The organism is Apibacter sp. B3546, from assembly GCF_009827885.1.
Lineage (GTDB): Bacteria > Bacteroidota > Bacteroidia > Flavobacteriales > Weeksellaceae > Apibacter.
The window spans coordinates 1-57,671 of sequence record NZ_WINW01000035.1; the positions used below are offsets into that span (position 1 = coordinate 1).

At 30.9% G+C, this 57,671-nt stretch carries 47 protein-coding genes (1 of these 47 running past the window's edge); 17 read left to right on the forward strand and 30 right to left on the reverse strand.

Annotation, left to right across the window (positions count from 1 at the left end):
* Positions 1–119 precede the first annotated feature (119 nt).
* On the reverse strand, positions 120–710 hold the full coding sequence (locus tag GFU93_RS07145; RefSeq protein ID WP_160568346.1) for an endonuclease: 591 nt from the start codon (positions 708–710) through the stop codon (positions 120–122).
* A 100-nt stretch (positions 711–810) separates the two neighbouring features.
* Here GFU93_RS07145 and GFU93_RS07150 point away from each other — a divergent pair, with 100 nt between their 5' ends.
* Together GFU93_RS07150 and GFU93_RS07155 are read left to right on the forward strand one after the other, a co-directional pair.
* Positions 811–1,818: an o-succinylbenzoate synthase gene (locus tag GFU93_RS07150; protein ID WP_160568542.1), complete on the forward strand. Its 1,008-nt coding sequence runs from the start codon at positions 811–813 to the stop codon at positions 1,816–1,818.
* 81 nt (positions 1,819–1,899) lie between these two features.
* Complete coding sequence (locus GFU93_RS07155; RefSeq protein ID WP_160568348.1) at positions 1,900–2,895, forward strand: AMP-binding protein; 996 nt, start codon at positions 1,900–1,902, stop codon at positions 2,893–2,895.
* A gap of 149 nt (positions 2,896–3,044) precedes the next feature.
* Here the strand turns inward: GFU93_RS07155 and GFU93_RS07160 are convergent, their stop codons facing one another.
* The 6 genes from GFU93_RS07160 to GFU93_RS07185 form a co-directional block, all read right to left on the reverse strand.
* Positions 3,045–4,181: a porin gene (locus GFU93_RS07160; RefSeq protein WP_105297258.1), complete on the reverse strand. Its 1,137-nt coding sequence runs from the start codon at positions 4,179–4,181 to the stop codon at positions 3,045–3,047.
* 6 nt (positions 4,182–4,187) lie between these two features.
* The gene (locus GFU93_RS07165; RefSeq protein WP_105297285.1) at positions 4,188–5,249 is read right to left on the reverse strand and encodes a type II asparaginase; all 1,062 of its coding nucleotides are present in this window, start codon (positions 5,247–5,249) and stop codon (positions 4,188–4,190) included.
* 29 nt (positions 5,250–5,278) lie between these two features.
* Entirely contained in the window at positions 5,279–6,919 is a 1,641-nt protein-coding gene (aspD, locus tag GFU93_RS07170; RefSeq protein ID WP_160568350.1) for an aspartate 4-decarboxylase, read from the reverse strand.
* 47 nt (positions 6,920–6,966) lie between these two features.
* On the reverse strand, positions 6,967–8,670 hold the full coding sequence (gene aspT, locus GFU93_RS07175; protein ID WP_160568352.1) for an aspartate-alanine antiporter: 1,704 nt from the start codon (positions 8,668–8,670) through the stop codon (positions 6,967–6,969).
* 269 nt (positions 8,671–8,939) lie between these two features.
* Positions 8,940–10,340, reverse strand: coding sequence for an aspartate ammonia-lyase (gene aspA, locus GFU93_RS07180; protein WP_160568354.1), 1,401 nt, complete (start codon positions 10,338–10,340; stop codon positions 8,940–8,942).
* Between the two features lie 41 nt (positions 10,341–10,381).
* A complete protein-coding gene (locus GFU93_RS07185) occupies positions 10,382–11,689 on the reverse strand; it encodes an anaerobic C4-dicarboxylate transporter family protein (protein WP_160542829.1) in 1,308 nt (435 codons plus the stop codon).
* A gap of 208 nt (positions 11,690–11,897) precedes the next feature.
* Between GFU93_RS07185 and GFU93_RS07190 the strand changes: the two genes are divergently transcribed.
* The 3 genes from GFU93_RS07190 to GFU93_RS07200 all read left to right on the forward strand — a co-directional run bounded on the left by GFU93_RS07190 (position 11,898) and on the right by GFU93_RS07200 (position 14,704).
* Positions 11,898–12,548, forward strand: a complete 651-nt coding sequence (locus tag GFU93_RS07190) for a Crp/Fnr family transcriptional regulator (protein ID WP_105297263.1) — start codon at positions 11,898–11,900, stop codon at positions 12,546–12,548.
* Positions 12,549–12,638: 90 nt separating this feature from the next.
* Positions 12,639–14,303, forward strand: a complete 1,665-nt coding sequence (locus tag GFU93_RS07195; protein WP_105297264.1) for a DEAD/DEAH box helicase — start codon at positions 12,639–12,641, stop codon at positions 14,301–14,303.
* Between the two features lie 68 nt (positions 14,304–14,371).
* Positions 14,372–14,704, forward strand: a complete 333-nt coding sequence (locus GFU93_RS07200; protein WP_160568356.1) for a heavy-metal-associated domain-containing protein — start codon at positions 14,372–14,374, stop codon at positions 14,702–14,704.
* Positions 14,705–14,909: 205 nt separating this feature from the next.
* On the opposite strand, the gene GFU93_RS07205 is transcribed toward GFU93_RS07200, so the two are convergent.
* The 3 genes from GFU93_RS07205 to mnmD all read right to left on the reverse strand — a co-directional run bounded on the left by GFU93_RS07205 (position 14,910) and on the right by mnmD (position 16,392).
* The gene (locus GFU93_RS07205; RefSeq protein WP_146105565.1) at positions 14,910–15,113 is read right to left on the reverse strand and encodes a hypothetical protein; all 204 of its coding nucleotides are present in this window, start codon (positions 15,111–15,113) and stop codon (positions 14,910–14,912) included.
* Positions 15,114–15,292: 179 nt separating this feature from the next.
* Positions 15,293–15,718: an NUDIX domain-containing protein gene (locus tag GFU93_RS07210; protein WP_160557390.1), complete on the reverse strand. Its 426-nt coding sequence runs from the start codon at positions 15,716–15,718 to the stop codon at positions 15,293–15,295.
* Positions 15,706–16,392, reverse strand: coding sequence for a tRNA (5-methylaminomethyl-2-thiouridine)(34)-methyltransferase MnmD (gene mnmD, locus GFU93_RS07215; RefSeq protein ID WP_255448663.1), 687 nt, complete (start codon positions 16,390–16,392; stop codon positions 15,706–15,708). Before mnmD ends, GFU93_RS07210 begins: the two co-directional genes overlap by 13 nt.
* Before the next feature lie 85 nt (positions 16,393–16,477).
* On the opposite strand from mnmD, the gene GFU93_RS07220 reads away from it, so the two are divergent.
* From GFU93_RS07220 to GFU93_RS07230, 3 genes are all read left to right on the forward strand, one after another.
* A complete protein-coding gene (locus tag GFU93_RS07220) occupies positions 16,478–17,527 on the forward strand; it encodes a branched-chain amino acid aminotransferase (RefSeq protein ID WP_160568358.1) in 1,050 nt (349 codons plus the stop codon).
* 130 nt (positions 17,528–17,657) lie between these two features.
* Entirely contained in the window at positions 17,658–19,319 is a 1,662-nt protein-coding gene (locus tag GFU93_RS07225) for a glycosyltransferase family 39 protein (RefSeq protein WP_160568360.1), read from the forward strand.
* Positions 19,320–19,347: 28 nt separating this feature from the next.
* The gene (locus GFU93_RS07230; RefSeq protein WP_105297271.1) at positions 19,348–20,019 is read left to right on the forward strand and encodes an ABC transporter ATP-binding protein; all 672 of its coding nucleotides are present in this window, start codon (positions 19,348–19,350) and stop codon (positions 20,017–20,019) included.
* 131 nt (positions 20,020–20,150) lie between these two features.
* Here the strand turns inward: GFU93_RS07230 and GFU93_RS07235 are convergent, their stop codons facing one another.
* From GFU93_RS07235 to GFU93_RS07280, 10 genes are all read right to left on the reverse strand, one after another.
* Positions 20,151–20,471, reverse strand: a complete 321-nt coding sequence (locus GFU93_RS07235; protein ID WP_160568362.1) for a DUF493 domain-containing protein — start codon at positions 20,469–20,471, stop codon at positions 20,151–20,153.
* 70 nt (positions 20,472–20,541) lie between these two features.
* Positions 20,542–22,311 (reverse strand): long-chain fatty acid--CoA ligase, encoded by a 1,770-nt coding sequence (locus tag GFU93_RS07240; RefSeq protein WP_160568364.1) that lies wholly within the window; start codon positions 22,309–22,311, stop codon positions 20,542–20,544.
* Between the two features lie 193 nt (positions 22,312–22,504).
* Positions 22,505–23,776 carry a serine hydroxymethyltransferase gene (gene glyA, locus GFU93_RS07245; protein ID WP_160568366.1) on the reverse strand — a complete coding sequence of 424 codons (1,272 nt, stop codon included), beginning with the start codon at positions 23,774–23,776 and terminating at the stop codon, positions 22,505–22,507.
* A 13-nt stretch (positions 23,777–23,789) separates the two neighbouring features.
* Entirely contained in the window at positions 23,790–24,812 is a 1,023-nt protein-coding gene (galE, locus tag GFU93_RS07250) for a UDP-glucose 4-epimerase GalE (protein ID WP_160568368.1), read from the reverse strand.
* Positions 24,813–24,836: 24 nt separating this feature from the next.
* The gene (locus GFU93_RS07255; RefSeq protein WP_255466928.1) at positions 24,837–26,831 is read right to left on the reverse strand and encodes a KUP/HAK/KT family potassium transporter; all 1,995 of its coding nucleotides are present in this window, start codon (positions 26,829–26,831) and stop codon (positions 24,837–24,839) included.
* 107 nt (positions 26,832–26,938) lie between these two features.
* Positions 26,939–27,679 carry an endonuclease/exonuclease/phosphatase family protein gene (locus GFU93_RS07260; RefSeq protein ID WP_160542674.1) on the reverse strand — a complete coding sequence of 247 codons (741 nt, stop codon included), beginning with the start codon at positions 27,677–27,679 and terminating at the stop codon, positions 26,939–26,941.
* A gap of 289 nt (positions 27,680–27,968) precedes the next feature.
* Positions 27,969–28,874, reverse strand: a complete 906-nt coding sequence (locus GFU93_RS07265; protein ID WP_160568370.1) for a DUF6576 domain-containing protein — start codon at positions 28,872–28,874, stop codon at positions 27,969–27,971.
* Between the two features lie 9 nt (positions 28,875–28,883).
* Positions 28,884–29,663, reverse strand: a complete 780-nt coding sequence (locus tag GFU93_RS07270) for a rhomboid family intramembrane serine protease (RefSeq protein ID WP_160542676.1) — start codon at positions 29,661–29,663, stop codon at positions 28,884–28,886.
* 35 nt (positions 29,664–29,698) lie between these two features.
* Entirely contained in the window at positions 29,699–31,456 is a 1,758-nt protein-coding gene (mutL, locus tag GFU93_RS07275) for a DNA mismatch repair endonuclease MutL (RefSeq protein ID WP_160568372.1), read from the reverse strand.
* A gap of 158 nt (positions 31,457–31,614) precedes the next feature.
* Entirely contained in the window at positions 31,615–31,908 is a 294-nt protein-coding gene (locus GFU93_RS07280) for a hypothetical protein (RefSeq protein WP_105297280.1), read from the reverse strand.
* 358 nt (positions 31,909–32,266) lie between these two features.
* On the opposite strand from GFU93_RS07280, the gene GFU93_RS07285 reads away from it, so the two are divergent.
* The 3 genes from GFU93_RS07285 (at position 32,267) to GFU93_RS07295 (ending at position 35,515) form a co-directional block, all read left to right on the forward strand.
* Complete coding sequence (locus tag GFU93_RS07285; RefSeq protein ID WP_160568374.1) at positions 32,267–32,827, forward strand: hypothetical protein; 561 nt, start codon at positions 32,267–32,269, stop codon at positions 32,825–32,827.
* Positions 32,828–33,017: 190 nt separating this feature from the next.
* The gene (locus GFU93_RS07290; protein ID WP_160568376.1) at positions 33,018–34,847 is read left to right on the forward strand and encodes a tetratricopeptide repeat-containing sensor histidine kinase; all 1,830 of its coding nucleotides are present in this window, start codon (positions 33,018–33,020) and stop codon (positions 34,845–34,847) included.
* 5 nt (positions 34,848–34,852) lie between these two features.
* Complete coding sequence (locus GFU93_RS07295) at positions 34,853–35,515, forward strand: response regulator transcription factor (protein WP_160568378.1); 663 nt, start codon at positions 34,853–34,855, stop codon at positions 35,513–35,515.
* 176 nt (positions 35,516–35,691) lie between these two features.
* Here GFU93_RS07295 and dinB read toward each other — a convergent pair whose 3' ends face one another.
* Positions 35,692–36,786 carry a DNA polymerase IV gene (dinB, locus tag GFU93_RS07300; protein WP_105297325.1) on the reverse strand — a complete coding sequence of 365 codons (1,095 nt, stop codon included), beginning with the start codon at positions 36,784–36,786 and terminating at the stop codon, positions 35,692–35,694.
* Positions 36,787–37,333: 547 nt separating this feature from the next.
* On the opposite strand from dinB, the gene GFU93_RS07305 reads away from it, so the two are divergent.
* Positions 37,334–38,320, forward strand: a complete 987-nt coding sequence (locus GFU93_RS07305; protein WP_160568380.1) for a polysaccharide deacetylase family protein — start codon at positions 37,334–37,336, stop codon at positions 38,318–38,320.
* A 143-nt stretch (positions 38,321–38,463) separates the two neighbouring features.
* Here the strand turns inward: GFU93_RS07305 and pth are convergent, their stop codons facing one another.
* The 4 genes from pth to mfd all read right to left on the reverse strand — a co-directional run bounded on the left by pth (position 38,464) and on the right by mfd (position 44,646).
* Positions 38,464–39,030: an aminoacyl-tRNA hydrolase gene (pth, locus tag GFU93_RS07310; RefSeq protein WP_105297323.1), complete on the reverse strand. Its 567-nt coding sequence runs from the start codon at positions 39,028–39,030 to the stop codon at positions 38,464–38,466.
* A 37-nt stretch (positions 39,031–39,067) separates the two neighbouring features.
* On the reverse strand, positions 39,068–39,805 hold the full coding sequence (locus GFU93_RS07315; RefSeq protein ID WP_160568382.1) for a glycosyltransferase: 738 nt from the start codon (positions 39,803–39,805) through the stop codon (positions 39,068–39,070).
* Between the two features lie 21 nt (positions 39,806–39,826).
* Positions 39,827–41,212 (reverse strand): DUF6056 family protein, encoded by a 1,386-nt coding sequence (locus GFU93_RS07320; protein WP_160568384.1) that lies wholly within the window; start codon positions 41,210–41,212, stop codon positions 39,827–39,829.
* A 68-nt stretch (positions 41,213–41,280) separates the two neighbouring features.
* On the reverse strand, positions 41,281–44,646 hold the full coding sequence (mfd, locus tag GFU93_RS07325) for a transcription-repair coupling factor (protein WP_160568386.1): 3,366 nt from the start codon (positions 44,644–44,646) through the stop codon (positions 41,281–41,283).
* Positions 44,647–44,761: 115 nt separating this feature from the next.
* Between mfd and GFU93_RS07330 the strand changes: the two genes are divergently transcribed.
* Positions 44,762–45,622 (forward strand): beta-1,6-N-acetylglucosaminyltransferase, encoded by an 861-nt coding sequence (locus tag GFU93_RS07330; protein ID WP_160568388.1) that lies wholly within the window; start codon positions 44,762–44,764, stop codon positions 45,620–45,622.
* A gap of 3 nt (positions 45,623–45,625) precedes the next feature.
* Entirely contained in the window at positions 45,626–45,952 is a 327-nt protein-coding gene (locus GFU93_RS10140; protein ID WP_160562699.1) for a hypothetical protein, read from the forward strand.
* 71 nt (positions 45,953–46,023) lie between these two features.
* On the opposite strand, the gene GFU93_RS07335 is transcribed toward GFU93_RS10140, so the two are convergent.
* The 5 genes from GFU93_RS07335 to GFU93_RS07355 form a co-directional block, all read right to left on the reverse strand.
* Positions 46,024–47,349, reverse strand: coding sequence for a S9 family peptidase (locus tag GFU93_RS07335; RefSeq protein ID WP_160568390.1), 1,326 nt, complete (start codon positions 47,347–47,349; stop codon positions 46,024–46,026).
* Between the two features lie 420 nt (positions 47,350–47,769).
* Positions 47,770–49,101, reverse strand: a complete 1,332-nt coding sequence (locus GFU93_RS07340; protein WP_160568392.1) for an alpha/beta hydrolase — start codon at positions 49,099–49,101, stop codon at positions 47,770–47,772.
* 230 nt (positions 49,102–49,331) lie between these two features.
* A complete protein-coding gene (locus tag GFU93_RS07345; RefSeq protein WP_160568394.1) occupies positions 49,332–50,402 on the reverse strand; it encodes an endonuclease in 1,071 nt (356 codons plus the stop codon).
* A 302-nt stretch (positions 50,403–50,704) separates the two neighbouring features.
* Positions 50,705–51,814, reverse strand: coding sequence for a CapA family protein (locus tag GFU93_RS07350; RefSeq protein WP_160568396.1), 1,110 nt, complete (start codon positions 51,812–51,814; stop codon positions 50,705–50,707).
* A 44-nt stretch (positions 51,815–51,858) separates the two neighbouring features.
* Positions 51,859–52,041 carry a hypothetical protein gene (locus tag GFU93_RS07355; protein WP_160557414.1) on the reverse strand — a complete coding sequence of 61 codons (183 nt, stop codon included), beginning with the start codon at positions 52,039–52,041 and terminating at the stop codon, positions 51,859–51,861.
* 47 nt (positions 52,042–52,088) lie between these two features.
* Here GFU93_RS07355 and GFU93_RS07360 point away from each other — a divergent pair, with 47 nt between their 5' ends.
* The 3 genes from GFU93_RS07360 to GFU93_RS07370 form a co-directional block, all read left to right on the forward strand.
* Complete coding sequence (locus GFU93_RS07360; RefSeq protein WP_160568398.1) at positions 52,089–52,907, forward strand: DUF6427 family protein; 819 nt, start codon at positions 52,089–52,091, stop codon at positions 52,905–52,907.
* Positions 52,908–53,320: 413 nt separating this feature from the next.
* On the forward strand, positions 53,321–55,906 hold the full coding sequence (gene mutS / locus GFU93_RS07365) for a DNA mismatch repair protein MutS (RefSeq protein WP_160568400.1): 2,586 nt from the start codon (positions 53,321–53,323) through the stop codon (positions 55,904–55,906).
* 252 nt (positions 55,907–56,158) lie between these two features.
* Positions 56,159–57,671: the 5' portion of an FGGY-family carbohydrate kinase gene (locus tag GFU93_RS07370; RefSeq protein ID WP_160568402.1), read on the forward strand. The gene runs 59 nt beyond the window's last position; the window shows 1,513 of its 1,572 coding nt (coding positions 1–1,513); it begins with the start codon at positions 56,159–56,161; its stop codon lies off the right edge, out of view.

Here is a 57,671-nt window from a genome sequence, read left to right on the forward strand (position 1 = left end):
CCAACTTTTATGATTGGAAACAAGTTGATACGTACAAAATGTGTTGTAATTTTTTAAAAAATAGTTTTAAAAACCTTAATTAATACTTTTTGATACCAACAACTATAAGTAGTTGGTATTCAATTAATGTTCGAATCCCATCCTTTATACCCTTTAGAATACCCTGAATTAGTATTGCTACCCAATTGAGATCCGTTTTTGGATACCCATTTGCTGTTACCTACTCTACCAAACGGATAATCGCTTCTCATGGCATTCACTTTTCCGTCCGTTGGCCAAATATGAAAGGCATCAGACAGCATGGGATTTTTTTTATAAAATACAGATTGCGGTATCAGGTGCTCTCTATTATAACAATCTCCTTCTTTAGTATAATTTCCGCACTGATCTATTCCAAACCGATAATTGTAGGGATCCGCACCGTTAGGTATCTCAGAATAAATATCCAAAACAGTTCCGTCGTTTTCATACCATTGATCACCAAAAGCACTCATGGACTTATATAAATTCCACAAACCTTTATATCCAATTGGTACATGTCCCTGTTTGATAATTTCTTTCAAACGTGTTTTTAAGTCATATCCCGTACCGTATGCATCCGCATAATAGTTGAGAGGTATTGACTTACTTTCTATAAACGGTATCTCAGCTTGCTGAGAATAAAAAAAACAAGTGGATAGTACAATCCAAAATAATAAAATTTTCTTCATATTATTTGTAATTTTAGCGTTGGTAATAACTTTGATAAAGTTTTTAACTTTTGTTCAAGTTAAGATAAATATCTCACTAATTATAATTATTTTTTATATGATACAGGCAAATTTCACCTCATACGAATTACAATTTAAGCGTCCGGCAGGAACTTCTCGCGGAACATTAAATTCTAAGCTAACTTATCTTTTAAAAGTTCAAAATTCAGATACGGAATATGTTGGCGAATGTAGTTTTTTTAGGGGTTTAAGTGCTGATTCCGAAACGGAATATGAGCCTAAACTGCAATGGGTATGTGATCATATCAATGAAGGAAAAGAATTTTTGCTAATGAATTGTCAAGAATTTCCTTCCATACAATTTGGTATTGAACAAATTTTTGCTCAAATTGAAAACAGTAAAGACGGGATGTTTTTTCCTTCTGAATTTACCGAAGGAAAACAAGGAATTAAAATCAACGGATTAATCTGGATGGGAAACTTGGACTTTATGCGTGAGCAAATCCAACAAAAACTTGAACAAAATTATAGTTGTATAAAACTTAAAATTGGTGTTAACTGGCAAGAAGAATATAAAATATTACAAAACTTACGGAAAGAATTTTCTGCTTCTCAATTGGAATTGAGAGTGGATGCTAATGGCGGATTTTCTTTTGAGGAAGCAAAAAAGGTATTAGAGCAACTGGCTCAACTTGAAATTCATTCCATTGAACAACCCATTAAAGCCGGAAATGAAAATCAAATGGCTGAATTATGTAAATATACTCCCACTCCTATTGCTTTGGACGAAGAATTGATCGGTAAGTTTTATAAAGATCAAAAAGAAAAAACGTTAGAAATTATAAAACCCCAATACATAATTTTAAAACCTTCTTTAATTGGCGGATGGAAAGGATCGGAAGAATGGATTGAAATAGCCGAATCTAAAAATATAGATTGGTGGATCACTTCAGCCTTAGAATCCAATATTGGATTAAATGCTATAGCGCAATGGACTGCTTTATTTCATAAAGACATGCCGCAAGGTTTGGGTACAGGAAGTTTATATACTAATAATTTCCCTTCTAAACTTTCCGTAAGGGGTGAATATCTATTTTATAATCCATAAATTGAAAAAAGTATTCTATATTACTGAAATATATAGTCTCATTGATAGTAATCATTATCGTATAAAGAAAAAAAATTTCTTATGATTCATCTGAATTTTTCAAAACCTATAGACGTAAATGCAATACCTTGTCAAGAAAAATGGCAAATAGACCTTGTTGATTTTTTAAAAGATTGGTATTCTGCTTTATCCACTATAATCACAAAGACATCCGGTTCCACCGGAACTCCAAAAAATATTGAACTTACTAAAAAGGCTATGGCTGAAAGCGCAAAGATGACGGGTACTTTTTTAAATCTCAAAGCTAATGACAGCGCTCTTCTTTGTATGCCTTCTTCCTATATAGCAGGTAAGATGATGTTAGTAAGAGCTATCGTTTGGAATTTAGATCTTTATTGCATTAAGCCCGTATCTCATCCCCTTGAGAATGTTAACAGAGAGTTTTCCTTTTCTGCAATGACGCCTATGCAAGTTGAAAATTCATTGGATAAGCTTTACCTTATAAAAAAATTGATTGTAGGAGGCGCTCAGCCTTCCGCTCAATTGGTATCCGAATTAAAAAAACAAACTACCGATATATATGAATCTTTTGGAATGACGGAAACGATATCACATATTGCACTAAAAAAAATATCGGGTCATGCGGCAAATTCGGCTTTTAAAGTTATGCCCTATACTAAAATTCGTGTGGATGAAAGAGGTTGTTTGTGTATTCTTCCTCCATTTTTGGAAGAAGAAATTGTAACTAATGATCTGGTTTCGCTCATTTCTGACAATGAATTTGAATGGAAAGGAAGAATGGACCATGTAATTAATTCCGGAGGAATTAAAATTTTTCCTGAACAAGTCGAAAAACAACTGAAATCTATTATTCAATCTGATTTTATCATTTCATCCGTACAAGATCCTTTACTAGGTAGTAAAGTAGTGATTATTATAGCCGGAAAAAAAGATCTCAATTTGGAAAAACAAATTCTAGATTTCAATTTTGAAAATAAATATGAAAAACCTAAAGAGTTTATTTATGTAGAAAGTTTTGCAAAAACTCCTACCGGAAAAATCATCCGAAAAATATAAGCTCTATTTTTATTTCGATTGTTTTTAAAATGATTTTTTATTTCTACTAAGTTTAAATTTTACATTGAAAAAATTAAGGTATAAAAAAAGCCTTATAAATAAATTATAAGGCTTTTTTGTCAAAATATTTGAGTATAATCGTACAATTTCTATTTGATTTTCAAGAACCAACGCATACCTGCAATAATTTGATTTCCATTAATTCCATCTAAACCGTTATATATTCCGTTAAAATTGGTTCTGTTATACGCATACATAAGGTGGAATCTCAGGTCTTTAATAGCCGGATCTGTAAATGGATAATATTCAACTGCTGCTTGTACACCTCCATTAATATAGGAAGAAGAATTTATTTGATCTCTTCTTTTATTCCATACTCCTTTAATTAAAGGTTTTATCTTTCCTAAATCGTATTTAAAATTAACTGAAACAGAATTGTCTCTAACATGTCTTAATCCTAAATCTTCATTTTGAACGACATCCCCGTAATCCATATCACGATCTCCCATATACCAATCTAATTCAGCTGTAAATTTTTTAAGATTGATTTGGTTACCAATGGTTATCCAGTTATAATATTTGCTCGCATCATGTTGAAAGGCCCCATATCCATATCGAGTTCTAAATACATTGTTGAAAAGACTACCTTCCCATAAGAATAAACCTGCTAATGATTTATTTTTATATTTATCGGTAGCAAATTGAGGCGCATCCGAATTTACCACTTCAAAATTTAAGGTTTGTCCTGCTACTCTATAAGCTACATTAACCCCCGTTTTATACGCATCCAGGTCATTATAGGTCATAGTATATAAGTAAACATCAGCAGCATTATAGTCAAATTCAAAAGTACCGAATTGTACTGCTTGTTTACCTACACGGAATGTTAAATTTTTTCCTGCATCAATTTCGAAATAAGCTTGATCGGTTGCTGATGAATAGTTATCTCTGTACAATGCGTTTTGAGGGGTATTTAGTCTATGACGTACCCTGTAACGAAACCCCGGAATTATTTCACCTTCAAACCATACTTTTACAGTATTTCCTCTGAAACTGCTTTGATCCGTTTTACTTCCTTTAAAAGTGGCTTGATAATCTACACGAGTATCAAACATAATGTTTAACATTTTGTCATCTTTCAATAACTTATCCAGAACGGATTTGAAAGATGGTTCATTAACAGTGTTTTCTCCTGTACTTGGATTGGTTTGCTGTCCGAACATGGACAAACAAAATAAACAATTAGCCGCTATGAGAATTTTTTTCGTAATACTTAATTTCTTCATAAATTTTTAATATTCTGTAAACATTCTTTGTATTTCCTTATAATTATTTGTTTTGGTTAAAGCAAGCATCAATAATACTCTGGATTTATACGGATTTAAATACCAAGATGCTGTAAATCCATATTTATCGTCATCTACTTCATCATATTGAGCAGTTGGTCCCATTGAAATTCGGGAGGAACGAACTACTGCAATTCCTCTTTTTACTGCATTTGCAAGTGCATTTTGTAGATCGGTGGTAATGTTTCCGTTACCAACGCCTGCTGTAACTATTCCTCTTACTCCGGCATTAACTGCAGCATCTACAAATAATGACTTAGCGTTGGAATAACTTAAAATTACTTCAACTCTAGGCAGTTTAGTTATGTTAGTTATGTCAAATTCTGAATTTATTGTATGTCTTTTTACAGATTCCCGGGTATAGATGGGTTTACCGTTATACACGATTCCCAAATTCCCATAATTTGGATCTTCAAAAGTTCCTACAGAAAGAGTATGCGTTTTGGTAATATCATCAGCCCCTATAATTTTATCATCCATTACTACCATTACTCCTTTACCTAAAGATTCCGGCGATCCAGCGCATGCAACTGCATTGTAAATATTTCTAGGACCGTCTGCACTAATGGCAGTAGATGGACGCATGGAACCTACTAATACTACAGGCTTGTTGCTTTTTACGGTTAAGTTAAGAAAATATGCTGTTTCTTCTTGTGTATCGGTACCGTGGGTAATTACAATACCGTCTACATCTTTTTGTTTAAGCAATTCATTAACTCTTTTCGATAATTTTAGCCAAACATCGTCATTCATGTCCTGACTTCCGATATTTGCTACTTGCTCTGCTTTAATGTTAGCAATGTCTTTAATGGAAGGAACTGCTTTTAAAAGTTCATCTACTGTAATAGAACCGGCTGTATATGCCTGAGTTACAGAGGATGACCCTTGTCCCGCGATGGTTCCTCCTGTTGCTAAAATGTAAATAGTTGGTTTATACTGTGCGTTAACCGCCATAAAAATAAACAATACAAACAAACTGAACAAATTTTTTAAACTTTTTGTTTTCATAGTTAAATAATTATAATTAATATTTGAATTTATTTTTTTGAATTTTTCCATGCTTCTACGTATTCGTACATTGTTTCTGAAAGCTTTTTTCCTATAGTTTTATAATCATCGTCATCTAAATTTGCTAACGATACTCTTACTGACCATTCCGGACCGGCAAAACCTCCTCCATTTAATAATACTATGGAAGATTTTTCAGCTAATCTGAAAAGTATATCTACGGGTTCAAAATTCTTTTCCAAGAAAGTAACAAAATCTTTATCGTAATTTTTAGATGCCCATTCATGAATATCTATTTCACAATAGTAAGATGCTCTTTCCGGATCGGGTTTGATAGGTATATTCATTCCTTCCCAAAGTAGATTAAATCTATGTTTTACTAAATCTGTACACACTTTTTTATAGTGATTTTGCTTATCCAATAATGCAAACGATGCAAACAACATCATTTGTATTTGTTGAGGTAAGGATAATCCTGCAGTATGATTCAATGCAACTTGACGACTGTCTGCTACTAATCGGTCAATAAATTTCAGTTTTTCAGGATATAAAGTCAAACTGGAATATAATTTTGCAGTTTTAGCTTTTTCTTTTTCAGGTATTGCTTTTAGCATTTTATCATAAATGTTATCTTCATATAAAGCAATAGCCCCTAAACGCCATCCTGTGGCTCCGAAATATTTTGAGAATGAATAAACACAAAGTGTATTTTGTGGTAATTCATTCATTAATGAGCTAAATTTGGGAACAAAAGTACCATAAACATCATCCGTCAATATCATTAAATTTGGATTGAGGTTTTTAACTACTTTTATGAGATATTTTCTACTCTTATCGCAAATTTCTACTGAGGTGGGATTACTTGGGTTAACAATGAAAAAGGCTTTGATGGTTTTGTCTCCTAATTTATCTAATTCTTCATCCGGATATTGATAGTTGGAAGTTCCGTCGCTATTTTTTCCTGTACCATGCACGTAAGTTACCTTAAAATCATATCTTTTTAATTCAGGTATTTCTAAGTAAGGAGTAAAAACAGGAACTCCTAAAGCAATATGATCTCCTTTTCTTAATAAATAATTTTCCATCAAAGAATCAAAAATATAACACATGGCAGCCGTTCCTCCTTCTACGGCAAAAATATCATATTTACCATTTCTTTGCGGATTATTCCCGCACATTTCTTGAATGAGGTAATCGTGAACTATGGGTTCTATGTGTTTTAACATCCTTACCGGACTTGGATATTGATCTCCGATAATTCCTTCCGCTAATTCGTGTGCCCAACTGTCGCGATCGTATTTATGTTTTTCTATACCGTATTTGTAGGTATTTTTTAAATGTTCAATACCGGGTTGGTCTTTATTTTTTTCCAAAAATGCTTCAAATCTTTTACCTATTCCTTTTTTTTCGGGTATCCCCGCCAATCCTTCGGGTTTATTTAAGGTTCTTTTACATTCTTCTATTCCGAACCTTCCTAAGGTAAAAAATGCTTCTCGAGGAACTGTTGCTATCCAATTGGGATTTCCGCGACCTGCATTTAACATGGTTCTGGTGGGTTTGGTTTGTTGATCTGAGGCTAATTTAATCAAATCATTTTTTAACTCAAAAGGGCTTAGTTGTTCTAATTGCTGCTCTTTACGACGAGAGGTTTTTAGTTTAGAAATATCCATTGTTATTTACTTTTTTCTTGTTTTACTAATTTTTACGTGTTCAATGGCTAGCTCATTAACAAAACAATTACTACTCCCCATATAATAAGTAGCGTATTACCAACGGCATAAGTAGTGGTATAAGACAGGGCCGGAACTTTACTTTGTAATGTATCTTCCAAGGCTCCCAATGCAGCAGTTGTAGTTCGGGCTCCAGCACAAGCCCCTAAGGTAATGGCAGGATTGAATTTAAATACATATCTTCCCAATAATATACCAATGAACATGGGCACGATACTTACAAATATTCCTGCGATAAATAAGCTTACTCCGGCCGTTTTCAATCCAGAAATAAAATCGGGTCCTGCATTTATTCCTACTACGGCAATAAACATATTTAAACCCAAATTATTCATCAGCCAAACTGAGGGCGAAGGAATGTATCCAAAAGTAGGTCGCAAGGATCGTAACCATCCGAATATAATTCCCATAATTAAAACTCCTCCACTGGCACTTAAACTTAAAGGAATATTTCCGGTACGGATTGATAATGACCCTAATAATCCTCCTAAAAAAATACCCAGTCCTATATAAAGAATATCAGTAACATTAGTGGGTCTTTCCGGATAACCTAAATAGGAAGCAAATTTATCTACGTCTGTTTTCCTGCCTTCTATTTCCACAATATCTCCTCGTTGGATGGTTACATTTTTTAATAAAGGAATTGTTGTTTTTCCTCTATGTATTTTTAATATGATTACTCCGTGTCTGTTTTTATTGTATTTTAAGGTATGTAAACATTTTCCGATTATTTCTTTATTGGCAACCATTACCTTTAAACTTTCTACCTTAAAATCCAATAATTCCAAATCTGCAACTTCTTTACCGACCAGATTTTCATCGGACAAGATGGTATCTAACGGGCCATTTAAAACCATTCGATCTCCCCTATTGATAGTAGTATCAGGATTGGGATCTGAAATAATTTCATTGTTGGAAGCTGAACGAATTTGTTCAACATAAACGGGCCATCCTTTGTTTACTAGTAAATTTTCAACCTCTTGAACGGAGCGTTTTTGATTAAAAAATGAACTTCCTGCTTCAATTACTCTAAAAGTTGCTCCATCGTAAGCATATTCTAAACTTGAATCATCATCTTGTATTTCTCCTCCTAATGATTCTTCATATTTTTTGGTTTGCCCTATAACATCTTTTCCTAAAAGTTTAGGTCCAATGGATGATAAAAACCATGCTGTCCCTGCTGTTCCAAATATATAAGTTACTGCATACGCAACGGGAATGTGATTTATTAATTGTTGTTTTTGAGAAGAGTCTATACTTAACTGATTTATTGTATCGGATGCAACTCCAATTACTGCTGATATGGTATTAGCTCCGGCTAATAATCCTGCTGCATTTCCTACATCAAAACCCGCAATAATTGCGGCAACCCATCCCACTAATAAACAAGATACACATACTAAGGCTGCAAATGCAATTTGCGGCAATCCTTCTTTTTTTAATCCGTGCACAAATTGAGGACCCACACTATATCCAACGGCAAATAAAAATATGAGAAAAAATGCTGATTTCACGGTAGGCGAAATGGAAATACCCAGCTGTCCGATTAATACTCCCATTAAAAGAACGCCCGTAACGGCGCCTAAACTAAATCCTTTAATTTTTATTTGTCCGATTGCAAAACCTAATGCTAAGGTGAGAAAAATAGCTAATTCAGGAGAACCTTGAATAGTTTTTAAAATCCATTCCATATATCTTGTTTTTTAATAAATATTTTTTAGGTTAATTAGAGATAAAAAAAGAAAATAATATTTTTTATCCCATAAAATAACTCTATATAAAATACAATTAATATGCCAACAAAATGAACTTATATTTTTTCACTATTCTTATTTAATGTCTAAAAAATTCTTCCTTAAAAGTATTTATATTAGGTTCAATATTTCAATGAATTTCTTGATAGTATATATAACTAAAAAAGAAAAAGCAATTGATTTCTCAATTGCTTTTCAAGGTTATATTAGTCTTTATACTTATGAGGCCCCAGCATATTTTGCGGGTTCAATATTTCATCTAATTTTTCTTTTGATAAAAGCTTATTTTCGAGCACTAAGTCATAAACACTTAAATTTTTCTCTAAGGCTTCTTTAGCTATCTTGGTGCTGTTTTTGTATCCTATATAGGGATTTAATGCTGTAACAATTCCTATACTGTTTAATACCATATCTTTGCAATGTTGTTCATTAGCTGTTATACCGTCGATACAATTTATACGTAAACAGTCCATTGCGTTCATTAAGATATGAACTGATTCTAACAAGCTGTATGCAATTACAGGTTCCATTACATTTAATTGGAGTTGCCCGGATTCTGCCGCCATAGTTACTGTTAAATCATTTCCAATAACTTTAAAGCAAGTTTGATTCATTGCTTCCGGAATAACGGGATTAACTTTTCCCGGCATAATGGAAGATCCCGGTTGCATAGCCGGTAGATTGATTTCGTTCAGTCCACAACGAGGTCCGGATGATAATAGACGTAAATCGTTACAAATTTTTGAAAGCTTGATGGCTACTCTTTTCAAAGCTGACGAGTAAATAACATATGATCCGGTATCCGGGGTTGCTTCAACTAAATTTTTCGCAGATATAAACGGTAATTTTGTTATTTCCGCTAATTTTTTAGCACATAATTCAGCATATCCGGGGATTGCGTTTAATCCGGTTCCGATGGCTGTAGCACCCATATTGATTTCTAAAAATAAATTAGAATTTTGAGTCAACCGGTCCACATCTTCACTTAATGTTTCTGCAAAAGCTTCAAATTCTTGACCTAAAGTCATTGGTACTGCATCTTGCAATTGGGTTCTTCCCATTTTTAAAACATGCATAAATTCTTTTCCTTTGTTGCGGAAAGATTCAATTAATTGTTTTAAATGATCAATTAAGATCATGTTCGAATTAATTGCTGCTAATTTTATAGAAGTTGGATAGGCATCATTAGTAGATTGGGAAAGGTTTACGTGATCGTGAGGAGAACAGTATTGGTATTCTCCTTTTTTATGTCCCATTATTTCTAATGCAATATTGGCTACCACTTCATTTATGTTCATGTTGGTTGAAGTTCCTGCTCCTCCTTGAATTACATCACTTGGAAATTCTTTGTCGTATTTACCGGTTATAATTTCCTGACATGCTTTTACAATTGCATTTTTGATATTTTCATCTAACACTCCTAATTCGCAATTAGTTTCTGCTGCCGCCCATTTTACATAAGTTAATGCTTTAATTAATTCCGGATAATTAGATAATTTTATACCTGTTATATGAAAATTGTTTACAGCCCTTTGAGTTTGAATTCCATAATATGCATTTTCAGGAACTTCTAAATCTCCTATCAAATCGTTTTCGACTCTGTACATAATTTTTTATTTATAATTTTTTTACGGTTGTTTTTTTATTTTTAAAATAGTAAATATGCTAAACCAAAACCTACACTTACAGCTACAATGGTTGCGATAAATCCCGGTAATTGGAAAGAGTGATTTACCACGTATTTTCCTATACGAGTAGTACCGGTACGATCAAAGTTTATTGCAGCTATTATGGTTGGATAATTTGGAATAAAGAAATATCCGTTTACTGCGGGAAACATAGCTATCAAACTAGGGATAGGTATGCCCAGGGAAACCCCTAACGGCATAAGTGCTCGTACGGTTGCTGCTTGACTAAACAGCATGATGGACATAATAAATAAGGCTATTGCAAAGGTCCACGGATATTCTGTAACCATAGTGGTTAACAATCCTTTGAAGAAATCTAAATTTCCTCCAAAAAAAGTATCACCCATCCAGGCTATACCAAAAATAGCTATTACTGCTTGCATTCCTGCAGAGAAAATGGAACCGGTTGCTATTTTTTCTACATTGGTTTTAGTGAATAGTAAGATACATCCTGCTGCTGCCAACATAAGTATTTCTATGATATGAGGCATAGCCATTGGTACTCCATTAAAAGTGGGCTTCATTCCGTCTATGGAACCAAATACCACTATACCTACAACACTAACCAAAAAGATGATCACAGATAGTTTTGCTCCAAAACTTACTTTATTTTTGCTGCTTTTTTCTTTTATTTCTAATAAGCCTTCGTTTATTCTTTTTTGATATTCAGGATCTTTTTCTAAATCTACTCCTATAAACATTTGTACAATTGCAGCAACTATGACTCCAATTAGAGTGGATGGGACTGATATCATTAAAATATCCGTAAGTCTTAATTCCGGGTTTTTTACCATAATTACACTAAGTAAAGCTGCCGTAGCTGCTGAAATGGGACTTGCGGTTATGGCTTGTTGTGACGCGATGACCGAAATGCTTAACGGTCTTTCAGGCCTCACCTTTGCATCGGTGGCTACTTCTGATATTATAGGCAACAGTGCATAGGCTATGTGTCCGGTACCTGCAATCATCGTAAAAATATAAGAAACAATAGGGGCTACTATGGTAATGGCAGGAGGATAAGCTCTTAAAAGCTTTTCAGCGATATTTACCATATAGTCTATACCCCCGGATGCTTGTAATGTACTTGCTGCCGTAATTACGGCAACTATCATTAACATGACATCTATGGGCGGATTTTGCGGCTTCAGCTTAAAAACAAAAACTAAAACAGCCAATCCCAGACCTCCGAAAATACCTAATCCTAAACCTCCTTTTCTCGCCCCGATAAATATGGCTGCCATTACAACCATAAATTCCAGCAAAATCATTAAAGTGTTACTCATCTAAAAATTAATTTTATTTAATTTAAACCTAATAATATGTATAATATTTATAACAAATCTTAGTTTTAATTATTTAATATTTGCAAATGTAAACAGATAATTAAGATTTTCATTATTTTTTGTAAGTGATGTTATTTGTATTTTAAAAACAATATAACTACCTTTGTAAGTGAAAAATCTTACTTTTTTGAACATGGAGAAGCTGATTACTACCATCCCTTTTTATGCTATATTAACTGAGGAGGAGAAAATGTTTCTCTCTCAAAATTGTAGTATTGTTGACTTTGATTCCAGAGAAGCCCTTTTTAAACAAGGTAGTTTTGCGGTTAATATATATTTTGTATTGGAAGGGTATTGTAAAATGACGTACCAATCCGGCAATAAAAGAAAAATTGTTTATATAGCTCGAAAGGGAGAAATTATAGGTAAGGATTATATATTATTGGAACATTATCCTTACAGTACTCACTCGCTTACCGCTTCTAAATTAATGGTTTTTCCTAAAAACTTGTTTCAAAAAATATGTGAATTAAATAAATCTTTTTATCTTAAAATAAGCAATAAATTAGAATTTAAACTACGGGAAACCATGGAATGGTTGATTAATCTTAGTTTTAAAAATGTGGAAGGAGCTATGGCTATGTTTATTTTAAAATTTTGTAATAAAAATTTTAAAGACATAAGTTTAACTCGAACTGAAATTGCTGAAATTATAGGATATTCCAGAGAAAGCATTATTCATACCCTTACAAAATTTGAACAAGAAAAACTGATCAAAACGAAGGGCAAAGACATTATTATAAAAGATCTCGAAAAACTGGAAGAAATAATAAAATACGGATAAATTCAGTAATTATTAAAAAACATAAATCAATTCTTGAATTGTTAATTAACAAACAAATCATATCTTTGTATTGATTTTTAAAAATTATTGATGAATTTATTCAAAGAGTATGGCCTATCAGAAGATTTGTTAAAGGCCATAACAGAGTTGGGTTACACTCAACCCACTGAAATCCAAAAGCAAACCATTCCCTATTTATTATCCAAGGAAGAAGACTTAATAGCTTTAGCACAAACAGGTACCGGTAAAACTGCTGCATTTTCATTACCTATATTGGAAATGATAGATCCCTATCAAAAACATGTTCAAGCCTTAATTCTTTGTCCAACTCGTGAACTGTGTTTACAAATTTCTAAAGATATTGCCAGTTATTCAAAATATTTATCCAAAATACGCTCATTGGCAGTATATGGCGGATCCAATATTTCTGAGCAAATCAGAGGTTTGAAAAATAATCCTCAAATTGTAATAGGTACACCGGGAAGGGTTAATGATATGCTTAAAAGGGGGGTTCTAAAAATTAATCAAATTCAATGGTTGATTTTAGACGAAGCAGATGAGATGTTATCTATGGGCTTTAAAGCCGAATTGGAAACAATTCTTAAAGAAACGCCTAAAGAAAGACAAACTTTATTATTTTCAGCAACTATGTCTAAACAAGTAGAGGCTATTGCTAAAAATTATATGAAGGGTGCACAAAAAATATCAGCAGGAGGAATTAATGAAGTAAAGAAAAATATTACTCATAAATTCGTAATGGTGCGTGACCGTCAAAAAAATAACGGTTTACGAAGAGTATTGGATGCAAATCCCAATATATATTCAATTATTTTCTGCAGAACGAGAGTGGAAACTCAACATGTTGCAGATTTCTTAATGCACCAAGGATATGCAGCTGATGCTTTGCATGGAGATTTATCACAATCTCAACGAGATATGGTGATGAAAAAATTCCGATTGAAAAATTTACGAATCCTTGTTGCTACGGATGTGGCAGCCAGAGGGTTGGACGTAAATGACCTTACTCATGTGATTCATTACTCATTACCTGATGATCCGGAAGTTTTCATCCATAGAAGCGGTAGAACCGGTAGAGCAGGAAAAGACGGAGAATCTATAGCTATTATTCGTCCTAGCGAAATGGTTAAATTTAATCGCATTAAAAAGGAAACTTCTATTAAGGTAGAAGAAATGAAAATTCCTACCAAAGAGGATATTTTAAAAGCGAAAGAACTTTATTTATCGGATAAGCTGCTTAATTCCGATTTTGATTCCGAAGAATTTGAACTTTCCACTATTCCTGATCTATCCAACATTTCTAAAGAAGAACTTTATAAAAGGGTAATGTTCCTTGAATTAAAATCAACTTGGGAATTCTATAAAAACGAGAAAGATATTGCTCCTATTGATAAGAACGAAAGAGCAGCCGAAAGAGGTAAAAAATCTTCCACAAGCCGAAACAGAAAGGATAGAAAAGACTCAAAAGACGGAAATAAAAGAAACAGAAAAAGTAAAAAAGGGAATTTCACTCGTTTTTTCTTTAATTTAGGCAAAAGAGATAATCTTAACAAAGTAACGGTTATTGACTTAATTAATAAAAACACGAAAGGTGCGAGAGCGGATATTGGCGAAATTGATATTAGAGATAAATTTACCTTTTTCGAAGTTGACGCCAATTATACTGATCAATTATTAAAGAAAATTAATCAGTTAAGTTTTAATGGTAAAAACATGTCATTGGAAATAGCTCAATAGAAGGTATAGATGAAATTTCTAAATTGTTTAAATTATTTTAAGCTACCTGTTAAAATATACCATAAATCATGAAACTTATAAAAAAAATTTTTGTCATCCTATTGATATTCATTTCATTTACTGAAATAAATGCACAAATAAATAATCAAAAAGTTGAAAAAATAAAAGTTTACGGTAATTGCAATATGTGCAAGGAAACTATTGAAAAAGCCGGTTATGAAGCAAATGTTTCTGCTGTGCTATGGCATCCGGGCACTAAAATTGCAACTATAACTTATGATGATACGCAAACATCTTTGAATGCTATTTTGAAAAAAATAGCAAAATCGGGATACAGCAATGAAAAATATAAGGCTAAAGATTCCGATTATAAAAAATTACCGATATGTTGTCAATATTAAAAAGATAGTAAAAATAGTTTTAAGCGTTCTTTTAGAGAATTTTTTTAATTCTCATAATTTAATACATTAATTTATCAATTTAGAGAACTCAATTTTATTGAGCTCTCTTTTTTGTTTTAATTCTAAATTTACTCTGCAAAAAAAAGGAACTGACTTCAAAAAGCCAATTCCTTATATTAAAAAATTAATTTATTAGTTCAAAAATTTATGAGGCGGTTGCTCTTGGATACCATACCGTACACATAATACCTTCACTTGCTACCTTAGGATGGGCGCAATTTGATTTCTGAAATTTTGAACATTTCAAACAATCATCTTCTCTATGAGGAATCACTTTAAATTCGTATGAATTACAAACTTGATTTTGGCTTACAGCAATTTCTTTAATAGTACATAACTGCCCATTCAAAAAATGCTCACAATTACCACAGCATTTAGCTAACTTTAATTCCATATCAATTATTATTTTATTTAAAAACTTTGATACAAAATTATAAATTAAGATTCAAAGATTTATTCTAAATAACTGATTTAAAGCAATTTATATTTAGAATAAATTAATATAATCGGTATAATCATTCTAAATACTCAGGTATTTTTATGAAGTAATTTTTTTACTACAATTTTATCGACCGGTAATGGGATACTATCTAAGGTAATTTGATCTAAAGGCATCCATTCTATTTGATTTATGGACTTTTCTATTATTTGAAGATTGGAAAGATCATTACATTCCACTTTATAGTACACGGTAAGTAATTGACTATCGGGAGTTAATTTAGATTCCAGGAAAAAATCTTGAGTATAGAAATGCTCTTTTACTGTAACTTCTAAATTTAATTCTTCTTTAAATTCTCTAATCAATGTATCCCGAGTTCCTTCTCCTAATTCCAATCCTCCACCGGGCAATTTAAGTAATGGTTTTCCCGCATACATTTCGTGTAGAAACATCAAACAATTATCTTTTATTAAGAGTCCATATACTCTTACATTTAATTTTGTTATCTTTTCCATGCATTAACCATTTCTCGTTTTCCTTTAGGTCCTGTTAATTTTTCTACGTCAAATCCTACCCTTTGCATGGCTCTTCTTGCACTTCCTTTACTGGAATAGGTAGTTAGCAATCCTTGTGGTGCCATCCGATCGAAGATTTGCTTAAAAATATCTTCTTCCCAAAGCTCGGGTTGAACTCTTGCTCCAAAAGCATCATAATAAACTACATTTATATCGGAAATAGGTAAATTTCTTAATTCAAGAAAATCTGCCTTAAATTTAATGATAGTAAAATTTTTATTAATTTGAGTTTCCTTCCCCCACTCTGCTTGATGTAATGATTGATAATATTCTTCTGCTTTTTCTTTATTTAGTAAAGTCCCGTAATGTAACTCTTTAATTTCTTCATGAGTAAGAGGATATTTTTCCAACGTATAATATCGAACAGTCAAATCCCTATCGATTGCTTTATATAACGTTAAAAAAGCATTTAAACCCGTTCCAAAACCCATTTCCAAAATGGAAATCTCAGAAATTTTTAATTGATCTAATCCATGAGATATAAATACATGTTCTGCTTCTTGCATGATACCATGACGGGAATGATAAGTCTCATTCCATTCAGGAATATGTAAGGTTTTAGTACCTTCAGATGTGGTAATGATGGTTCTTTCTAACATAAAACGTAAATCCATTCAAAATTACAACTCTTTTTAATCTATCAAATGATTTATTTATTAATTTTGAAATGTTCAATAAACAATTTTAGCAAGTTAAGTAATGAAAATAAATAAAATAGCAAACTCCAGATTAGATACAATCGATCCTAATGACTCCCCTTTTGGAGCCAACATATCTGATCATATGCTCATATGTGAATACGAAAACGGTAAATGGGGAGAACCGATTATTATGCCTTATGGTTCGATGAACTATTCTCCTGCTTTGATGGCTCTTCATTATGGCCAAGCCATCTTTGAAGGAATGAAAGCATATAAGGATAAAAATAATGAGGTTTTTTTATTCCGACCTGAAAAAAACTTTGAAAGATTTAATAAATCTGCGGAACGTTTAGCTATGCCGCAAATACCTAAAGAAATTTTTCTTGATGGACTTTATGCTTTAATTGATTTGGATCGGGGTTGGATTCCTACTAAACCGGGTATTTCACTATATATTCGTCCGGTTATGTTTGCTTCTGAAGAAATGTTTTCAGCAAGGATATCTAAAAAATATACTTTTGCTATTATGACTTCTCCTGCCGGACTTTATTATGATAAGCCCTTAAAAATTAAAATTGAAGACTATTATACTCGTGCAGTAGACGGAGGGGTTGGATTTACTAAATGCGCCGGTAATTACGGGGCTTCTTTTTATCCTACATTTCTAGCTAATCAAAATGGTTTTGATCAGGTAATTTGGACCGATAGTAAAAATCATAAGTATTTTGAGGAATCCGGAACTATGAATGTTATGGTAAGAATCGGAAACACCATTTACACTCCCCCTACTTCCACAACGATTTTAAGCGGTATTACCAGAGACAGCTTAGTACATTTAGCCAAATATCACAATCTGGATATTAAGGAAGAACGGATATCTGTTGACGACATTGTAAATGCATATCAAGAAGGTAATTTAAAAGAAATATTCGGTTGTGGTACTGCCGTGGTAATTTCAAGGTATTCTCATTTGGGCTATCAAGATTCTATCATGGAGTTGCCTCAATTATCGGATGAAGATAGTTATGCCGTTTTTCTTAAAAAACAGTTAGTGGGTATACAAACTAATGAAATTGAAGATCCTTTTGAATGGAGATATAAAATTTAAAATTATAATTATTTATAACCCAAAAATATTTTTTTGCTAACTTCTGGAACAGTTTGTGATTCAGAAGTTTTTTATTACCTATGTATAAACCTATGAATCATTTTAACATTAAATCAATATTTAGTAAATAATGAAAGTTAATTCCATAAAAAACATCCAATTTATATTCATAGGTATTTTATTCATATTTAATATTTTTCAATCGGTAACACTTCCTTTAATTGATGATGAAGCTTATTATTGGGTTTGGTCGAATCATTTGGATTTTGGTTATTACGATCATCCTCCTATGATTGCTTTATTTATCAAGGTGGGATATTTATTTTTCAAAGGAACTTTGGGGGTTCGATTTGTATCGATTATATCTTGGATAGTTGTTTATTGTATTTGGTTGTTGATTCTTAAACCTAAAACATTAAAAGAAAATTATTTATTTATAGGACTTTTTGGATCTGTCGGATTTTATCAAACGTTAGGATTTATATCTACTCCCGACACTCCTTTGCTTTTATTCTGTTCTTTATTTTTATGGAGATGGAAATCATTTACTGAGAAAAATAATCTACTAAATGCTTTACTTTTGGGCTTATCCATGGCACTTACCATGTATTCTAAATATCAGGGAGCATTATTGATTATTCTAACTTTTATTCCTTTTCTCCCTTCTTTATTAAAAAATAAATGGTTTTACTTCAGTTTGTTGTTTTCTTTACTTTTATATATTCCTCATTTATATTGGCAGTATGATCACGATTGGGCATCTATAAAATATCATCTTTTTGAAAGGAGCAATCAAAAAGCTGTGACTTATCCATTCATCAAATGGATACTTGGCATACTTATATTAGGTAACCCTTTGCTTCTCTATTTTTACGGTAAAAGTATTTTCAAACGTTTGGATAGAAATAAACCGTGGATAAGATCTTTACAATGGATTAGCTTGGGTGGAATCCTTTTTTTTAGTTTATTTTCATTTAGCAGAGTAATTCAACCGCAATGGAACTTAATTATTTATATTGCGCTCATTCCTTTAACTTATTTAACGTTTAAAGAAAAAAACAATGTTTGGATCACCAGACTTTCTTTTGCTTATATTTTACTATTGTTTTTTGTGAGAATATTATTATTCTTTCCCGCTTTCATACACAAAAGTCCCATGTATAAATTGAAGGAATTTGTTTTAAATGCTAAAGAAGTAACGGAGGGATTGGCTGTTTTTGAACGCTATCAAAAAGCGGCTGCATACAATTTTTATACACAACAACCTTCTTGTTGTTTACAAGTTTATACTCATAGATATTCTCAATATGATATTTGGAATTCCGAACAAAATATTCAAGGAAAAACTATTACATTTTTTGGATTGGAAGAATTATCTCCCGTTTACCTTGTTGATGAGGATGGAAAAAACGAGTATTATAAAACTGTAGATAAATTTTATTCTTATTCCCAAATAAAATGTGAAGTACAGCCCACTAGTATTTCATCCGAAGAAGAATCACAAACACTCGATGTTAAGTGGACAAATCCTTATAATAAAGAGATTAGTTTAGGTGATGGTACTCCTCAAGAACTAGCATTTTTATTTTTCAATACTAAAACTTTTGAACCTCAAAATATAATTTCAATTAATAAAAAATTAATTCTTCCGCCTAAAAGCTCTACAGACCAAACTTTATTTATTGATGTTTCTCAAATTCCTCCCGGTACTTATAAAGTCTATCTGATTTTAAAACCCTATAATTTATTTGGAAAAATTATCTCTAATGAAATGAGCCTCCATATTCCTTAATTTTTTAGTATTTTTGATAAAATATTATATGGTACTTATTCAAAATATACATAAATCTTTTGGTTCCCTTGAAGTTTTAAAAGGTGTTTCTCTCCATATAAAAAAAGGTGAAATAGTTACCATCGTGGGAGAATCAGGTGCCGGTAAATCAACTCTTTTGCAAATCATTGGCACTTTAGACAAACCGTCAAATCCCGAAAGATATCACAGCATTATTGAAATTGATAATTTACCCATTACTCAATTGAGAGATAAGGAACTTTCTTTATTTAGAAACCAGAATATTGGATTTATTTTTCAATTTCATCAATTATTACCAGAATTTACTGCACTCGAAAACGTAATGTTACCCGGAATGATCGCCGGAAAATCTAAATCTAAATTAGTTAATAAAGCAAAGGAATTATTAAGTTACCTGAAATTATCTCACCGTTTGGAGCATAAACCCGGAGAACTTTCCGGCGGTGAACAGCAAAGGGTTTCCGTTGCCAGGGCATTAATGAATAATCCTAAAATTATTTTAGCGGATGAGCCATCAGGAAATCTTGATTCCGCGAATGCTGAAGATTTACATCAATTATTTTATCAATTAAGAAAAGAATTTAATCAGACTTTTATAATTGTGACGCATAACTCTCATTTAGCCTCTATGGCAGATAGAAGTTTACTTATGAAAGACGGAATAATAGCTAATAATTGATAATAAAAATAGTACGCTTTTCTAGCTGATTATAGTTTTTTTATTACTATATAAACTTATTTAAACTATATTCCAATAAAAAAAGCATCAAAAAATAGTTTTCTGATGCTTTTTTCTTTTTAAAATTTTACTTATAACATTACAATTCCTTCAATGGAACTTGCTTCTTTATAATATTCAATAACTGAAATTGAATCCGTTACATACATAGTAATGGTTATGCTTGTATATTTACCGTTTTTACTTTCTTTCATTGAAAATGAAGCTCCGCTATGATCAAAAATTTTATGCAATTGAGCCACTTTCTTGCTTTCCGTTGGAATTATAAACTTAAATATATAATTCCCCGGAAATGTATGTTCTTTGTCTAACTGTTCTTTAAATCTTGAATAAAAATCTTCAGGATTTTCGCCTTTATTGGCAAATATTTTTATATTGTCATTCCTATTCATGGTTACCCTTAAATCAAATCTAAAGCCAAATAAAATTTATGACAAAATAGCATGTTGAAAATTATTTTAGTTATTTATCATACAATTTATTATATAAATTGATGTATTTTTCTTTAATAAATTTTCTTTTTAATTTTAAGGTAGGAGTTAATTCTCCTCCATCTACCGACCATACATTGGGGGTAAGCTCTATTTTTTTAATTTGCTCCCATTTCCCTAAATTTTTATTTACCTTTTCAACATCTTGCATGATTCTATCTTTAATTATCTTATTATTGACAATTTCTTCTGGCGAAGCAGTAGAATTTAATGGTAAATGTTTATAACTAATATATTTAGAAATAAAATCAAAATCAGGCTGTATAAGCGCACAAGGCATTTTTTCTCCGTCACCAACTACCATGGCTTCTCCTATAAACCGTGATTGCTTAAGGTTATTTTCTGTTACTTGTGGAATAATATATTTTCCTCCGGAGGTTTTAAATATTTCTTTTTTTCGATCGGTAATTTTCAAGAATCCATCTTTCATATAACCTATATCTCCTGTCTTAAGCCAACCGTCTTCTGTAAATATTTCTTTGGTTTTTTCTTCATCTTTATAGTACCCTAAGAAAACATTCGGCCCTTTGGTTAGTATTTCTCCGTCCTCTGCAATTTTAACCTCATATCCGTCTAATAAAGGCCCCACCGTACCTAATCGGTAAACTTCATCATTTATACCGTTTACTGAAATAACCGGAGAAGTTTCTGTCATTCCATATCCTTCCGTAACGAGTAACCCCGCGGCAGTGAATACTCGACAAAGATTCTCAGATAGCGCGGCACTTCCACATATCATTAATTGAAGATTATTACCTACTGCTTCTCTCCACTTTTTAAATACTAAAGCATCCGCTATTTTATGAGAAAGGCCGGACGGTTTAAAGGGTTGATATTTTTTAGCCACATTGAGTGCCCATAAGAAGATTTGTTTTTTAATCCAACCGGAAGAAGTTCCTTTGTTATATATGGATGCATACAATTTTTCAATTACTCTCGGCACCACTAGAATTACATCGGGTTTAACTTCTTTAAAGTTTGAAGCTAATTTATCTATACCTTCTGCAAAATATATCCCATAACATTTATACATAAAGACATAGACTACCATTCTTTCTAATATATGACTGATGGGAAGAATACTTAAAATTCTGAATTTCTCATCATTTTTCATTAAAAACCTGGTATGGCATCCCATTACATTGGATAGTACATTTCCATGTGAGAGCATAACGCCTTTGGGTCTTCCTGTAGTTCCGGAAGTATAAATCAACGTCATCCATGTATCGGGTTTTATATTATTTTTTAAGGTTTCAACATCTTGTTGATTAGATTCCTCTTCACCCTTTTCTTTAATTTCCGACCAATGGGGGACTCCTTCTATCTCATCGAAGGTAAAAATATTTGAAAGCGAAGGGCAATTTTCCTTTATATTTTGTACTTTATCATATAACTTTTTGTCAGAAATTAGACAAAATTTAGCTTCACTGTTATTGAGTATAAATGTTAAATCGTCATCGCTCATGGTTGGATATATAGGAACACTTACCGCTCCTATTTGTTGTATGGCAAAATCCATAATCATCCATTCTGTTCTGTTTACTGACGTAATTAAAGCTATTCTGTCTTCAGGTTTAATTCCATATTTTAAAAGACCTCTACTAACTTGGTTAACCTGATCTATAAGCGATTTTGTTGATATTCCTTCCCAAACTCCATTTTTTTTTGATGATAAGGAAACTTCAATCGGCCTATTTTCTAATTGATAATATAAAATGTCAAATAGCCTAGCGACTTTCATTATGTATTCATTTTAAAGCGCGAAAAATACAAAAAAATAATATATTAGCAAAAATCATCTTTTTTCTTGATTTGTTAATTAGAAATAAAAAATCAAGTTTTCTATCTTATGTAAATGAAAACTGACTAAAACTTATTAATTAGAAATAATCAGTTTTCATAATTTAACTTTTTTTAAAATTCAATATTTTTATTTACCATTGGAATAAAGGCCTAGAATCCATTAAAGCATTGACTTCTTTTTTTACTTTATCTATCACCTTTTCGTTTTCCGAATCTGCGATAACTTCATTTATAAAATCCGCTATTTTTATCATATCGTCTTCTTTGAGCCCTCTGGTGGTTACCGCTGCAGTTCCCAATCGAATACCTGAAGTTACAAATGGACTCCGGTCATCGTAAGGAATCATATTTTTATTACATGTTATGTCTGCTTTTTCTAATACTTTTTCGGCAGCTTTACCTGTAATATTTTTATTGTGTAAATCAATTAGCATGAGATGATTATCAGTTCCTCCTGAAATTATAGTAAAATCTCTTTCTATCAATGCTTGAGATAAAGCTTCGGCATTTTTAACGACTTGATGGGTATAAGCAAGGTATCCATCACTTAATGCTTCAATGAAAGTTATCGCTTTAGCCGCAATTATATGCTCTAAAGGTCCGCCCTGAGTTCCCGGAAAAACAGCTCCATCTAGCACTTGTGACATCATCTTTATCTCTCCTTTAGGCGTTTTATGTCCGAAGGGATTTTCAAAATCTTTACCTAACATAATCATTCCTCCTCGCGTACCTCGTAATGTTTTATGAGTTGTAGTGGTTACAATATCACAATAAGGTAGAGGATCACTTAAAATTCCTTTAGCTATTAATCCTGCAGGATGTGAAATATCAGCCATCAATATTGCTCCTATTTCATCTGCTATTTCTCTAAATTTTCGATAATCAAAATCTCTGGAATAGGCTGATGCTCCCACTATGATCATTTTAGGCTTTTCTCTCCTGGCTGTTTCAATCATATCTTCATAGTTGATGCGCCCATCATCTTTATTTACTTTATAAAAAACCGGGTTGTAATTTATTCCTGAAAAATTAACGGGAGAACCGTGAGTTAGATGTCCGCCATGGGCTAAGTCTAACCCCATTACTTTTTCACCGGGTTTTAAACAGGCTAGAAATACGGCTGCATTTGCCTGTGCTCCGGAATGCGGCTGAACATTTACATAAGAAGCACCAAATAACTTTTTAGCACTTTCTATGGCGATTTCTTCTATTTGGTCTATTACTTCACATCCTCCATAATATCTCCTTCCCGGATATCCTTCTGCGTATTTGTTTGTTAATACAGATCCGGCGGCTTTCATTACTTCGTCGCTGACAAAATTTTCTGAGGCTATCAATTCAAGCCCTTTGGTTTGTCTTTGTTTTTCTTTTTCGATCAGTTCGAATATTGTTTTACTTTCCATAACATAGTTTACTTTATTTTCTATATGATTTTTCCCAATTCCATGCATCTTTAACCATATCTTCTAAAGAATACTTGGCTTTCCATTTTAATATTTGATTGGCTTTATCGCAACCGGCATAGATGCTTTCTACGTCTCCATTTCTTCTGCCTCCTATAACATAAGGTACTTTAACCTTATTAACCGCCTCAAAGGTATTTATTATTTCTAAAACAGAATTTCCAAGCCCTGTTCCTATATTAAATACATCATGCGACAAATCTCCTTTATCTGCCAGTAAATACTCACAAGCATTTACATGAGCTTTCGCTAGATCAACCACATGAATATAGTCTCTTATGCATGTTCCATCGGCGGTGTTATAGTCGTTACCAAATACTGTCAATTCTTTTCTAATTCCAAATGCTGTTTGTGTAATAAATGGCATTAAATTACTGGGAATTCCTTTCGGCAATTCTCCAATTAAGGAAGATGAATGGGCTCCTACCGGGTTAAAATATCGTAAAGAAAGTGCTTGTAAGCTACCCGTTGCTGAAACTTTTTCTATTATATCTTCCGCCATTTGCTTGGTACTTCCGTAAGAAGATAGGGCTTTTTGAATTGGAAAGGTTTCTGTAACAGGTAATTTTTCGGGCTGTCCATATACGGTTGCAGAGGATGAAAAGACCAATTTTCTTACCTTAAATTCATTCATAACTTCCAATAGGTTCATAAGAGATATTAAATTTGACCGGTAATAGGTAAGAGGGATTTCCATAGATTCTCCTACTGATTTTTTAGCTGCAAAATGTATACAGGCAGAAATATCGTTATTATCCGTAAATACTTGATGTAATTTATTATAATCACCTATATCGTATGAATAGAATTTGGGTTTACATCCCGTAATTTTTTCTATTCTTTCTAATATAAATAATTCTGAATTACTCAAATCATCTATAATTATCGGTTCAAATCCTGATTGAATCAATTCAACTACCGTATGAGAACCTATAAATCCTAAGCCCCCAGTAATTATGATTTTAGTTTTATTCATAAGTCATGAAATTTATCTAAATATTTATTTATAATTCTTCACTCTTTTTATCCTGCTTTTATATATTACATCCGTAAGCATAGGTACTTCTTCCACTTCTACGTTATAAGTATCTAAGCCTAAAGCAGCGGTATCAGATATTCCTATATATTTGACCATGTTATAAAAGCGTAAGATAAACCTTTCTTTTAATGAAAACAAATATTCTTGATTGAAAACTCTATCTATAAGGATATATTTAAAATCTGCAGGAATATCATATTTTTTCAAAGATGGATAATTGCTTGACAAATCTATTTTTCCTGAGATTTTTAAATCTTCAAGTACCTGACTAAAATAAATATTTATTAATGGAACTACTTTGAATCCTAATTTAAAATTAACTTTGTATAAGGTATTGGGTATTAATTCTAATACATCATATTCAAACGTATACGGATTTGTATCATTTTCAACTCTAAGAAACCAATAGTAATCTGCTCTTTTAGGGTTTTTATTGACTATAGAAAATAAAATTTTTGCTTCTATTTCTTCTGATTTACCTGCTCTACTTATATATACTAAATGGGTTGAATATTTCGATATGTCTGTATCGGTTTTCATATCTTGTATAATAGGCAGATAAGGTTTTATATTTACGTATTGTACGTATTTATTCTTCAATTTTCGTCCATTATACCAAATGTACATAGAGAAAGCAATCAATCCGGCTAACATCATGGTAATCCATCCACCTTCTTCAAATTTCAACGCATTGGCATAGAAAAATCCTCCTTCAATGATAAAATATATGATTGCAAATAGTAAAATAAAAAATATATTTACTTTTTTGCTATATAAATAGAAAAGTAATAAAATGGTTGTCATCAGCATAGTGATGGTAATTGCCAAACCATAGGCCGCTTCCATTTTAGAAGATTCTTTAAAATAAAATACAACAAAAATACAGGATATGAGTAATCCCCAATTTATGGCCGGAACATACATTTGACCTTTTTCATGGGTGGGATATTCAATTTTTTGCCTTGGCCAAAAGTCCAATGACATAGCCTCACTAAATATAGTGTAAGATCCAGTTATTAAGGCCTGGCTTGCTATAACCGCTGCCAAGGTAGCCATCCCTACTCCAATGATTACAAAGTTATCGGGCATCATCATAAAAAATGGATTTCCTCCGCTAGCTGCTTCTACAGGATGTGACAGAATCCATGCGCCTTGTCCGAGATAGTTTATGATTAAACAAATTTTTACAAAGCCCCAACTTATCCTGATGTTTTTAATTCCACAATGTCCCAAATCGGAATATAATGCTTCGGCTCCGGTGGTACACAGAAATACAGCACCCATAATTAGTAAAATCATATGTTTAGCTTCTAATGCAGTTTCTGCACTGTCTCTCACAATAAGCATTAACTTAACAGCATAATAGGGATTTATGGCTTTTATTACATATAAATTAGGTATAAATTGAATAGCACCCAGTAGTAACAACATGATAAACCACAGGGTCATGATCGGTCCGTAAAATTTACCTATAGATTGAGTTCCAAATTGTTGGACGACAAAAAGAACTATAAGTATAAATATGGTAATGGGTATGACTTCTGTATTGGGATTATAACTTTTAAGTCCTTCTACTGCCGACATAATGGTCATTGAAGGAGTAATTACCCCATCAGAAACTAACGTTGCTGCTCCTAAAATGGCTACTATGTACAGCCATTTATTCTTCATCTTTTTGACCAGCGAATACAATGCTAGAATTCCACCTTCTCCGTTATTATCAGCTCGTAACGCTATTACCACATACTTTAGGGTTGTTTGCAATGTTAACGTCCAAATGATGCAAGATAAAGCCCCTATGATAAAATCTTCTGAAATATGATCTGTGTGATTGGCGGCAACTATGGCTCTCATTACATATAATGGAGAGGTTCCTATATCACCAAAAACTATCCCGATGGTAACTACTAAACCTATAAAAGTAAGTTTAGATTTCTTAGAATCAATCTGCTGCACAATTAGTTATTTTAATTTACTACTAATTTGCAAAGTTATATTTTTTTTAAGTTAAATTTTTTTATATACTGTTAATTTAATTAAAATAGAACCGGAAATTTAGCTCATTAATTTAACTTCAATGTTGCCAGTACCGGATAATGATCGGAAATTGTAATTGTTTTATCTACATAACATTGCATCGGCGTAAAGCTATTACTTGCAAATATATAATCAATTCTAATGGGATAATAATAATCATAAAAAGTCCATCCTAAACCTTTCCCACTTTCTTCAAAAACATCTGTCAAATCTTTTTTCAAGGTAAAATATTCATACGATAAGGGTACCGAATTTAAGTCTCCACACACAAGTACGGGATAGGGTGATTCTTTTATATATTTTGAAAGTAAATCTATTTGAACTTGATGTTTTTGAAAACCTTTTATTAATTTTTCCGTTATCAGTTCCAAATTATCTCCAAAATGTTTTAGGCTGTTGGCTTTGAATAAATTTTTAGAAAGATTCATGGGTTCTAAATATATGCTGAAACATCTTATTATATCCTGATCTATCTGTATATCTACCAAGCATGCAAATCCATTACCCGGCAGTATTATTTTTTGTTCATTTATAATGGGATATTTTGATGATATGCCAATTAAATCAAAGGCTGCATTATAGCGTTCAGCTAAAAATATTTCTTTTGACCTCCACTGTCTAGTATAGATTTCGTGAAAAAATGCAATGTCAATATCTTTTTGATGGATATAGTTTTCCAGGGCTTGTAAGTCTTTATTATCGTTTGCATATCTAATATTATAGGTTAAAATTTTAAGTTCATTATTCCGAATCGGTTGATTATTCATTTCCCCAAAATGAACGTATTTTTTTATAGGAAACAGTAAAAAAAGGGTGATAATAAAGAAGGGTACAAAAATTAATTGTCTTTTAATAAGCCAAAATATAGTGAACAAACAATAAAGAGCAATTAGTATGGGATATATAAGAGCCAGTAAGCCAAAATATGGAAATGTCTTGGGTTCAATAAATTTATTAAAATAAGTCAGAAACAGCAATATAGTTATACTAAGATGTATTATAAGAAATAGATAATTTAATTTGCTCTTTTTTATAAACATCATATTCTTAAGTATTTCATTTGGAAGAATTAAATAAAAATTCTTTTTCCTGTTTCGTCAAACTATCATATCCGCTTTTTGAAATTTTATCCAATATAGTATCGATCTGTTTTTGTTTCTTTACTTTGTTATAATTAAATTCTTCATCAGATAAAGGTCTGGAGTGATGCGATGTATATTGTTTTTTATCGTTTTTTTCAATTTTAAATTTGGGTTTACCTAGTTTTTTAAAATAAGCTCCAATATGGATGACAATTTTCTTAAAATGGGGAATGGGAAATACTAGAAAATCATTTCCTTTTTGGAAAGACTTCATATAAAAAAATCCAAAACTTGCAGCTGCCATTCTAGCTATAAATACTCCGATAAGTTCATTATAGTTGAGCAAATTAACAACATCAAAAAGCACAAACACTATTCCAACGACATAAAGAGGCAGTTGATAGGGTATGGGAAATAGGGATATTTGCATTTTTGGATTGTATGAAATTATTGCAAATAAGCAACTATAAACACCCAACATTCCACCTTCTAAAAGGGTATATTCCTGATCGGCAACTACATTTGTAAGTAAAAAAGCTATACAACCGATTAAATTGCCATAAATAAAAAATTTTAAAAAACTTGATCCGCTAAAATATATTCTGAAAATTTTTTCCACAAAATAAATAATCATTGCGGCAATTAATAAATCCCAAAGATTAGTATATATAAATGGAAAGGTTATAATAGTCCAAATAAATGGAAGAAAATTATTTACAGAAACCAAAACATATGAGGTTATTGAAAAATCAAACGTTTTAATTAATAAAAAGTTTAAAATCCAATAAAAAAATGAAAACAATACAGAGATGAAAATGAGTTTAATTCCTTCTGTTCCATTTTTATAATAATCCCATATATTTATCATCTTTTTGTCCATACAACTGATTTAATTCCAACGATATCTGTTTTTTAGCCAATGACGAGTCAAAAAATATCCAAAAACGGCTCCTCCTAAATGAGCGAAATGTGCTACATTATCTCCTTGCGATTGTTGAATTCCTAAATATAATTCTAATAAAACCATAATCGGAATAAAATATTTAGCCTTCATTGGAATCGGTGGAAAGATTAACATTAATACGGAATTAGGAAACATCACTCCAAAGGCTACTAAAATCCCATAAATGGCTCCACTGGCTCCCACCATTGGGGTGACTAAATCTACATATAGCTTGCTTGCAATGTATTGATTAGTCCCTTGAGGCAAAGTATTCAACCATGCATATGCTTTTTGTTCCACATTATTATTTGATATTTCATAACTTAATTTTGCGTATTTGCCAACTTCGTTTAAAGGAACATTGGCAGACACTAAAGAATCATACACTTGCTTGAATTCAAAATAATTAACTAAATTGAATAAAGCAAAAGCTCCTAACCCACAAACGAAATACAAGATCAAATATTTTTTAGCTCCTAAAGACTGTTCTACAGCAGATCCAAACATCCACAGGGAAAACATATTGAAGAAAAAATGTGTAAATCCTCCATGCATAAACATATGAGAAATTATTTGATACCAATGAAAATTGGGGGATAAAGGGAAATATGCTCCAAAAAGAACCGTGAGATCTATCCCGCGAGTAGATAATATATATGTTGCTATAAAAAACAGAGTGTTTAATAGTAAAAGATTTTTAGTTACCGCTGGTATGGTTCTATTCATTATTTTAAAAAATTAATTGTTCTAAATGATGGTTATTAATCGAAATTTGGCATGGGCAATATTTCATAATTTCTTTTTCCAAAAGGATTAAATTTAGGACATCCTAAAGTTATGAAATTCTCCCAAATAGGTAAAAAATGAGACGGTTGTATAAATTCATTTCTTTTTCTGGCAGAAACTTTTGAAATGGTTTTACTAAAAAATATAGAAAATTCTTCTTCGGAATGTTCTGATAATTCACTTAATAAATAGTCAATTAATTCAATTATTTTTTCTTGCATAACATCCGATGGTATTGCTGTTATCGTCAGTAAATCTTCTTCAATTTCCATATCCAATCCCTCTGCAAATAATGCGGTTTTAATTGAATCTAATTTCTCCTTTTCAAGATCATATACCGGTCTTTCTATGGGAAACAATAATTGTTGACTTAAGACATTCCCTTTCGAGTTTTTCATATGATTTTCATATAAAACTGTCTGATGTATTCTATAGGGATCCAAAATCCATACATTGGAATCTTTTTCAGTAATCCATCTCCCATTGGATAATCGTAATAGTGACGATTCGGTGATAGTTTCACTAGGATTATCAAACATTTCAGAAGTTAAAATTTCTTGTCTGGAAGATGCATATAATTCATGCAAATTGACTTTTTCGGCACGTGATGGTTTACCGGGTTTAGTATCAAACGGATTATAGGACGAATTAATATTTATTTTAGGTTCAACAACGGGAGTATCTTTTTTATTTAATGAAAAACTCCAATCAGGATTTTGATCAAAATCTAAGCTTGGTACAACATTATAAACCCCAAGGGATTTTTTAATGGCTGTTCTTAATAATGCATATATTGACGCCTCATCTTCAAATTTAATTTCTGTCTTAGTCGGATGAATATTAACATCTATTCTTTCCGGATCAATCTGTATATAAAGAAAAAATGAAGGCAAAAACCGTGGCGGGATCAATCCTTCAAAAGCATCCTGTACCGCTTTATTTAAATAGGTCGATCTAAAAAATCTTTGATTTACGAAAAAAAATTGTTCACCACGTGCTTTTTTAGCACCTTCCGGTTTTCCTATAAATCCATTTAATTTTATCCAATCTAATTGTTCTGCAATTGGGATTAATTGATGTTGAATTTTTCTGCCGAAGATTTCTGAAATTCTTTGTAACAAACTTCCTGAACGAAGCCTGAACATTTCTTCGTCATTATTAAATAATTGAAACTGTATATCTTCATGTGCTAAAGCAACTCTATGGAATTCGTCTAAAATATGCCTAAATTCAACGGAATTGGATTTTAGAAATTTTCTTCTTGCCGGCACATTAAAAAATAAATTTTTAATTAAAAATGTAGACCCGACTGCTGTATTTACGGGAAGTTGAGAAATGATGTCTCCCCCTTCAATAATAATATGAGTACCCAATTCATCTTCCTCTTTACGAGTTTTTAATTCAACTTGAGAGACTGCTGCTATGGAGGCTAATGCTTCTCCTCTAAAGCCTTTGGTGTGAATATGAAATATATCTTCTGTAGTTGTTATTTTTGAGGTTGCATGTCTTTCAAATGACATTCTTGCATCAGTTACACTCATTCCCACCCCATTATCAACTACCTGAATTAGATTTCGACCCGCTTCTTTTATGATAAGTTGAATTTGCGTTGCTTTTGCATCGATAGCATTTTCTAAAAGTTCTTTTACTACAGAAGAAGGTCTTTGTACTACTTCTCCTGCCGCTATCTGATTGGATACATTATCCGGAAGTAAGTGTATTATATCAGGCATACTACAAAGTTATTAAAACTATTAGAAACCTCATCGCAACCTTTTACTAAATAAAAAAATGAAAGAACAATTATTTAATTAGCAATAATTTAAAAAATGCTAAATTTATATTACAAAAACTAATCAATAGCCTATTTCTTTCAAATAATCTGCTTTTTTTATTGATAAATTTTTTCTTTGTTATAAAAATCAACAAAATTTTCATATCCGATGTATTTACATAATAAATCTAATATATGTCTGTTGGGTTCTCCTGTAGCTTTTTCTCTTCCATCTATATATTTATCGTAATATCTTATAAATGTCTTTTCACTAATACATGTCTTATATTCTTTTTCAATCTTAACGGAAATATGTTTTGAAAGAGGAGTTTTCAACACAAGTAACGATTCTTTTTTAGCTTTATTAAAAGCCGCATAAACTATCTTCTTAATTACTTCTTTATATCCCATACTTTAATTCTAATAGTTAGTAAATACTTTTTTGCAACCAATAAAAAAAGAAGCAAAATTTTTTAAATGTCTTTAAAAAGTCTTTAGTATGTCTTTATTTTACTTTATATTATCAGTTACTTTGTATTTGAATTTTGTTAGTATATTTTATAGCAAAGGTACTAAATGTATTCTAATAAGGAATAAACAAGTAGTAGTATTTTAATAGAATTGGGAAGCCTATTAAATAACTGCCACTTCGTATTGCTTGCTTCCCTAATGCATAACTGTATTTTAAATGCTAGAAAACAGCTAATTAGCTATCTAAAATTTTTAGATACATTTTTTTTATTAAGTAAAAATTAAATAAACAATAAACATGAAAAAAATATCAATATCTATAGTAAGTTTATCTTTAAGCTTATTTATAACATCATGCAACGACGATTATAGCGATATCCCAATGCAAAAAACTTTATCTGCAGAAAATACATTAAACAGCCAGACACAAAAAGAGGAAAATAATTCCGAAAATACGGAGATTGGAATTTATAGGGTCGATATGGATATCAGTGGAGAAACTGCTCAGAATCCCGTGAGAAGAATGGATATCAGCGGGGAAACTGCTCAGAATCCTGTAAGAAAAATGGACATTAGCGGAGAAACTGCTCAGAATCCCGTGAGAAGAATGGACATTAGCGGGGAAACTGCTCAGAATCCCGTGAGAAGAATGGATATCAGCGGGGAAACTGCTCAGAATCCCGTAAGAAAAATGGATATTAGCGGGGAAACTGCTCAGAATCCCGTAAGAAAAATGGATATTAGCGGGGAAACTGCCCAGAATCCCGTGAGAAGAATGGACATTAGCGGAGAAACTGCTCAAAATCCCGTGAGAAGAATGGATATCAGCGGAGAAACTGCTCAGAATCCCGTGAGATAATTCATTCTAATTTTGAGAAATAATTGAATTTCAAAAAAAATAAAATATTTTAATTCAATCAATAATTCATAGATATTTATACGGCAAGGAATACATGTATTCCTTGTCTTTTTTTACTTAATAAATATATAATTCTTAATACATAATAAGTTTCAATATTATAAGTTTATATTTTTATATTTAGTAAATAATGAAAACATTTATTATATATTTATTCTATATCGTTGTTTTATTGCTATATTTTCCTTCATGCAAAGATTTTACTATACGAAAAAAGAAATCTGATAGTTCAATTAAAAAATCAAAAATATATAATACTCCTTTTACTTATTATACTAATGAAACCATTCAATTAACGTATAAAGAAATATATAGGCTAAAAAAAGAAAAGAATAATGAACTTTTAGCTAATATTTATTTTCAAATGGGTCATTATTATTTAAACAAAAATAAAAGTGATAGCTCATTTTATTATTTCAATCATGCAAAAGAAGCGTATTTACTTGATAATAATAATGTCTTTATCGGTAAAAGTTTAATAGATATGGCCATCATCCAAGCGAATGAAGGAGATTACATAGGAAGTGAAGAGACCGCAGTTGAAGCACTACGATATATTAAAAAAACTCAACATAATGCTTCCTTATCTGCTGTATATAATTGCTTAGCCATATCTAAAACTGAACAAAAAGATTACGATCAAGCCATAAAATATTATAATTTGGCTTTAAAATTTTCAACCAGTAAAATATCTGTTATCAACATAAAAAACAATGAGGCGGTTGTTAATATTAAAGCCGGAAATTATGACAATGCCATTAAAATTTTAACTAAGTTAATTAACGATTCTTTTTTAAATAATCTCCCCCTTCATAAAGCTCGTATAACTGATAACTTAGCTTATGCAAAATGGCTCGATAATCCAAACTATAAGGCTGATAAAGATCTTTATCAAGCCCTAAAAATAAGAGAAAAAGCATCTGATTCTATAGGACAAATTGCCAATCATTATCATTTATCGGAATACTATGAAAAAACAAGCATTAAAAAAGCAATTTTTCATGCAAATAAAATGTATAATATTGCTTTAAAATTAGGGAATATAGATGACCAACTTGCGGCGATGCAAAAAATTATTCTTTTAGATACACCTTCTACGCATGAAAAAAATTATTTTAATTCTTATATTAGATTAAATGATGAAATCAATTTTAAAAGAATTCGAGCCAAAAACCAATTTGCTTTAATCCGTTATGAAGTAGAACGTAATAAAGAAGAAAATGCTTTACTAAAAGCTGAAAATGCTCAAAAAAACTATTTGCTATTACAACAAAAAGTAACGATTGGTTCTATTATAATTTTAGCATTAATAATTGTAATATTATTAATATTTTGGCATAAAAGAAGAAATGCTAAATTTAGACAAGAAAAAATTGAAGAAATCCATCGAACCGAATTGAAATATTCTAAAAGAATTCATGATGAAGTAGCCAATGGTATTTACTTTTTGATGGTTCAACTTCAAAATAATTCAGATGTAAAACCAACGAAGATAATTGATGAATTAGACCAATTATATCTTAAATCAAGAGATATCTCGCATGATTCAGATTATAAAATTAGTTTGACTGAAGAATTTTCAATTACTTTACGTAATATGATTAAACATTATGGTTCAAAAAATACCCGAATAATATTAATAGGTAATGAATCCCATATTTGGAAAAATATCCCAGACAATAAAAAAGAGGATTTATATTATATTCTTAAAGAATTAATGACTAATATGAAAAAACACAGTCAAGCTGATATTGTTACATTAAAATTTAAAAAAGAAGATTGTATCATTTCCATTGAATATACAGATAATGGCGTGGGTTTTTCCGGCTCAGGTACCGAACCATTCGCAGATTTAAAAAACATAAATGACAGGTTACACCCAAAAAAAGGTTATTATATTATTGATCGCAACAAAAAGATCGGCTGCTCAATAAAAATTTTATATTCAATATCTAATTAATAATAATGTTCAAAAAAATACTTATTTCAGAAGATTTTGACAGTTACAATATAGGGATTAAAAAAACTGTTGAGGAATTAAAAATTCCTATTATTGACCAGTCTTTCTATTGCGATGATGCTTTACTTAAAATCAAAAGAGCAATTATGGATCATGATCCCTATGATCTATTAATAACCGATTTATCTTTTGCTTCTGATTATAGAGAACAAAAATTGGATGGAGGCGAGGATTTAATACTAGCGGCTAAAAATGAACAACCTGATATTAAGGTTATCGTTTTTTCGATTGAAAATAGGTTTCATAAAATTAAATCTATGTTCGACAGATATAAAATTAATGGATTTGTAACCAAAGGCAGAAATGACACCAAAGAATTACATAAAGCTATTATATCGGTGAATCAAAATAAAACCTATATTTCCAACGATAATTACAAAACAAATCAAAATAATTTATATGAATTATCGGAATATGACATCAATTTATTAAAATTACTTTCTAAAGGAAATACTCAAAAAGAGGTGGAACAACATTTAAAAGAAAATCAAATTGTGCCTAATAGTGAAAGTTCAATAGAAAAGAGGCTTGCCTTATTAAGGGCATCTTTTAATGCAAAAGACACTAAACAATTATTAAGTTTAATTATTGAATTAGGGATAATTTAAAAGTTTTTGAGTTTTAGATATTTTTTTAGTTTATATGCTTTAGTAGTGTACTTTTTATCTTTTGGAATAATTCCAATCTTTTCTTTTTTTAATCTGATCTTAAAATAATGAATTCTTACGGAAAACATTTTTTATAATACAGAAGTAATTAATTTTTTAATTATATATTTAGAAATTTACTGATATGAATCTTTAAATTCCTTAAAGGGAATTTTTAATTGAAAATTTTTAGGAATATTATTTCCTAAATCCGATTCCGAATTTTTAATGCTTACCCCTATCAATCTAATTTTCTTATCCAAGTCGAGTGTATAGAGTAATTCCAGAGCAATTTTATAGAGTTGAGAAAAATCCATTATATAACTCGTTATGGTTTTACTTCGCGAGATTACTTTAAAATTAGATAATTTTATCTTTAAAGTAACAGTACGGCCTTTAAAAGAATTTTTATTCATTCTGTGAATTACATCTCTACAGATAGTTTCTAACTCCGCATACAATCGGGGTAAAGAATTTGTATCTTCCATAAATGTATTTTCTGAACCTACTGATTTTCGTATTCTATTGGGATTTACTTCCCGATTATCAATAGCCCTCGCATTTAAATAGTATAAACTCCCGTGCTTACCAAATAGCTTTATAAGATCTTCTTCAGATTTTTTTTTCAAATCTAAACCGGTATTGATTCCTATTTGATGCATTTTTTCGGCAGTTTTTTTTCCTATTCCGAAAAAATCTTCAATCTTAAGGTTTTCTACAAATTTTTCTGCTCTTTGAGGAGTAATAATAAATAAGCCATTGGGCTTATTATAATCTGAAGCTATTTTTGCAAGGAATTTATTGAAGGAAACACCTGCTGAAGCTGTCAATCCGGTTTCTTTAAAAATTTTATTTTTGATTTCCTTTGCAATATCCCTGGCAAATTCCATATTTTTAAAATTATGGGTTACATCTAAAAATGCTTCATCTAACGATAAGGGTTCTACTAAATCGGTATATTGAAAAAAAATGTCTCTAATTTGTTTTGAAACAGAACGATAAATCTCAAAACGGGCGGAAGTGAAAATCAGGCCGGGACATCGTTGAATTGCTTGTTTGGAGGACATTGCTGAACGAACACCAAATTTTCTTGCTTCATAACTGGCTGCAGCAACTACTCCTCTTTCTCCTGCAAATCCAACGGCCAAAGGTTTCCCTCTAAATTCCTCATGATCTCTTTGCTCGATTGAAGCATAGAATGCATCCATATCTATATGAATTATCTTACGCACAATGACAAAGTTACAAAAGGTGTTTACTTAAAATCAACAAAAATATTATTTTTGTGTAAATTTTATTTGTAACAATCAAGTTATATGATCCGTTTTTAAATAAAATACAAATCGTAAATCAAAATATTATTAAATTTTCCTATTAATTTATTTGTTACAATTAGATTGATTATTATAGTTTCGATTTTGTTAGTCATTCACTCTAATAATTAATAGTTATATATTTTCAAACATTTCTTATTGGAAAGTATAGTAATATTAGCTTCGTTTAAATTATACTATAATTTAAAAAAGTTAATTTATTAAAATCTATTAAATAATTGTATCTTTATCACTTAGGATTTTTTATTAAAACCTTTTGAAAAAAATTATACTTTACATAAAAAATAATGATATAATATTTCTGTTTTTTTCAAATAAAAGTTGAGTTACCAAAAAATGTAACCATTTTATAATAAAAAAGTTATAATATGTTTTATAAAAGAAAATGGCATGATTTATGACGAAATTATTTTTTAAAATTTTTTAAAAAATTTTAACTATCCATATGAAATTATATTGTTTTACCATCATATTACTAATTAGTTTACTAAGTTGTAAGAAAGAAGATAACAAAAAAATAAATGCTTTACCTGAAAAAAATGTTACTAATGTTACTTCTATTTCAGACACAACCGGCACACATCATAATAATTCAATAGATACTACTATTCATCACGGTAAAAAAGATTCTTTAACTAAACCTGCTCAACCTAATAACAAAAATTCTTATAAATCAGACAGTGTCTCTAAGAATAATAAAGATCAAGATAAATTTGCCGAAACAAAACATAATCATAAAGGAATCGTAAAAGATTCCTCGGATAAATACTATATTTATTTATCCTTAGATGATGGTCCTCAATTACCGGGCACGCATAATTGTAAAACTATCTTGGAAAAATACAATGTTAGAGCTACTTTTTTCATGATAGGTGTTCACAATACAGGAATAGTAAGAGAACAACTAGTGGACTCCATAAACAATAATCCATTATTTATCGTTTGCAATCATAGTGATACCCATGCTAATAATAAATATAGTTTATTTTATAAGAATGCTAAAAGTGCTCTACAGGATTTTTTAAGAGCTGAAAGTAAATTAAATCTTAAACATAAAATAGCTCGACTTCCCGGCAGAAATACCTGGGCGGTTAATCATCAGATTAAAGGCGAATCTTCTGCGTTCAATGTTGCCAAAAAACTCGATTCTATAGGTTATTTTGTATATGGTTGGGATTTGGAATGGAGATTTGTTCATAGTAACATTCCGGTTGAAAGTGCTACTGAAATGATAAAAAAAGTTAAAAATACTTTGAAAAACGGTAGAACACATAGTCCTAATTCCATAGTAATTCTAGTTCATGACAGAATGTTTGATAAACCGCAATATGCAGATTCTTTACAGAAATTTATTTCTGTATTGAAAAGCGATAAACATTACATATTTGAAACCCTTGATAAATACCCTATTTTATCTTTAGAAAAAAATTAATTATATATACTTTTTCGATAAGTTTATTAATATTTTTTAAATAAATATTTGCTGAAAAATTAGTAGTGGATTTTAGTATTAATTGTATTTAAATTTTAAAAATTGTTTATTTTAACTACTAAATACTTTTTTATAAGGTTTTTTTATTTTCCGTTATATTGATTCATAGTATTATTTAAACCTGAAAAAATAAACGATAGTATTGCATCTGTGCTTATATCGATTCTTTCATTAAGAACTTTTTTTTCTTCTTCGTTCCACTCTCCTAAAACATATTCAATTTGTTTACCTTTTACATAGTTATTACCGATTCCAAAACGAAACCGCGGATATTGTTGCGTTTGTAACTTTTCTTCGATACTTCTCAATCCATTATGTCCCGCACTGCTTCCTTTGGATTTTATACGAATAGTACCAAATGGTAGGCTTAAATCATCACAAATAATTAAACAATTCTCGAGCTTTATTTTTTCTTTTGTAACCCAATAGTTAACTGAATTACCGCTTAAATTCATATAAGTATCAGGCTTTAGTATAAAAGTTTTTCTGCCTTTATATGAAGTTTCACAAACTTGACCGAAATTTTGTGCTTTAAAACTACCTCCAAGTTTTTCAACTAGTCTATCAACCAGTAAAAAACCTATATTATGCCGAGTATTGCTATATTTTTCTCCTATATTTCCTAAGCCTACAATCAGGTATTTATTCATAAAATTTCGATTTTTGTCATACTACTATAAGAAAAAATCAGTATTTTTTCTTATAGTATTTTTTTATTCTTAAAAGTTCAAAAGGAAGTTTTAAAGAATAAGAAAATTTAACTTTGGAATCTCCCACATCTCTCCAGGCTTCTAGAGGGATTTCTTTTGCTCTCTTTTCAACATTTTCTTTACCAACTATATTCATGAATTTAAAGAAAATTTCAATATCAAAACTCCAATTTGATATAAACGGATCAGCAAATATCTTTTTAGCTATATCTTGAGAGAATGCTTTGGCTCCGCATTGAGTATCATAAACCGGTAAATCCAACATGGTACTGGATAAGGTAGCAAAAATTCTTCCAATTAAATGACGGTGCAATTTTCTTTTTATTTGCGAACCGATTCTTCTGACTCTTGATCCGAATACAAAAATAATATTTTCGTTCATGTATGAACATATACGACTATATTCTTCAACAGAAGTAGCTAAATCAGCATCTAAATATCCTAAAATATCAAAATTTTTCCACGTAAAAGCTTCATTGATCCCGGTAAAAATTGCTGCTGCTTTCCCTGCATTTTGCTTTTTATCAACAACTAAAACTTTATCTGGAAATTTTTGATACAATTCATTTAATATTTTTAATGTTTGATCCGAGCTGCCATCATTTACAAAACAAAATGAAAGATTATTTTCTTCTGCTAAACTTTTTTCAAATTCTTTGATAGGCAACCTGAATTCTTCATTATAACAAGGAACAACTACACAATTAGTTTTCATGATTTATATATTATATATTAATTATTTAATTATGATCGCTTTTTTATTAAAATATTCTGCCATGGTCGCATTATAAAAATGTTTTGGATCATGGCTTAAATCAGAATGATATATAATTCGTGGCTTTGTTTGAATTGGTAATAAGTATATAGTATCTTTCTTAGACTTTTGAATAATCTCATATCTTTCATGAACTTCTTCTTTATATTTTTGGGCTTTACCACTAACGATATCATCGTATGAATTAAAAATATTATTGCTTAAATCATATACTTCATTATCTCTAATGGCAAAAATATAACCTAAAACTAAAATTAGCAAAGAAATATTTAGTAAAAAATGTGGCACATGTATTTTACTGATGAAAGGTTCTCTGATTAATTTGCAACATACAACCATTAAAAGAATCAAAATACTTAAAAAGATTACATTGACCGTGCGTAGTGGCGGATAACTTCCTAAAGTATATATACTTGGAAAGCATCCGATAAATATGAGAAGTAAAAATAAAAGTATATAAAAATAATAAGGAAGTGAAAGTAAAGAAAATTTCATTTTTTGTAATGATTTTCTAAAGCTGTAAAAAGCCAAAAATATAATTAAAAATGAAAGGGCTGCATATCTAATAATTATAACTGTTGTTTTTCTAAGAGATTTTAAAATAATTTCCGTAAAGGAATAAGGATTAAACACGGAATGAGAACGTTCGTGATTTCCCGGTGCTATTAATATAAAAATCGTTAACAGGACAGTCCAAAGTAATAGATAAAAATATATTGTAAATAATTTTCTAGTTTTAAAAAAGTTATAAGTAAACAATAAGAAATTAAAGATCAGCAGATAAATCATGGATATTTCATTACAGCCTATAATAAGAAATATCAATAAATAGAGAAATACATTCCTTAATTTTAATTGTTCGGTACTCTTAGCACAAAATCCTATATAAAATAGAAATAATATATTGCCCAAATGATAGGTAGCAGAACCAGAAAGCCAATAAAAGGCTGAATTAATCCCGGGTAATTGAAATATATAAATAAAAGAAAATAACGAGGCTAGTTTAACAGATAAGATCTTATCTTTTACCAGCTGATAAAACATAAAATAGGAAGCAAAGATAAAAAGCACGATCATCAACACAGAAATCATTCTATATCCTAAGAAACTTCCCCAATGGATGGGATCTGTAATTAAAACCGCAGTAGCTGTATATCTACTCCCCCAATGCATATATTCATAATATTCTATACCCAAAAAAGTATCTTTATTTAATTTTATAGCGTAATTAAAATCATCCGCCGAAGGTTCATTAAAAAAAGAAAGATATAGCAATGGAAGGGTTGCCACAAATAATAATAGGATAATGAGTTTATCAAAAATACTAAATGTGCGCGATTGACTCATGTAATACGTATAAAATAAAATATTGGATAATAAATGCGAAGATACATTTTTTTTGATACGATTTCCTGCTATTCATCGATAAATGCATGAATTCTTTCCAAAAAATAAAGTACATCGTCTATTTTCAATATCTTGTCTTTTCTTAAATAAAGCTGTAAATTATCATGTACGTTTTTTTGTTTTAATGAAGCATCAGAAGGGTTATTTTGTAAATATTCCAGAACTTTCTTAAAAGTATCTGATTGATAATATTTAGATTGAGCGTTAATTGGAAAATAGGCCAACAAAACATTATTTTTAATTAATAATTTTTCAAATCCAATATATTTGGAAATCCATTTTAACTTAACACTCTTTAATAAATCTTGAGTTTGATCAGGTAATTTGCCAAAACGATCTATAAGCTCGTTTTTAAAATTGGTAAGTTCTTCTTCATTAGTAATTTCAGATAATTTTTGATAAAGTGAAAATCGTTCTTCTACCTTATTTACATATTGATCGGGTATTAATAATTCAAAATCGGTATCAATTTGTACATCTGTAATAAATTCCTTCTTCTCGTTTTCTTCAACAAACAAATCTGAAAATTCATCTTCTTTTAATTCTTCTATAGCTTCATTTAAAATTTGTTGATAAGCTTCAAATCCGATTTCTGCAAAAAAACCGCTTTGCTCAGCACCTAACAAATCGCCGGCTCCTCGTATCTCTAAATCTTTCATGGCTATATTAAACCCGGAACCCAGATCTGAAAATTGTTCTATTGCTTGTAAACGCTTTCTGGCTTCGGATGTGATAACGTCTAATGGCGGAGTGATGAGATAACAAAAAGCTTTTCGATTGGATCTTCCTACCCGCCCCCTCATTTGATGTAAATCTGCTAAACCGAATCTTTGAGCATCATTAATAAAAATTGTATTTGCATTTGGAACATCTAAACCGGATTCAATAATTGTAGTTGAAATTAAGACATCGTAATTCCCCTCCATAAAGTCAATCATAATTTTCTCAAGTTTCTTTCCCTCCATTTGACCATGTCCAATGGCCACTCGGGCCATAGGAACCAAGCGCTTAATCATCCCTGCGAGCACATCCAAATTTTCAATTCTATTATTGATAAATAATATTTGTCCTTCTCTGTTTAATTCATAAATGATGGCATCCCGGATTTGTTCTTCATTAAAACCAATAAGTTGAGTCTGAACGGGCTGCCTATTGGGAGGCGGAGTCTTAATAACAGACATATCGCGAGCCGCCATTAAAGAAAATTGTAAAGTTCTGGGGATTGGAGTGGCGGTTAACGTTAACGTATCTACCGTTGTTTTTAATGTCTTTAATTTATCTTTTACGGATACTCCGAATTTATGCTCTTCATCAATAATTAATAAGCCTAAATCTTTAAAAACGACATCCTTACCGATTAATTGATGAGTTCCTATAATAATATCAATTTTTCCTTCGGCAAGAGATTTGATTATTTCTTTTTTTTGTCCGGCAGTTTTAAATCGATTTAAATATTCAATACGTACAGGAAAATCTTTTAGTCTGGACATAAAAGTTTTATAGTGTTGCAAAGCCAATATGGTGGTCGGAACCATAATAGCGCTTTGTTTTCCATCTGTAGCCGCTTTAAAAGCTGCCCTTATGGCAATTTCCGTTTTACCAAATCCTACATCCCCACAAATAAGCCTATCCATAGCAATAGGTTTTTCCATGTCGCTTTTAACGTCTTGGGTAGCTTTTTCTTGATCCGGAGTATCTTCATACATAAAAGAGGCTTCCAGTTCATTTTGTAAATATCCGTCGGGTGAAAACGAAAATCCTTTCTTAGTTTTCCTGTCGGCATAAAGTTTTATAAGGTCAAAAGCAACTTCCTTAACTTTTCTTTTTGCCTTATTCTTAAGGTTTTTCCACGCTGCCGATCCCAATTGGTTAAGAGTAACTTCTGCGCCTTCTTTTCCTGAAAATTTTGAGATTTTATGCAAGGAATGGATATTTACATATAAGATATCATTATTTTTATATACCAGTTTGATGGTTTCTTGTAACTTATCATCATTTTTAATTTTCACCAATCCCATAAATTTACCGATCCCGTGATCAATATGGGTTACATAATCTCCCACTTTCAAGTCTGTTAACTCTTTAAGTGTTAGGGATTCTGACTTAGAAAATGAATTTCGTAAATTATATCGGTGATATCTTTCGAAAATTTGATGATCCGTATAGATAAGAAATTTAGAATTATGATCTATAAATCCTTTACTTACATTAGCATGAAAACCTATAAAAGGCACTTCTTTTTCAATTTCTGAAAAAATATCTTGTAATCTGCTTTCCTGTTTTTCGGATTGAAACGCAATGTAATTCTTATAATGTGATTTTTCTTTTTCAAGCAAATCTTGCCCTAACAAGTCAAATTGTTTATGAAAACTCGGTTGCTCTGTTTGATCCAGCCGTACTGTTTTAAATTCATTAAAATAAGGGATTGAGGAGAATTCAATAAATGAATTCTGAACTATTTTAGAAATAAGCTCATGGGATTGTATATAAAGCTCTTTAGGCTTACTGCGTTTTATATTTTGCGATAAGGTAGTATAAACCTCTTCTGCCTTTGAAAATTTTTTTTCAATATTAGCTAAAGTCAAAGAAAAATCTTTACTTATAAATATAGTGTCCGAAGGCAGGTAATCTAAAAATGAAACTTTCATAGTTTCTCTGTGCGAATGATCTATATTGGGAACAATCATAAATTCATCAACCTTTTCTTCGGAAAGTTGGGTGTCAATATTAAATTTACGTATAGTTTCCACTTCGTTGCCAAAAAATCCTATACGATAGGGTTTTTCATCAGAATAAGAGAAAACATCTACAATCCCTCCTCTTACAGAAAATTCACCGGGTTGAGTTACAAAATCGGTTCGTTTAAAATGAAAACTGAAAAGCGTTTCATTAAGGAAATCTGCATCAATTTTTTCACCTGTTTTTATTTTAAAACTAATCGAATGTAATTCAGATTTAGTAATTATTTTTTCAGATAAAGCATCAGCATAAGTAATAATAATTTTGGGATTTTTCATTTGCGTGATGCTGTTAATCACTTCCGTTCGTAAAACCACATTTGCGTTTTGGACTTCCTCAATCTGATAAGGAGTTAAATGTGAGGTAGGATAAAACAAAACTGTATCTTTCCCGAACATATCCTCGATTTCATTCAAAGCATACGCTGCTTCTTCTTTATCGGAAAAGAGTAACAATATCGTTTTTTTCAAAGAGTTATATAAATAACTACTGTAAATGTTAAGGTAGGAACCTGCCGCACCTAATACAGATAGTTTTATAATACTTTTTTCTTCTAAAAATATGGATACTTCCGAATCTAAAATACTCTTTTTTAAAAGCGGAAAAATTGAGTGTATAATGGAATTTGTTTTCAAAACAACGTAAAGGTACGAATTTTGTTAATATTTAAATTAACCTCTTATTTAGCTAATCAGCATACAATTTTTCTATTTTATTTTTTATATTTAAAAAATTTAAATTTTAATATGAATGGAAAATAAGAATATAGTAATATTAATCCACGCACATAAAAATATTGAATGTTTAAATAAATTGATAAAATCACTAGTTTATGATAATTTTGTTATCTATGTCAACTTAGATAAAAAATCCGACATTAATCCACAACAAATTGATTCTAGCGCTATTTTAGTAAAAAAAAGAGTAAATGTAACTTGGGGAGAATATTCCATAGTAAATCAAACTTTACATTCACTTCAACAAATTGTGGATGAACAAGAAGATTTTTCTCATGTTCTACTAATTTCCGGTCAAGATTATCCAATAAAAAGCAATCAATATATTGATGATTTTTTTAAAAAATATAAGGAGATTAGTTTTATTGAGTGCTTGTTAATTACTGAAAACAATAAATATAAACCTTATATATGGAGATACGATCGAAGGCATTATCCCGCGAATCGAATTTTAGAAAGAAAAATCCATACGGCATATAAATTAGCTTATAAATTTATTACGGGAAAGGAATATAAAATCAAAATGATTCACAATCTTACCCCCTATTGGGGTAGTCAATGGTGGAATCTATCCAAAGAAGCAGTATATTATTCACTTGAATTTGCAAAAAACAAAAAAATAACTACTTTTTTTACTACAACCTGGTGTTCAGATGAGGTTTTCTTTCAAGTATTATTGATGAATTCAAATTTGAAAGATAAAATTATAAATAAGAATTTCAGGTATATAGATTGGACTAATTGCATTAATAGCCCGAGAGTTTTAAGTGAAGATGATTTTAATAAGATTATTGACTCCGATAATTTATTTTGCAGAAAAATTGATAAAGAAATATCCGATTCTTTAGTTGAAAAATTAGAAAATAGAAGATAATAAATGGTTATATATTTTCCCTATATATTTTATGGTGATTTTCAAGGAATTACTATATTCCCGTTTATTTTTATACGCTATAAACATTTAAAAAAGAATAAAATATTAATCAATCACGAAAGAATACACCTAAGACAGCAACTTGAAATGCTTTGGGTCTTTTTCTTTATTTTTTATATCGCTGAATTTATAGTAAATCTAGTAAAATATAAAAATGCGTCTATCGCTTACAGTGAAATCAGTTTTGAAAAGGAGGCATATGCCAATGAATTTAACTTAGAATACTTAAAAAAAAGGAAGTTTTGGGCTTTTATGAATTATATAAATTAACAAATATAAATATGTAAAAAGCAGACCCAATTAAATTGAATCTGCCTCTTTTTACAATTAATTTAAAAAAACTATTTATAAAGAGCAGTATAAAAGGTCGCTTTATTTAAATAGGGAACTAAAGCGATAATGTGATCTCCTTCAGTAGAAATAAAAGTTACATTACCTCCAAATTTTTTCTGTTGTACAGAGAAATCATAAGCATTTTGATAATATACAGATACATCAGAAACTCCATGCGTCATAATAAATCTACATTTATTTACCCAAGGGGTTACACTGTTTTCATGAAGAATATCATTCATGTAAGCTAAAGAAGGATCTGTATCAAGATCTTTGATAAATTTTTCAGTATACATTTCTTTAGGATATTGTGAAAAATATGCATTTACTTCTATATCCCAATGAGTTCCGTCGAAATAAGACAAAGAGGTTGAAGCATACGGTTCTTTAAGAAAATCTCTAATATTTATATTAGGATACGCATTTTGTTTATACCCCCACAAACCATATGTTAAAAAATAAGTATGTTGAGTTTTTTCTGAATTTCTAACAATATCCGCAATTTGTTTTAAATTACATGGAGTTCCTCCGGTTAACAATAAATTAACAGAAAGCCCAAGTGAAGGGGTAGTTTCAATTTTGCGCCCTATGGATGCCGCTACGAATCCTCCTAAAGAATAACCGGTAACGATTAAATCTGTTTTATATCTATATCCTTCTCCCGAAAGTGTAAGTTTAGCCGCATTCAATAAATCTAATGTTGAATTAACCATTGATTTTGAATCTAAATAGGGATGCTGACATTGTCTGTAAGATTCACCGAATCCAGGATAATCAGGCACAAATACTATAAATCCGTTACTTGCATGAAGAGTCCAATAAGCTAAGAAATCATTATCAGGTAAATTCACATCTTTAAATAAATTGGATGGAGCCGTTTTATTATTGGTATAAGTAGGCGGAGTAGCCACTATAATACGGTATTTGGTTAAATCCGAAATAACAGTTCTTGGAGGAAGTAATAAAACCCCTGAAACATCTATTAAGCCTCCTAAACGATTCGGATGCGCTGTTTTAGTTGTAACTTTTATAACTTTTACACTAGGAACAATTTTAGATGTCGGTTCATTTGATGCTTTTAATTTATCTAATTGAAAACTTGAAACATCTACCCCATATTTTTGTAATTTATTTTTTAAATTTAATAAAGCACTCGAATCAAAAGTAGCTATTACTTCTGATTTTACAGGAACATCAGCAGAAGAAGCTTTAGACAAATTCTCTACTGAATTTGAAGAAGTATCAACAAAACTATCTTCATTATTACATGATTGGATTGTAAAAGTCACTCCCAATATGAAAGCGATTAAAATCCTTGAAAAATTTTTTTTCATGATTTATGTATATTTTATTTTTTTATAAACAAAAATAATAAATTTTATCTTATAAATTATATCATTAGATATAATTTTTTCCCTAAAATATATACATATTTTTTTTATATATCTAATTACTATTAAAACAAAATATTTATTTGCAATTAGAAAATTTTTAAAATACTAATATCATTCCTTATATAATCAGAAAAATGCAAAGCAATTATCGTTAATAGTTAACTTATCCATTTTATATAGTCCTATATGACAGCTTATTCAAAAAAAGTTTATTTTATCCTTAATTTTCAAAAAGATTTTTTATTAAGTTGCATTTAATAATTAACTACAATTTGAAACTAGAGGAGCATTATAAAAAATGCTCTATAAAAAAACAGGCCTCATATGAGGCCTGTTTTTTTTTATATTAGTATATAAATGCTATTTGTATAGCAAGGTATAAAATGTAGCTTTGGTATAATAAGGAATCATACCAATTATATGATCACCTACAGTAGATATAAAGGTAACATTTCCTCCCGATTGATTCTGTTGTTTTGAAAAATCATATGCATTTTGATAATAGACAGAAATGTCTGAAGTTCCGTGAGTCATAATAAATCTACATTTATTTTTCCACGGCTTAACACTGTTTTCATAAAGAATATCATTCATATATGAGATACTCGGATCTGTATCGAGATTTTTAATAAATTTTTCGGCATATATATCCTTTGGTCTGTTTGAAAAATATAGATTTACAATTAATTCATAATGAGTTCCATCAAACCAAGAAAGAGATTTAGATGCATAAGGCTCTTTTAAAAAATCATTGATATTTATATACGGATATGCATTTTTTTTGTATCCCCATACACCATACGTTAGAAAAAAATGATGCTGGGTTTTTTCAGCACTTCTAACTAAATCTGTAATTTGCTTTAAATTACATGGGGTTCCTCCTGTAAATAATAAGCTAACGGATTGTCCATGCGAAGGGTTTGTTTCTATCTCCCGAGCTAAAGATGAAGCCACAAAACCACCTAAAGAATATCCGCTGATTATTAAATCTTTTTTAAATCTATATCCTTTTTTAGTTAAAGTTCTTTGCGCTGATTTTAGAAGATCTAATGTTGAATTAACCAATGCTTTAGAATCTAAATAAGGATGTTGGCATTGTTTATATGAATCTCCAAATCCGGGATAATCCGGGAAGAAAACAATAAATCCATTCAAAGCTTGCAAGGTCCAAAATGCCAAATAATTAAAATGCAAATCGTTATCCATCCACTTAAATCCTTGAAAAACATTAGATGGCGCCATTTTATTATAAGTATAAGTGGGTGGCGGAGCAACAATTATGCGGTGTTTAAAAATGGAATTAAAAATGGTTTTTGCCGGTAATAACAATACTCCCGACACATCAATAGTTCCTCCTAATCGATTGGGATGTGCGGTTTTAGTTTTTACTTTTAATATTTGAACTTCAAGTGGTGATTTTTGTGTTTTAGAAGGTTCATTTATCTTTAAATCAGAAACATGGATTCCTGATTTAATTAAATTTTCCCTTATTTCTAATAAGGTATTGTAATCTAAAGAGCCTAAATCTTCATATTCGCCAGATCTCCAAGATAAAGATTTAGATAATGTTTGATCTGAGTCTACAGTGCTCGAAGATACTTCATCAAGGCTATCCTCATTTGAACACGATTGTAGGGTTAATAGTAAACCCAATAGAGAATAAATAATAAGTCTAAAGTTAAATTTTTTCATGATTTTTATTTATTAATTTGTTTAATTTAACAAATTTAATAGTTTGATTATAATATATATATATAAAATATGGATAATAAAAATAATAAAATGAATTATTTAGACTGATATCACATTATATAACATAATAATAAATTTATCATAAAAGAATAAAGCCCTAAGAATTCTTAGGGCTTTAATAAATATAGATACTGTTAATCCATCAATCGTAAATTATTCAAAATTTAGTATCATGGTTTTTTTATAATTTTAAAAGATTGTTCACCTTTTTTAGTTACTAACTTAACATAGTAGATTCCCACTTGATTAGGAATTGGTATTTGAGTATCATCAAAATTTACAATATAATTTATCAAATTTCCTGAAATGTTATAAATATATATTGCTTTAATATCTCGGCCTTTAACATATACAAAATTTTCAGAAGTAACGGTTGGGTAAACCTTGTATTCTACAGGTTTAATTACTTCATCCATTAACAAATAACCCCAAGTATTTAGGGCTCTGGGCCCACCCCATATGAGTGTGGCAATGTAAGGGTTATCAATAAATGGATTTCTATTTCCTTGAATGTTGTAAATAACTTCATTTCTAAGTTTTTCAAAAAGGGTTGGATCTTTTTCAGCATTCCATTTCAAATATAAATCGGGCATTTCAACACTGTAAGTATACGTGCTTTCTGCTGTATTTTTTGCTTCGCACTGACCGGGATATCTAACATGCATATACATTATAATTCTTGCTACAGATCCCTTCCATTCATCCCCCGGATAAAACCCTGTTGATGAAACATTACCGGAATTACCGGTGCCTTCTGCAAAATTACGATTACTTCGACGGATATTATATTGTTGATCTACGGCTCGTAAGTTATGTGCATCGGTACCGGGACCTCTGGATGAGGTAACCAATTTGGGATTAGCCAATGATTTGGCAAAAACATGCTCTCGAGTCCAAAGCCCTTTACAAGAAGATTTGTGACAAGAGGAATCAACACTTCTTATTCGATTATGCATTACATCTTGCGGATCGTCATTATAGCCATAAATTAATAAAACAGTATTTTGATCCGAATTTTCAGGATCTATATCCGACAATTTTAAGGTCTTCCAAACATCCGGATTTTTAGTGCTGCTGTAATACAACCAGGTAGTGTGAGTAGCAGTAACTAAAGATGAGATATCTGATTTTAATTCCTCTCCGTCTTTTGAAAAATCAATAGAATCGTAATAATTAGGAATTTGAGCAACTAGCATTACATGGGCTATTGCCCATAATAAAAGGATAAAATTTTTCTTCATAAAAGTATACTTAGTGAGACTGGTATAAAAATAAAAATATTGGTTGAGATAAAAAAATAAATATGTCGTTCTTATTCAACTTTACTTGTTACATTCAATCTGACTACGTTTTTTATGAAGATCAATGTCCACAAAACCCGGCAAACCACTATCTTTCAAATAAATAAATGTAATTAAAAAATTTTGCCGGTATTAAAATTACCTTGATTATTAAAATTTAATAATTAAAAATATTTTTTAAAGAATAATCAAATAAGACAGCTGATTGTACCTTATAATATATCGCAAAAAATGTAATTAAATTATCGCTTATTAATCTTAATTTCACCTGATGGAGAGAAAACAAAATGATTATTAGGAAAGTCTGTATAGGTTAAATATTTAATATAATTATACGCTTTGTAATTAGTATCGATTTCAGGTCCTTTTTTTGATCCTTTACTTTGAATGATGGATATAACACGACAAGAAATAAAATTACCTTTAGTATCTGTTTTAATTTTCAAAATAGGAGCATTGCCATTGGGTCCGGTTAACGTAATCTTTCCATACGTGGCAAAATTACCTAAACTGTAAGCAATAAATTTATTATTATAGAGTTCAACGGCCCTGGCAACATGGGGTCCGCTTCCTAAAATAAGATCTGCTCCTGCATCAATGCAAACATGTGCAAATTCTACGACATTCCCTCGATTTTCCCCGGCATAAAATTCATTTTTAAAAGGTATATGCTGATAAGAAGCCCCCTCTCCTCCTCCATGAAACATAACAATAATAATATCAGCTTTAGGGCGCACTTCTTTAATGACTCTTTTAATATCTGCGTAATGAACCGAACTTATTAAACCGGGACTGTGTCCGGCTCCTATAAAAGCATATCGTATTCCATTTTTTTCTTTAATAGCATATTCACAATGATTCAATACACCGGCATATTGTATACCTAAATTCTTTAAATTTTTTTCGGTTGCATTTCTTCCAAAAGTACCAAAATCATTACTGTGATTATTTGCTATACTTAAAAAGTCAAACCCGGCTTCCTTTAAATAGTTTCCATACGCAAAGGGAGATCTGAACACAAAGCAAAAATTAGGATCGGAACATTCTTTTGGTTTTCCTCCGGAATCAAATAAAGTACCTTCTAAGTTACCGACAATCAAATCTGTTTTTTCTTTAAGTACAGGAATTATTCCTTCTAATATATTGACACCCGGCAGGAAAGAGGCTGAAGGATAGTTACTTCCTAACATAATATCTCCCACTGCTGTAATGGTAACAGTATCGGAATTAGCGGATAGAAAATCTTTGGATTCAGTGACAGGATAAGATTTTTTTTCTGATTCTTTTACCTTATTTTTCTTACAGGCAACCGTAATCACCAAAAAGGTCAAGATAATTGAAAAAAATCTCATAAGAGCGTCTAAATGGATATGATACTAGTTTTTAAAGACAAAAATTATAAATGATCTCCATCATATTTATGATCTTTCTGTGTAAAACCAATAATTCTTTTACACCAATACAAAAGAAATAAACAAAGAATAGCCACATACAACCAATCAACAAAATGTCCAATGACAGGTAAAATTTTGTAAGACCATGTAAATAATTTGCCGATACCTAGTATTAATTCTGTCATGATTTAATAGGTTTTTATTTATATTTTTGTAACAAATATATAAAAAAATGTACTCGAACTCTCCTTCTATCAAATATTTTTTTCCCGTTTTTGGCCTGTGGATCATTTTTTTAGGAGTCTTTATTTATTATCTTAATTTACACGTTACATCTATTATAAAACTGTGGGAGATAGTTGTTGTTAGTTCATTATCATATATTTTAAATACCTTTACGATTTTATATTCAAAATTTAAGAAAAAAAGGAAAATTTGGGCGTTAGCCATTTATAATCTTTTATTTATTCCTTCTTGTGAAGAATTTATAAATTTACCTATAGGTCTTTCTTACTTACTGCTTTCTATGGCGCTTTTATTATTGTTAGATATTTTCAGCAAATCTTCTCAATTGAAATATTTTAATATTGGAATGTTCGCTTCTATAGCAAGCTTATTATATTTTCCCACTATTTCCATAGTTTTTTTATTTTTATTCATGACTATTGTATACTATAAGGAAAAAATAAACATATCCCAGTATATCGCAGGTGTATTGGTAACCGTTATACTTACTCTTGAAATAACATTTATTACCGATTCTTTTTCATATATTACTAATTGGATAAATCAATTAACCATTCCAACATTTCATTTTGAATATCAAATCCCTATTTTATTAATACTTCTTGTTGTATTAGTTTTAGGATGGATCAGTCAATATTCAAATAAAAATATTTCCGAAGATTTAAAAATTTCTTCACAGCATACTATTTTAGTTTTTTATCTTTTGTTCTGGATTTTAATTTATGCTTTCTTCATGGGAGATAATTATGCCTTGTTGATATTCGTTAGCCTTCCGGTAAGTCTGATCACATCCAGATGTATTTAATATCAATTTCATTTTAATAAAACCATACGGAACGTAACATTAAATTTAAGAAGCATTGTCCTTTACGTTAATTTAGTCAAAAAAATTGAGAGTTAATTTGTTTTTTTAATCAATAGTCTATTCAAAAAATAATGAAGTTACCCATGAACAAATCGAAGAAAAGGCTAAAAAATATATTGTTTTATACAAGCTCTATAATTAAAAACTTAACTACTTAAATAACTTTCTTAATTTTATATTTTAATACATTTTTATGAAATTTTAGGATAGGATATACAATTTCACAATTAAAAAGAGTAGATCCTAACAAAAAAATGAAATACGTAAACCCATTGAGCATTTTTAAAAACCATTAATAAGTACTAATTTAGCAAATTCATGTAAATTAATACCTACTATAACCTTCGAAAGCAATGGGTAAGACAAAAGAAACTCCTTTGATGAAGCAATACAACAGTATAAAAGCCCGATATCCGGATGCTATGTTGCTGTTTCGAGTTGGAGATTTTTATGAAACATTTGGTGAAGATGCGGTTAAAGCTTCCAAAATTTTAGGAATTGTACTTACAAAAAGAGCAAACGGACAAGCAAGTCATATTGAGTTGGCCGGTTTTCCCCATCATTCAATAGATGTATATCTACCCAAATTAGTACGTTCGGGTCTTAGAGTTGCTATTTGTGATCAGTTAGAAGATCCATCCATGGCAAAAGGCATTGTAAAACGTGGAGTTACAGAATTGGTTACCCCGGGAGTAACTTTTAATGATAAGGTTTTAGAAGCAAAAAGTAATAACTTTTTATTATCCGTTCATCAGGAAAAAAATTTATACGGTATGGCTTTATTGGACATTTCCACCGGAGAATTCCTGATTTCTGAAGGAGATGAACACAAACTTCGACATCTTATCGATAATTTTAAGCCTACAGAAATAATCCATCAACGAAGACATCCTTTACCCTTTGATCATCAAGCCTATTCATTTCAATTAGAAGATTGGGCATTTCAATATGATTATTCGTACGATAAACTAACTTCACATTTTAAAACCAATTCTTTAAAAGGTTTTGGTATAGAATCAATGAAACTAGCGATCACTGCAGCAGGTGCGGTTTTTGCTTATTTAGTTGAAGATACTCATCATAAATTATTGGACCATATAACCAATATTCAGCGATTATCACAAGACACTTTTGTATGGATGGACGATTTTACCATCAAAAATTTAGAATTAATCCATACAACTGAATCCCAATCGGTTTCCCTGTTAAAAATATTAGATAAAACCCATACCAATATGGGAGGGAGAATGTTACGCCGATGGATTCTCACTCCTTTAAAAGAAATATCCGTAATTCAAAGGAGGTTGGAAGTAGTAGAGTTCTTCTTAGAATTTTCCGAAATAGCTTATGAGATCCGAGAATTGCTTAAAGGGATATCCGATGTAGAAAGACTTCTAGGCAAATTAGCCGGTGAACGTATATCACCTAAAGAATTAGGATATTTAAAGGATTCTTTGATTAATTACTTAAAAATCGAAAAAATCTTAAAAGAAAAAAATCATCCGACCTTTACTAATTTTGGAGAATTTAAAAATTTAGAAGAAGTTGTATCCTTATTGCAAAAGCAATTAAATGATGAGTTACCGGTTATTTTGTCAAAAGGAAAAGTAATAAAAGAAGGAATTTCCGAAGAATTGGATATATTGCGTAATTTAAAAAATCATGGCAAAGAATATTTAGACAATTTATGCATTAGAGAATCTGAAAAAACCGGTATTCCCAGCCTAAAAATTGATTTTAATAATGTGTTCGGCTATTATTTGGAAGTTAGGAACACCCATAAAGATAAAGTTCCTACCGATTGGATCAGAAAACAAACATTGGTTAATGCCGAAAGATATATTACAGAAGAATTAAAAGAATACGAAAGCCAAATTTTAGGCGCTGAAGAAAAAATAGGAATATTGGAATCTGAACTTTTCAAAAGTCTTTGTTTACAAATCAAAAACAGTCTTACGGATATCCAGCATAATACTTCCAAAATTGCTGCCATCGATACTTTGCTTTCTTTTGCGGAAACAGCACAAGAAAACTCATATATACATCCTAAATTAACAGATTCCAAAGTCATCGACATAAAAGACGGAAGACATCCCGTCATTGAAAAACAATTGCCTTTAGGAGAGTCCTATGTAGCTAATTCGGTCTATATGGATGACGAAAAGCAGCAAATACTCATGATTACAGGTCCTAACATGGCAGGAAAATCCGCATTGCTCAGACAAACGGCATTGATTGTTCTCATGGCTCAAATTGGAAGCTATGTTCCTGCCAAGGAGGCAACGCTGGGTATTGTGGATAAAATTTTTACTCGCGTAGGAGCTTCTGATAATTTATCAAAAGGAGAATCAACCTTCATGGTTGAAATGAATGAAACGGCGAGTATTCTAAATAATATTTCAGATCGCAGCTTAATATTGCTTGACGAAATAGGCCGAGGAACCAGCACATACGATGGCGTTTCCATAGCCTGGGCAATTGCAGAATATCTTCATGAGCACCCTACACATCCTAAAACGCTTTTTGCTACACATTATCACGAACTTAACGAAATGACGGAGTCATTTTCAAGAATTAAAAATTTCAATGTGAGTATCAAGGAGGTCAATGGAACGATAGTATTTCTTAGAAAATTAATTCCGGGAGGAAGCGAGCACAGTTTCGGTATACATGTAGCTAAACTGGCAGGAATGCCCGAAATAGTAACTCAACGTGCCGAGCAAATTTTAAAAACTTTGGAAAATAACAGTTCTAAAAAAGAGCGGAAAGAAAATGCAAAAACATCTACCGATGAAAATATGCAATTAAGCTTTTTTCAATTGGACGATCCAATTTTAGAAAATATTCGTGAAGAAATAGTAAAAACTGATATCAATGCGTTGACTCCTTTAGAAGCTTTAATGAAATTAAACCATATAAAGAAAATGATTGGTGGCTGATTGTTCATTTTTTAAAAATATATTAAGATTTTCAACCTATTTTTTTCTATATTTTTTACTGTATAAGATCATACCTATGGGTAATAATTTTAAAAAATTCTTTTCTTAGAACGAATTACTTTCGATTTGCATTTTCAACTATTGAATGTTATAAAAAAAGTTTCGTTTAACTCTTGCTTACTTTCGATTTAGTAAATATATTTGTTTGATTGACTTTCAATTAAACTAAAACCACAAAAAAAATTATAAACTATGGACACAAAAAAAGCAAAAGACGGTCCTTTAGTAATTGCCATTGACTCCTCAACCACTTCCTCCAAAGCAATTATTGTTGATGAAAACGGACACGTTTGGCAAACTGCAAAAAGAAATATACAACTTCATACTCCTGCCATGGATTTTTATGAACATAATCCGATTCGATGGTGGGAAACAACCAAAGAATGTGTAGGAGAAGTACTGTCAAAACTATCTTCTAAAGACAGAGAACGAATTTCGGCTATTGGAATAACTCATCAACGGGAAAGCTTTGCTCCTTTTGATGAAAACGGAATGCCTCTACGTAACGGAATTCTTTGGCTGGACGGTCGCGCAACGAAACAAATTAGAGCCTATGGCTCTCAACATATCCATAATCTCTCAGGTAAGCCACCCGGCGTAACTCCCGGTATCTATAAAATTGCTTGGTTAAAAGAAAATGAACCCGAAGTGTTGAAAAAAGCGTTTAAAGTTGTTGAAGTACACGGTTATATCACTTGGAACCTTACCGGTAAATGGATTTCATCAGTAGCTGCAACAGATTCTTTAGGATTATTGGACATCCGTAAATTTGATTACAGCGATGAACTTTTACAAATAGCCGGAGTAACCCGCGAACAAATGGCCGATTTAGTTCCTCCCGGAGAAATTATGGAAGAATTAAAACCGGAATTGGCTGCAGAATGGAAACTGTCTAAGCCAATACCTGTAATTGCAGGTTTGGGAGATGGTCAGGCAGCAGGAATAGGTGCAGCAGCCGTATCTCCCGATATTGCCTTTCTAAATTTAGGAACAGCTGTAAATGCGGGAGTTGAAAGTTCTGAATACAGGTGCGATCCCGTATTCAGGACTCATGTTTCAGGAATTAAAGGAAATTTTGTTTTCGAAATTTTACAGTCTTCGGGGTCATATTTGGCGGGATGGTTTCGGCAATCTTTGGGAGATCCTAAATTATTGGGAGAACCGGATCCAAAGTTGGATCACGAAGCTTCTCATATTCCCCCGGGATGTGAAGGACTCGTAACCTTGCCTTACTGGAATGCAGTACAAAGTCCCTATTGGGATTCTGTAGCAAGAGGTGCGGTGGTAGGCTGGAGAGGGACTCATTCCAAAGCGCATATGTATCGATCTATTTTAGAATCCATCGGCTTTGAGATGAAATTTAATTTAGAATCCATTGAAAAAGGAACCGGCGTTAAACTAAAATCGGTTCGAGCCATGGGAGGGGGAACTCGTTCACAATTATGGCGTCAAATAATGGCCGATTCCCTGGGATTACCCATTACCATTTGTTCTGAAGACGAAATTTCCGCCCTAGGAGCCTCCGTTGTTGCCATGGCAGGAATAGGCGCACATGGATCCAACAACATAGCTCATGCTGCTAAACACATGGCACATTTTGGAGAAACTATTGAACCGGATGTAACACAATCAGAAAGATATAGAGAAGTCGCCGAGATACAGCATAAACTATATCCGCAACTAAAAAATATTTTTGAACAACTTT

Excerpts from the sequence above, each read along its gene's own strand:
- GFU93_RS07315 (WP_160568382.1), bottom strand. The coding sequence starts at position 39,805 with ATGAAAACTAATTGTGTAGTTGTTCCTTGTTATAATGAAGAATTCAGG.
- mnmD (WP_255448663.1), bottom strand. The coding sequence starts at position 16,392 with ATGGATTTACGTTTTATGTTAGAAAGAACCATCATTACCACATCTGAA.
- GFU93_RS07270 (WP_160542676.1), bottom strand. The coding sequence starts at position 29,663 with ATGAATAGAACCATACCAGCGGTAACTAAAAATCTTTTACTATTAAAC.
- GFU93_RS07225 (WP_160568360.1), top strand. The coding sequence starts at position 17,658 with ATGAAAGTTAATTCCATAAAAAACATCCAATTTATATTCATAGGTATT.
- GFU93_RS07235 (WP_160568362.1), bottom strand. The coding sequence starts at position 20,471 with ATGAATAGGAATGACAATATAAAAATATTTGCCAATAAAGGCGAAAAT.
- GFU93_RS07200 (WP_160568356.1), top strand. The coding sequence starts at position 14,372 with ATGAAACTTATAAAAAAAATTTTTGTCATCCTATTGATATTCATTTCA.
- GFU93_RS07360 (WP_160568398.1), top strand. The coding sequence starts at position 52,089 with ATGTACTCGAACTCTCCTTCTATCAAATATTTTTTTCCCGTTTTTGGC.
- mutL (WP_160568372.1), bottom strand. The coding sequence starts at position 31,456 with ATGCCTGATATAATACACTTACTTCCGGATAATGTATCCAATCAGATA.
- GFU93_RS07185 (WP_160542829.1), bottom strand. The coding sequence starts at position 11,689 with ATGATTTTGCTGGAATTTATGGTTGTAATGGCAGCCATATTTATCGGG.
- GFU93_RS07265 (WP_160568370.1), bottom strand. The coding sequence starts at position 28,874 with ATGGACAAAAAGATGATAAATATATGGGATTATTATAAAAATGGAACA.
- GFU93_RS10140 (WP_160562699.1), top strand. The coding sequence starts at position 45,626 with ATGGTTATATATTTTCCCTATATATTTTATGGTGATTTTCAAGGAATT.
- GFU93_RS07340 (WP_160568392.1), bottom strand. The coding sequence starts at position 49,101 with ATGAAAAAATTTAACTTTAGACTTATTATTTATTCTCTATTGGGTTTA.
- galE (WP_160568368.1), bottom strand. The coding sequence starts at position 24,812 with ATGAATAAAACTAAAATCATAATTACTGGGGGCTTAGGATTTATAGGT.
- GFU93_RS07160 (WP_105297258.1), bottom strand. The coding sequence starts at position 4,181 with ATGAAGAAATTAAGTATTACGAAAAAAATTCTCATAGCGGCTAATTGT.
- GFU93_RS07330 (WP_160568388.1), top strand. The coding sequence starts at position 44,762 with ATGGAAAATAAGAATATAGTAATATTAATCCACGCACATAAAAATATT.
- GFU93_RS07345 (WP_160568394.1), bottom strand. The coding sequence starts at position 50,402 with ATGAAGAAAAATTTTATCCTTTTATTATGGGCAATAGCCCATGTAATG.
- pth (WP_105297323.1), bottom strand. The coding sequence starts at position 39,030 with ATGAATAAATACCTGATTGTAGGCTTAGGAAATATAGGAGAAAAATAT.
- GFU93_RS07195 (WP_105297264.1), top strand. The coding sequence starts at position 12,639 with ATGAATTTATTCAAAGAGTATGGCCTATCAGAAGATTTGTTAAAGGCC.
- mutS (WP_160568400.1), top strand. The coding sequence starts at position 53,321 with ATGGGTAAGACAAAAGAAACTCCTTTGATGAAGCAATACAACAGTATA.
- GFU93_RS07290 (WP_160568376.1), top strand. The coding sequence starts at position 33,018 with ATGAAAACATTTATTATATATTTATTCTATATCGTTGTTTTATTGCTA.
- GFU93_RS07165 (WP_105297285.1), bottom strand. The coding sequence starts at position 5,249 with ATGAAAACAAAAAGTTTAAAAAATTTGTTCAGTTTGTTTGTATTGTTT.
- GFU93_RS07320 (WP_160568384.1), bottom strand. The coding sequence starts at position 41,212 with ATGAGTCAATCGCGCACATTTAGTATTTTTGATAAACTCATTATCCTA.
- GFU93_RS07295 (WP_160568378.1), top strand. The coding sequence starts at position 34,853 with ATGTTCAAAAAAATACTTATTTCAGAAGATTTTGACAGTTACAATATA.
- aspD (WP_160568350.1), bottom strand. The coding sequence starts at position 6,919 with ATGGATATTTCTAAACTAAAAACCTCTCGTCGTAAAGAGCAGCAATTA.
- GFU93_RS07220 (WP_160568358.1), top strand. The coding sequence starts at position 16,478 with ATGAAAATAAATAAAATAGCAAACTCCAGATTAGATACAATCGATCCT.
- aspA (WP_160568354.1), bottom strand. The coding sequence starts at position 10,340 with ATGTACAGAGTCGAAAACGATTTGATAGGAGATTTAGAAGTTCCTGAA.
- glyA (WP_160568366.1), bottom strand. The coding sequence starts at position 23,776 with ATGGAAAGTAAAACAATATTCGAACTGATCGAAAAAGAAAAACAAAGA.
- GFU93_RS07350 (WP_160568396.1), bottom strand. The coding sequence starts at position 51,814 with ATGAGATTTTTTTCAATTATCTTGACCTTTTTGGTGATTACGGTTGCC.
- aspT (WP_160568352.1), bottom strand. The coding sequence starts at position 8,670 with ATGGAATGGATTTTAAAAACTATTCAAGGTTCTCCTGAATTAGCTATT.
- GFU93_RS07190 (WP_105297263.1), top strand. The coding sequence starts at position 11,898 with ATGGAGAAGCTGATTACTACCATCCCTTTTTATGCTATATTAACTGAG.
- GFU93_RS07335 (WP_160568390.1), bottom strand. The coding sequence starts at position 47,349 with ATGAAAAAAAATTTTTCAAGGATTTTAATCGCTTTCATATTGGGAGTG.
- GFU93_RS07305 (WP_160568380.1), top strand. The coding sequence starts at position 37,334 with ATGAAATTATATTGTTTTACCATCATATTACTAATTAGTTTACTAAGT.
- GFU93_RS07240 (WP_160568364.1), bottom strand. The coding sequence starts at position 22,311 with ATGAAAGTCGCTAGGCTATTTGACATTTTATATTATCAATTAGAAAAT.
- GFU93_RS07355 (WP_160557414.1), bottom strand. The coding sequence starts at position 52,041 with ATGACAGAATTAATACTAGGTATCGGCAAATTATTTACATGGTCTTAC.
- GFU93_RS07230 (WP_105297271.1), top strand. The coding sequence starts at position 19,348 with ATGGTACTTATTCAAAATATACATAAATCTTTTGGTTCCCTTGAAGTT.
- GFU93_RS07260 (WP_160542674.1), bottom strand. The coding sequence starts at position 27,679 with ATGAATAATCAACCGATTCGGAATAATGAACTTAAAATTTTAACCTAT.
- GFU93_RS07285 (WP_160568374.1), top strand. The coding sequence starts at position 32,267 with ATGAAAAAAATATCAATATCTATAGTAAGTTTATCTTTAAGCTTATTT.
- GFU93_RS07210 (WP_160557390.1), bottom strand. The coding sequence starts at position 15,718 with ATGGAAAAGATAACAAAATTAAATGTAAGAGTATATGGACTCTTAATA.
- GFU93_RS07145 (WP_160568346.1), bottom strand. The coding sequence starts at position 710 with ATGAAGAAAATTTTATTATTTTGGATTGTACTATCCACTTGTTTTTTT.
- GFU93_RS07155 (WP_160568348.1), top strand. The coding sequence starts at position 1,900 with ATGATTCATCTGAATTTTTCAAAACCTATAGACGTAAATGCAATACCT.
- GFU93_RS07280 (WP_105297280.1), bottom strand. The coding sequence starts at position 31,908 with ATGGGATATAAAGAAGTAATTAAGAAGATAGTTTATGCGGCTTTTAAT.